Here is a 57,671-nt window from a genome sequence, read left to right on the forward strand (position 1 = left end):
AAACGGCTTGAGCCCTGTAGAATACAGGTCTCAAGCCGCATAGTCCGGTTTTCATTATTTGCCCTGTCTACTTGACGGGGAGCAGTTCACCTTATCTCGGCGCTTTCTTTTTTCTGATTAATTCCTTAAACTTAAGATAAGGAGGGCGGACTATGAATCCATCTGTTTTGGCCATCGTCGCGTTGGCACTCATCGTCTTGAACGTCTACACCTATTTGCAGGCGAAACGGTACACGCTCGGCGAAGGTGATTTTAACGTCTTATATGCTTATGCCGGCGGTGCGATCGGTGCTCTGTTCGGGCTTCATTTGACGCGGAAAAAGGCGGTTCATGCCCCAAAAAGCGTTCAAATACAAGTATTGATTTTGGCAGTCGGCTGGTCTTTAATGATTTTAGTACTGCTTTGAATGCAGAATAGGAGGAGCAACCGGTGAACTGGACAACATTATTTGATCGGCAGCGTGAATTAGATGAGCGGATCAAAGAAGAACATCAACTATCCGGGAACCAATTTGATGAGCGGCTACTCGCTTTGCTCGTCGAACTCGGTGAACTCGCCAATGAGACCCGTAGCTTTAAATTTTGGTCAACGAAGGGCCCGTCGCCTCAAGACGTGATCTTAGAAGAGTATGTCGACGGCATTCATTTCTTATTGTCGCTCGGTCTTGCCCTCGGGTATGAACGCGATTCGTTCCCAGCAGGTAGCTCGTATCTTGATGCGACTGACGCTTTTTTAGACGTGTTCCGCAAAGTGACGAACTTTGGTTTGTCGAAGACGGAACCGATGTACGAGACGCTGATGGCGGCTTATCTCGAACTTGGCTATACGCTCGGCATCAACGAAGAGTTGATGGTGATGGCGTATATGGCAAAAAATGAAAAGAACCATGAGCGACAAAATCAAGGTTACTAATCGAAACGAAGGAGCGATGTCCCATGAACGAATCATTACATATGCTGAAACGCTTGACGGATGCCACCGGTGTCCCGGGAAATGAAGGCGAAGTCCGCTCATTGATGCGCGAATACTTGGAGCCTCACGTGGAAGCGTTCGAACAAGACGGGTTAGGCAGTCTGTTTGGACGGGTGACGGGCAACGCGGATGGACCGCGTGTCATGATTGCCGGCCATATGGATGAAGTCGGCTTCATGGTGACACGAATCGAAGAAGGGGGCTTCTTACGTTTCCAAGCGCTCGGTGGCTGGTGGAACCAAGTATTGCTCGCGCAACGCATGGACGTCGTCACACGCTCAGGCGAAAAAATCCCTGGAGTCATCGGTGCGAAACCGCCGCACGTGCTTCCGCTCGAGGCGCGCAAGAAACCTGTCGAGATTAAAGACATGTTCCTCGATATCGGTGCGACGTCGAAAGATCAAGTCGCGGAGTGGGGCATTCGCCCGGGCGATACGGTCGTCCCTCACTGTGAGTTCACGGTCATGAAAAATGAAGACTTCTTGATGGCCAAAGCGTGGGATAACCGAATCGGTTGTGCCATCGCCATCGAGGCGGCGAAACGATTGAAAGACGACGAAGTTCCGGGTGTTGTCTTTACTGGAGCGACGGTCCAAGAAGAAGTCGGGTTGCGCGGTGCCGTCACGGCTGCCAACTTGGTCAAACCGGACGTCGCCATCGCCGTCGATACGGGTATTCCTGGAGATACACCAGGGATGACACCAGCAGAAGGATTGTCGAAACTCGGGGAAGGCGTTCAAGTCATCTTCTTCGATGCGACGACCATCACGAACCCGCGCCTCATCGATTTGATCGTCGAAGTGGCGAAAGAGAACGACATCAAGTACCAATTGGATTTGACGCCGGGCGGTGGAACGGACGCAGGCCGCTTCCATTTGGCAGGTGTCGGGATGCCGGCCGTCGCACTTACGGTACCGGTCCGTTATTTGCATACGAATGTCTCAATCATTCACAAAGCAGATTATGAAGCAGCCGTCGATTTGGTCGTAGCGCTCACGAAACGACTCGACCACGAAACGGTTCAATGGTTGAAAGAGGGATAATATGACGAAAATCACGTCTACGAAAAGTGAGACGATTAAGCGCTTAAAGCGTTTGATGACGAAAAAAGGCAGACAAGAGTCCGGACAATTTTTGGTCGAAGGCGAGCATTTGGTCGACGAGGCCATCCGTGCCGGACGTCTCGTCCAACTGATTATGGGGGAGTCGTATACCCCGAAAGGATCATGGCGCCTTGATGAGATGCCTGTCCTCGAACTATCCGACCATGTGGCTGACTTATTGTCAGAGACAGAGAAAACGCAAGGTGTGTTCGCTGTCGTCAAGATGGCCCCGGTCGAACGAAAGATGAAACATGTGCTCGTCCTCGATCGAATCCAAGACCCAGGTAATCTCGGAACGATGATTCGAACAGCGGACGCGGCCGGCTTCGACACGGTTTTGCTCGGAAAAGGGACGGTCGACCCGTTCAATGCCAAAGTCGTGCGCGCGACACAAGGTTCCTTGTTCCACGTCAACGTGAGCTCGGTCGATTTGCTTGAGACGTTGCCTGAATTGAAGAGCGAAGGCTTCCATATTTACGGCACGGCTCTCGCGAAAGCGACATCGTACGAGCAAGTCGATTTTAGTGAGAAGGTCGCGCTCGTCATCGGCAACGAGGCACAAGGCGTACATCAAGACGTGCTCGAATTATGTGACACCCGTGTCCATATCCCGGTTCTCGGCGATGCCGAATCGTTGAACGCGGCCGTCGCGGCCGGTATTCTCATGTATCGGATCGCGCTACAATAACCTTGTCAGCACTGACGAATCGTGATAGGTTAATTACATCGAACAAAATAATGAATAGACGTTGAAAGAGCATAGTACGCGAACTACCGAACGAGTACAGGGAGCATGGGCCGAGACTGCGAGCCGATGCCTTGGTCGGCGCTGAATTCACTCTCGAGTCGTGTTGGAGACAACACCGAAGTAGCATCCCGATACCGATGCTCTCAAGTGGGCCGATTTCGGCCAAGTAGGGTGGTACCGCGATTATTCGTCCCTTCAGTCATCGACTGAAGGGACTTTTTTTGTAGAGGAGGAACCAAGAATGAAAGAACAGTTGGAACAATTACAACAAGAGGCGTTGCAAGAGATTCAAGCGGCATCTTCGCAAAAAGAGTTGAACGAAGTCCGCATCAAATATTTAGGGAAGAAGGGGCCGATGACCGAGGTGCTCCGCGGGATGGGGAAACTCTCTCCTGAAGAGCGGCCTGCAGTGGGCGAACTCGTCAACACGGTCCGGACGACAATCCAAGACACGTTAGAGGCACGGATCGAGGAAGTGAAGGCAGTCGAGCTCGAAGCGAAACTGGCGGCGGAAACGATTGATGTCACGCTCCCAGGTCGGACGTCACTGCCAGGTCATACCCATTTGCTCCAACAAATTGTCGATGAGATGGAAGATTTGTTCGTCGGTCTTGGTTATACGATTGCCGAAGGTCCGGAAGTCGAGACGGATTTGTACAATTTCGAGATGCTCAACCTCCCGAAAGACCATCCGGCCCGCGATATGCAGGATTCGTTCTATGTGACAGACGAGACGCTCCTCCGGACGCATACGTCGCCTGTTCAAGCACGGACGATGCTCCAAGCGGAAGGAAAACCGATTCGCATTATCTGCCCGGGTAAAGTGTACCGTCGCGATGAGGATGACGCGACGCACTCGCATCAATTCATGCAAATCGAAGGGCTCGTCATCGATGAGCATATCTCGATGGCCGATTTGAAAGGGACGCTCGAATCGTTCGTCAAGCAGTTGTTCGGTGAGACGCGTGAGATTCGTCTCCGTCCGAGCTTCTTCCCGTTCACAGAGCCGTCGGTCGAAGTCGACATCTCTTGTTTCAAGTGTGGCGGCAAAGGCTGTAACGTCTGTAAGAAGACAGGCTGGATTGAAATTCTTGGTAGCGGGATGGTGCATCCACGCGTGCTTGAGATGGCAGGCTATGATTCGACGAAGATGTCTGGATTCGCATTCGGAATCGGTGTCGAACGGATGGCGATGTTAAAACATGGGGTGGACGATATCCGTCACTTCTATACAAATGACTTACGCTTCATCGAGCAATTCTAAGGGGGATCACACATGTTATTATCAAAAAAATGGTTGAATCAATATATTGACGTATCCGATTTGAGCGGACAAACGCTCGGTGACTTAATCACGAAAAACGGGATTGAAGTGGAAAGCGTCGTCAGCCGGTCGGAAGGCTTGTCGGGACTCGTTGTCGGGCATGTCCTCGCTTGCGAGAAGCATCCGGAGGCCGACAAATTGAACGTGACGACGGTCGATATCGGTGCGGCCAGCCCGGTTCAAATCGTCTGTGGTGCGCCGAACGTCGCCGCCGGTCAACACGTCATCGTGGCGACGGTCGGAGCTCGTCTCCCAGGACTTAAAATCAAAAAAGCGAAGCTGCGTGGCGTGGAGTCGCAAGGGATGATTTGCTCGCTCGAGGAACTCGGGTTCGAGAAAAAACAAATTCGCGAAGACGAGCAGGACGGCATTCACACGTTCCGCGAACCGGTCGAAGTCGGTGCGGACGTCATCCGCCTGTTAGACCTCGACGATGAAGTGATTGAGCTCGGATTGACACCGAACCGTTCAGATTGCTTAAGCCTTTACGGGATCATTCATGAAGTCGCGGCCATCCTTGAGCGCCCATACACATTACCGACTGCCGACGTGACGACAGATGTCGCGAACACGGTCAGCGTTCGTCTCGAGACAGACAACTGTCCGTACTATGCGACACGCCGTGTCGATGGCGTCGTCATCGGTGACTCGCCACAATGGTTGAAAAATATTTTGATCGCAGAAGGCGTCCGCCCAATCAACAACGTCGTCGATGTGACGAACTACGTCATGCTCGAGCTCGGTCAACCGCTTCATGCGTTCGATACGGCGAAACTCGGAACGACGATTGCTGTTCGTCAAGCACATGACGGGGAAGAAATCGTCACGCTCGATGACGTGACGCGCACGCTCGATGCCTCGATGATGGTCATCACGGACGGCGAGCAGCCTGTCGCCATCGCCGGCGTCATGGGTGGAGCGAACACCGAAGTCGATGCGACGACGTCGAGTATCATCCTCGAGTCGGCCTACTTCGCACCGGCATCGGTCCGTAAGACGAGCCGTACGCTCGGTTTACGCTCGGATTCGAGTGCCCGCTTTGAAAAAGGGGTCGACCCGGAACGGTTACAATTGGCCCTTGACCGTGCGGCCGAACTCATCGTCGAAGTGAGCGGTGGCACAATTAGCGACATCGTCATCGCTGGGGACAAAGACTCTGCGGCTCGGACGATTGATGTCTCGGTCGCTTATATCAACCATCGACTCGGAATGGACCTCGAGCAAGAGACGATTGTCCGCATCTTGGAACGTCTCGGTCTCGATGTGACCGGGGACGAGACGTTGACGGTCCACGTACCGTCGCGTCGCCCTGACTTGGAGTTGCCGGCTGACATCACGGAAGAAGTGGCACGCCTCTATGGCTATGACAGTCTTCCGTCGAGCCTTCCGGCGTCACACTCGAAAGGGTACCTCCCGAAAGAAAACGTGTTGCGCCGTCGCGTCCGTCGCATCCTCCAAGGCGCAGGATTGTCGCAAGCGATCACGTACTCGCTCACGAGCGTCGGGAACGCCTCACGCTTCAGTGGAGCCGACTTGACGCAAGTGAACTTGGCAATGCCGATGAGCGAAGAGCGTTCGGTACTCCGGACATCGATCATTCCAGGTCTGTTGGAGGCGGCTCGTTACAATACGTCGCGTCAACAAGCGAACGTGCGATTGTATGAGACAGGACGCGTCTATGTTGAACAAGGCGAGACGTTGCCACGTGAAACGGAGCGCGTCGCCGGCGTATTGACGGGACTTTGGTACGATCACCGTTCACAAGGTACGCGTGTCCCGGTCGACTATTTCGTCGCCAAAGGAGCCGTTGAGACGCTCTTGTCTGCGCTACGTGTCGAAGCGACGTATGAAGCGGCCGTGATTGCCGATATGCACCCAGGTCGTACCGCAAACGTGCTCATCGACGGACGTGTCATCGGTTACGTCGGACAAGTCCACCCAGGCGTGTCGAAAGACGTGTATGGATTGAAAGAAGTGTACGTGTTCGAACTCGACTTGGACGTGTTGCAACAGTCAGCCGAGCTCATCTATGAAGACGTACCACGTTTCCCATCCATCACACGTGATTTGGCGCTCGTGTTGAAACGGGACATCCCGGCCGGTCAAGTCGAAGCGACCATCAAACAGGCGGCAGGACCGCTCTTGATTGACCTCGCCTTGTTCGATGTCTACATCGGGGAGAACGTAGGGGACGATGAGAAATCAATCGCCTTCTCGCTCAAGTATCAAGATCCGACCCGCACCCTTCAAGATGAAGAAGTGACGGCGTCGTATGAAGCGATTCTCACTGCCGTTCAAGCGGCACACGGTGCGGAAGTTCGCGCATAACCTAAAAAGGTGTCCACCACGTGTGGACACCTTTTTTGAGTTTACTGGACTTCAAGAGCCAAGTCGCCGAACTTTGTCCAACCGACGAGGCATGTCACTTTATACAAGACGAGCGTGATGACGGCCGGAAGGACAACTCCCGTTCCAACGAAGATGAGGAACGCGTCCATTCCTTGCGCGGCAAGGATGTTGAGCGGCGCAATCAATGAGTTGAGCCCGAGTCCCGCGATTTCATAAGGGACTTCGAGTGAGAAGACGAGCGTCGCAATCGGCGCGCTGATCATCGCCGCGATGAAAGGCGGCATGACGACGCGAGGGTTTTTGACGACGTTCGGGAACTGGACTTTCGGTGTGACGAAGAACGAGGCGACCAAACCGCCTGGATCTGTTTGACGATATGCCATGAGCGTGAAGCCGACGAACTGGGCCGTACATCCGATCAACGCGGCGGCACTGGCGACCGGGTCGAGTTGAAGCGCGATGGCGAGTGCGGCCGACGAAGCAGGTGACATGAGCATGACACTAAATACGAGCGCGATGACGAGTGATGTCGCGATTGGTGACGTATTGACCGAAGCGGTGATGCTGGCGCTGATTGAGTTGATGAGCGGTGTCGTGACGGCTGCTGCGCCGACTCCGACGATGCCGCCTCCAAGGACAGCCGTGACCGGGACGACCATCATATCAAATTTCGTTTTCCCGAGGACACGTTTGCCTAACCAGACCGCAGCCGCTGCTGCAATCAAGGCGCTGATCGGTTGACCGGGCACGAGGACGAGCCCGCTCTCGGTCGCTTGGAGCGCCGCACCACCAACGGTTGCCGCAATCATCGAGCTGAACAAAATGAGCGTATTGCCGCCGAGCTGATAAGCGACACCGGCACCGAGTGCCGGGGCGAGCAATGATTTCGCGACTTGCCCGATCAAGACGAGTGTCTCGATGCCGGCCATCTTCCCAATCGTTTCAATTAAAAGTCCAACCCCGAGCGTGACGAGGACGGCGCTTGCCATTCCTGCTGATATTTTGATCATTCGGTCCATTGCGTACTGTTTCACTTCCATCATCTCCTCTATGTGTGTCAATCCAATAAAAAAACCTATCCGGATGGGATAGGCGCGTCGGTCATACCATGAGCGCCTCGTCCGAAACCATCGAAACAAGGGCCCAAAAATTCGTCTCGGTCATCGAGTCGATTTTCAGTCCCTCAGTCGAATAATAATCAGTAGGCCGTGTTGCGCATGGGTTTTCATCATTGCCAGCTCCTCCGTTTGTTAAGATTTGTCTAAGAGTAACACGATATTTTTCAATAATCAATATTTTCTGAAAATTAATTTGAAAAAAATTGAAAACCGCTCAAAAAGAAAGACGACCCAATGAAGGATCGTCTCGTATTAAGACGTGCTGGCTGCAAGTGAGCCAACTTGTTGATCGATGAATGCCATCGAGATTGAATTGAAATGATCGGGTTGGTCGACATTGACGACATGGCCCGAGTCAGTGACGACTTGGACACGAGCCGTCGGCTGATGTTTCGCAGTCCGTTCGACGGCTTCGAGGAACATGTAGTCCTCGTCACCCATAATATAGAGAATCGGTACGTTCGTCTCAATCGAAGAGAAATGACGAAGCAACGGATTCATATTCTCGGTCATCTTGAACCAGCGGATGAACTCGCGTTGACACAGGTTGGCCGCATCGCGGACGAACATCATGCGTGATTTCTTATGACGCTTCTTCGGTAATAAAATCCACGCGAACAGCTGATATAGCCACATGTACGGCACGAAGCTCTGTACGAGACTACCGAGGCGAATCAACAACGTCGAGCGGACGTTGAACTTGACGATGGCCCCGCCGAGCACGACTGAAGCGATTCGTTCCGGATGGTGCTCGAACATCGCTTGAATGACAATCGTCCCGAGCGATAGGCCGACCATGTGGCCTTTTTCAATCTGTAAGTGGTCCATGACCTCGACGACGTCTTCGACAACGACATCGAGCGTATACGCGTTCAGCGGTTGATTCAACGACTGTTCTGCGTTGTAAGAGCCGCCATGTCCGCGTAGGTCGAGCAGGAGCACGTTATATTTCTTTTTGAACGGCCGAATTTGACGATACCAATGCGACAGACTTCCACCCGCGCCATGGATGAAGATGACCCAAGGATGGTCGTCGCTTAATGTGTACGTTTTATAATGCAACATGAACGCTATCCTCCAAAAATTTTTAAGTTCATTAAACCCTAAAAATAATATACCATATCTACAAATGTAGGACTATCGTTTCAACTCGCTCAACCGGATTGCTTTTTTCGTGTTGGCGAAGTGAACTTTCGCGACCTCGTTCAAACGGGATTGACCATAACGAAGAATCAAATCGGCCGCGACTTGGTCGACTTTGGCGCCGGCGCCTTTCGGTAACGTGACCCCGAGTGTCGCACTTAACTTGTCCATTTCTTTTAAGAACAAGGCGCGAGCGAGAATCGAGGCGGCGGCCACGGCGACATGCAGTCCTTCCGCTTTCGTCGAGAAATAGACGTCGTCTTTGACGACTGCTTTTTCGGACCGAAGGTGGTTATAGTAGATGTTCTTTTCAGCGAACTGATCGATTAAAATGGCGTCCGGTGTCGCATCGAGCTTCTGTAATAAGGCCGACAAGGCGGCGTTATGGGCGACGGCCGTCATTTTGCCTTGCGTCATCGTCCGTTGCATTTTATTATACGCCGGATTGTGCAACGTCGCCTTCTGATAGGTGATGGTGACGTGCAAGTCTTTGGCGATTCGGACGATCTCTGTGTCCGACAGCAGTTTGGAGTCTTTGACCCCGAGCTCTTTGACGAGAGCGATTTTCTCTTTTGGCACGTAGGCGGCGACGACGACGAGCGGTCCGAAATAATCACCTTTTCCGACTTCGTCGCTCCCGATGACAGACCAGTCCGAAAAGCCTTCCGGCAGAACATTTTTCGGAACGCTCGGTTCTTTTTTAATGCTCGTTCCCCATTTGGCGGCTTCCGTGTCGGCATCACGTCCCTGGAACATGACTTTACCCGAATTATAGACCGTAATCACACACTGAGGTGTTTTGGCACTGAATCGTGCGTGTGGCGGAGGATTGACTGAATGGGCCCGATAACTCGCGATGAGTTCCTCCTGGGCGGTAGCTGATAATTTAATGACTTGATTGCCCAATGTGAGCACTTCCTTTCTAACGCTAGCAAATCAATCTTACATTTTTTTTAGTTATTTTGAAACCAAAGTTTCGCTCTAAACGTATAGACAAGTGAGTAAAGAAAGAAGCGAGGTGAGTCGGAGATGTGGTGGCGCGATGACACGGATGAAGATGAGGCAGAATCTCTCTATAAACATATTCTCGAGCTAGAAGCTCGGATTGCAAAACTGATCGCCCATCAAGTCAGGGTGCGTCGCTTGCTCATGCAGGAATCGTCGGAAACGGCGACCGAGCAAATCATTGCGTTACAAGCGGAAGTCGATCACTATTTGTCACTTCTGCGACAAGAACGGATGGAGGCGGTCGACCGCTATGATCGCTTACGTCTCGAGCAGACGTTAGGACGGGTCCGACAGTCGGTCAATCAACCGACCCGACCGTTGGCAGAGTGGGACACGATTGAACAGGCGCTCGCGCTCGAAGTCGAACATTTGCGCCGCGTCCTTTCGTACGAACGACAGCGTCGCGCCGAGGAGGAGTGGTAATGGAATCGTTAGATCAGCTGTATTGGTGGGTACTCATCATCGCGGGTCTCGGTACATTCGTGTACATGATTTTTTCAGATGCGTTCGATGTATTTGATGGTTGGTTCAATCCCGCCGTCATCTTATCCTTTTTAGCGCTCGGTGCGGGAATCGGATTGATTTTAAATGCGCTTGCCCACGTGTCGCCGATGATAGGGCTTGCCGTCGCCCTCGTCGGTTCATTCGCGCTCACGACGCTCCTGTACTTATTTGTCCTCTTGCCGCTATCGAACGCGGAAGAATCGATCGGAATGACCGATGAATCCCTCGTCGGCCTGATTGGTCGATTGACGGTCCCGGTCCCAGAAGGTGGGTTTGGCGAAGTGCTCGTCGAATCGGTAACGGGATCCGTACTAAAAACGGCCAAGAGTGTCGACGGAAAAGCCATCGATACGACACAACGCGTCGTCATCATCGAAGTCGAACGAAACATTGCGGTCGTCATGGAGTATGACGAACCGACAATCCGAAAGGAGTTTTAACGTATGAACACAGCTATTTTAGCCAGTATTATCGTCGGAGTAATTTTGCTCGCCTTAATTTTCGTCTTCGTGTTGAAGTATCGCACGGTCGGACCAGATGAGGCGCTCATCGTTACCGGCAGCTACTTAGGGAAAAAGAACGTCCATAGCGACGCGTCAGGCAACCGCGTGAAGATTATCCGTGGGGGCGGAACGTTCGTCTTGCCGGTGTTCCAGCAGGCAGAACCACTCAGTCTTCTCTCGAGCAAGCTCGAGGTGACGACGCCGGAAGTGTATACCGAGCAAGGTGTACCGGTCATGGCGGACGGGACGGCCATCATCAAAATCGGCGGCTCAATCAGTGAGATTGCCACGGCGGCCGAACAATTCCTCGGCAAACCGAAAATCGAACGCGAGAACGAGGCGAAAGAAGTGCTCGAAGGTCACCTCCGTTCAATCCTCGGTTCAATGACAGTTGAAGAGATTTATAAGAACCGTGATAAGTTCTCGCAAGAAGTGCAACGCGTCGCCTCACAAGACTTGGCCAAGATGGGTCTCGTTATCGTCTCGTTCACCATCAAAGATGTTCGTGACAAGAACGGCTATCTTGAATCGCTCGGGAAGCCACGAATCGCGCAAGTGAAGCGAGATGCCGATATCGCCACGGCCGAAGCGGACAAAGAGACGCGCATCAAACAAGCAGAAGCGATGAAGGACGCGAAGAAAGCGGAACTTGAACGTGCTTCAGAAATCGCGGAAGCCGAGAAAGAGAACCAGCTTCGTATCGCGGCGTATCGCCGTGAACAAGACGTCGCCAAGGCCCGCGCCGACCAAGCGTATGAGCTCGAAGAAGCGAAAGCGAAGCAAGAAGTCACCGAGCAACAGATGCAGGTCCAAATCATCGAACGTCAAAAGCAAATCGAGCTCGAAGAGAAAGAAATCATGCGTCGTGAGAAACAGTACGATTCTGAAGTGAAGAAGAAAGCCGACGCCGACCGCTATGCGATCGAGCAGTCAGCCGAAGCCGACAAGGCACGTCAAATCGCCGCAGCCGACGCTGAGAAGTACCGCATCGAAGCGGAAGCGAAAGCCGACGCCGAACGGGTCCGCCTCGCCGGTGTGGCCGAGGCCGATTCGGAACGGGCCAAAGGGGAAGCCGAAGCTGACATTATCCGCTTGACGGGTCTCGCCGAAGCCGAAGCGAAACAAAAGATTGCCGAAGCGTTCGAGCAGTATGGTCAAGCCGCCATCCTCGACATGGTCGTCAAGATGCTTCCGGATTATGCGAAACAAATCGCAGCACCGCTTGGCAATATCGACAAGATTACGGTCGTCGATACGGGCAGCGGCAAAGACGGCGGAGCCGGCAAAGTCACGGGTTACGCCACCGACTTGATGGCATCGCTGCAACAGACGCTCAAAGCGTCGTCAGGAATCGATATGAAAGATTTACTCGACAACTTTGCTGGAAAAGGCAACGTTCAGCCGAGTGCGAATCGCGAGTTGAGCGAGTCAACGTTCGCCGCGACGGAAGAATAAGTAGGGAGCCACAGACAAGTCATCGTCTGTGGCTTTTTTGTTTTACTCAAATTCCCCTAAATTTGAAACAAAAGGCTTCAAACTCGATCGGTTTCTGACGATAAGTGAGATGTCAGACCATTAGAGAGAGGAAGTAGCGATTATGAAGAAATCACTCATCATCGGCTTGTTGGCCGCATGTGTGACTTGGTTACCAGGTTGTCAGTCTGTGATTGACCAACCGGAAGCAACCGTTGAAACCCGTCAATCGATGGGCGTTGTGTTGTCTGATGTTGGTCTCGGGGACCAGTCATTCAGCGATGCGGCGATGCGCGGCATGGGACAACTCCGTGAGACGGGGGAATGGTTCGTCGATTACCGCGAGTTGGATGAGACGGAAACGTACAAGGCCGGGTTCGAACAGCTCGTCGCCGACGGACATGACGTCATCATCGGGCTCGGGTTCGCTTGTCAAGAGGACTTGGAAGCGGTAGCGGCCGAACATCCGGAGCAACAGTTCGCGTTGATCGATGCCGTATCGACATTACCGAACGTCATGTCCGTGACGTTCAAAGAGACGGAAGGAAGTGCGCTAGCCGGTGCAGTCGCGGGGCTCGAGACGGAATCGAACAAAATCGGATTTATCGGGGGCGTCGACAACGAACTGATTCAAAAGTTTGGGACTGGCTTCGAACTCGGAGCGAAAAGTGTCAACGATGACGTGACGATGCTCGTCGACTATGCGAACGATTTTGCATCACCTGAAATCGGGCGCGAATTGGCAGAGAAACAGATTGAAGCCGGAGCGGACGTGTTATACGCCGCTGCAGGACTGACAGGGGTCGGAGTTCTAGAGGCGGCTGAGCGGAACGGTGTGAAGGCCATCGGGGTCGACAGTGATCAATCGATGATTGCACCGGACGCGGTCATCACGTCGATGTTGAAACAAGTTGATTTGGCCATCGTTGAAATCGCGAATCGACTCGAGAACGAGGCGTTCAATACCCACGTCGAACTCGGAATCGATCAAAACGGTGTCGGTTTGGCCGCTCTTCGTCGTGTCCAGTGGGATGACGAAGAGACAAAACAGTTTGAGGCGTTTCAGAAACAGTTGATGGAGGGGACGCTGAAATGAGTTTACGGAAACGGTTTATCTTTTCGACCGTGTTCACGGTCTTGTTGATTGTGTTGATGATGAGTTACGTTTTGACGACACTCAATCGTCTGCAGACGTACAATGAACAGTATGGGACGCAAATGATCGAGCTGTCACAGCTCGAGACGTCGCTCTTGCAAGAACAGTCACTTTGGACATCGCTCGGCGAGCAGATGAGTCAATCGACGCTGACGCAACTCGAGCGCATCCGGGCGACGAACGGAGAAACGTTTGCGATGCTCGAACAGACATATCTGATTCCAGAGTTCGCGACGCACCTTGAACGGGCGACAACGAAGTATGAACGGATTGAAGCTGAAGTGGAGACGGCCGAGGCCGGCGGAATTGCGGCCCGGATTCAAGCCGCCAAACTCGAAGGAGTATTGAACGATGTGAACACACTCCTCTTGAAAAATGGTACGTTCTATGAGGCGCTACAGGCCGAGGCGGCGAGCGAGACGAAACGTCTCCTGCTCGTATCGGTATTGTTGACGGTCTTCGTCATCGGCGCACTCAGTGTCTATAACTTCTTCTTCGCCCGCTCGATCACCCATCCGCTCGAGCGAAACGTTGAGGCGGCGGAAGCAATCGCGGCCGGCCGGTTAATCACGTTGCCGGATTCGACGCGCCGTGATGAAATCGGACGGTTAGAGCGGGCCATGCAAGAGATGACGATGTCGCTCCAGACGGTCATCGGGTCCATTCGCGTCACTTCGATGAAAGTGAACGATATGACGGAGACAGCGGCCGCCGAGAACGAGGCCGTGGTCAGCACGACGTCGAACATCACGAATGCAGTCGATGAGATGGCGAACGGGGCACAGTCGATTGCAACGGAACTGCAAGAGACGCTCGAATCGGTCGGCATCATGGCGACCTCGTTCGAGACGAGTTTGAACCAGACGAAGCAGACGACTGAACAGACGACCGAGATGACTCGTGAAGTCGCGGCCGGTATCGAGACGCTGACGGACCAGGAAGAGATTCTAGAGCGCTCGAGCGCGCGCAACGCATCACTCGTCAATCGGATGGATGACTTCGCCCGGAAGACCGAAGAGATTGAAAAAATGGCAAAACTCGTGGAAGACGTCGCCGCCCAAACGAACCTGCTCGCCTTGAACGCCGCCATCGAGGCTGCACGGGCTGGGGAGGCCGGACGAGGGTTTGCAGTCGTCGCCAGCGAAGTCAAGAAGCTGGCTGAAGAAAGTAACGTGGCGACACGTTCGATTTTCGGAGTCGTCCAGACGATTCGCGATGAGGTCGCCCGCTTGACGGATATGGTCGAAGAGTCGAGTCGTGAGCAGACGGCACAGCTCGAGGCGTTCGGATTGACGAAGCAGGCGTTCAGTCGAATCCATGACCGGACCGATCACGTCGCCTCGTTCGTCGGGACGATCGAGCGCGAGATGGTCGCATCGAGCACGGAAGTCACGAACGTCTTGAAACGGGTCGAGGAAGTGAGCGGCGTGACCGAGGAACTCGCGGCGGGCAATGAAGAAGTCGCGGCCTCGATGAAAGAGCAACAAGCGAGCTTCGATCAAATTTTCGCCTTGATGCAGGAGTTAGAAGGGCAGGCCGCCGCACTCGCGAGCCAAGTCCAACATTTTGAAGAGCACTGAGACAAGTTTCGGCTTGTCTCTTTTTTGTCGTCTCGAAGCGGATGCGACACACGCCTATCAGGGTCATAAGCGCATCAGAAACGTCAAAGGCGGAACGGGCGCACCGATGTCTATTTGCTCATACTAGAGGGAAGACTCACGCGAGGAGGAGACGTATGGAAAAGTGGAGACGGTATGTCGTCGTGCTGCTCGTCGGATTATTCATTGGGGTGGGCTATATGTTTTACTCGAAAGAACCGGAGACGCCGATGGTCGAACAGTTCGTGGCGACACCCGAGCCGGAAATCGAGCCGAGCGTCCCGACCGAAATCGTCGTCTATGTGACCGGGGCTGTCGAGGCGCCCGATATGTATACGATGCCGCAAGGGGCCCGTGTTGGGGATGTGTTGTCTCTCGCCGTCTTGACGGCCGAGGCTGATCCCGAACAATTGAATTTGGCCCAATTGCTCGTCGATGGGACGAAAGTGAGCGTCCCGAAAAAAGGGGAGACGGTCGTTGTGCCTGCCGCTGAAGAAGCGGGCGGGGGGACGAACGGGGTCCATGTTAACAGTGCGACGAAGGACGAATTGATGACAGTACCGGGCATCGGTCCGGCCAAAGCCGAGGCGATTCTCAATCATTTGAAACAGCATGGGCCGTTCAAGTCATATGAAGAGATCGGCAACGTCAAAGGGTTCGGGGAGAAGACGTTAGAAAGCATGGAAGGTTATCTCTTGGTTCCATGACATGCCACTATATCCATTGTTGCCAATCAGCCTATTCATTGCCGGGATACACGGATCAGTCGCCCTCTGCCTCCTGTTGTCTGTCGCCATCGCCTTCACTTGGCGTGGTCAATCCGTCTATGCGCACATTGGTGCCGTCCTGCTCGTCCTGTTCGTGTTCGTGCGTCCTGACGCCGAGCCGTTGCCTGTGGACGGACCCTATCTGTTCGCCATCGAGAGCCGGCGGGACAATGGCCAATCGGGGCGGCTGTATGGACAAATCGACGGAAGGGAAGGTGTGTTGACCGGTCGTGACCTCTCGCTCGGTCGTCCCGGAGAGACGTGCCTCGTCACGTTCAAGCAGACCCCGTTCGCACCGTTGCGCAATACGGGTGGGTTCGACGAGGCGGCTTGGGCGTACGGGGCCGGACTTGCGTTTAAAGGGAGTGACGTCGCCATCGAGGCGTGTCGTCCGAGTGACGGCATGAGTGGACGGATGCTCCGTTGGAAGGAACGACAGCTCGCAAGAATCGAGACGACGTATCGGCCGGATGTGGCGCTTTATATGGAGGCGTTATTGTTCGGGGAGAGTCGGTTGCTCGATGAGAATACCTCGTTTTCTTACCGGGTGACCGGTCTGCTCCATCTGCTCGTCATCTCCGGGTCACATATCGCGCTCCTCGTGCTCGGATTGCGTTGGACGACGCGGCCGTTGCCGCTCCGACGAGAGACGAAGACAATGTTGATTCTCGTTGTGGTCACGTTGTTCGGATGGTTGACCGGGTTTTCGCCGCCAGTGGCGCGGGCCGTGCTCGTCGCCGATGTGTTGCTTGTGTTGTCACTGTTCGGTTACCGTGTCCGCGACCCGATTCGGTTGCTCAGTTGGTGCGCGGCGTTCTTGCTCGCCTTGCAACCGTACTTGCTATGGAATTTAGGGTTTCAGTTGACGGTTGCGATGACGTTGTTCTTGCTCGTGACTCGCCCGATTTGGACAGGACCGTTCGGGCTGGCCGTATATGCTCAATGGTTCGGGCTCATCTTGTTATGGCCCGTTCAACCGATTATATCGGTGTTGGCACCCGTGTATAACGTCGTCGGCGCTTTCTTAATTTCCTGGATCGTCATTCCGCTCGCCCTGTTCGCGTATATCGTGCCGACCGCTGAAAAGCTCCTGCATCCGATCCTCGATGGCCTGAATGGGACGTTCGCCCTGCATCACGATTGGCGGCCTTGGCTTCCGCTGCATGAGTTTACGTTTTGGCACGCTCTTGGCCTCGCTGTCGTCCTGTGGGGCGGATTGATGCTCCTTGAGTGGAAACGATGGAGCGGTTGGGGGCTTGCCGTGATTGCGCTCTTGCTCATGCATGGCGTCCTTGAATGGGTCGAAGAGCCGCGCGTCACGTTTTTAGACGTCGGACAAGGCGATGCCGTCGTCGTCGAGTACGGCGAGGTCACGGGAGTCATCGATGTCGGCGGAGTGTTTCAAGACCCGAAAGAATCGAAACGGTCCACCTATGACCCGGGAGCGGACGTCGTCGCCCCGTACATATGGAAGCGAGGGGAGACGCGCCTCGACTTCTTATTGCTTACCCATGCCGATCATGATCACGTCGGCGGACTGTCAGGTTTGCTCTCGTCCATCGAAGTCGATGAGGTGTGGCTCTCGGCGGAAGTAGCGGATCAAGGCAAACGAGACGAGTTACTGGCCGAGCTGGAGACCTATCAAGTCCCGGTCAGGCTCCTGTCGAGCGGGGATAGGCCGTATCCATGGATGTGGGTCGTCGCACCGGGAGAGGCGGGCGAGGACGAGAATGCGAACTCGGTGTCGCTGTTCATGCAGGTCGGGGCGCTCACGTATTTATTGACTGGGGATTTGCCGGACACGCGGGAAGAGATGATTCCGACCGTTGACGTCGATGTGTTCAAATTAGGGCATCATGGGTCGAACACATCGTCGAGTGAGGCGCTGTTGAACCGAATCAATCCGGAATGGGTCATCATCAGTGTCGGAAGGAACAATCGTTACGGACATCCGCATCTTGACACGCTGCAACGTCTCGAGGGAAAGTGGGTATTACGGACGGACGAGGACGGGATGGTCGTCTGTGAACGAAATCGGTGTCGCGGGATTGTGACGAAGGCAGTACCGCCATGAAAAACTATGATAAACTAAAAAAGCGATTGCTCCCCCGGGGCAATCGCTTTCTGACTGACTTATAAGCTCAAGAACTTGATGAGGACACCAATCGCGAAGATGGTGAAGAAAAAGCCGAACGGGACGATGAAGCCGATTGCTGAATCGATGGCATCGTTACGTTTGCACTGTACGTCGTTCTCGAACGGGTTTTCGCTTTGTGGGCGAACAGAGTTAATATGCATAGTGAGTCCCTCCTTGAAATGGTTCCGTCCTAAGTATAGCGAATCAGTGAAGGATAATCTATGTTTAGATAAGAATAAATTGTGAAAGTGGTGTGTGTTTTGAATGAACCGTGGCTGCATAACGGAAAGTTGTCGAACGTGTACGTCCTGTTTGGGACAGAAAAATATTTGCTAGAGACGTGGGAGCGGGCCATCATCAAAGCGGCAACCCCATCTGGTGACCACTTTGATGTCATGCAGCTCGACTTGCACGAGACGTCACTCGACACGGCGCTCGATGAGGCGGAGACGGTACCGTTCTTTAGCGAGTATCGGACCGTCATCGTCAAACAAGCGCAGTTCTTGACGGGGGCAAAAGAGAAGCAAAAGCAAAACGTCGAGCGATTGACCGAATACGCGTTACAACCAGCGCCTTATTCCGTACTCGTCTTTATTATCGAAGCGGAGAAGCTCGACGAACGGAAAAAAGTCGTCAAGCGCTTAAAAGAGCGGGCCATCGTGCTCGAAGCGAAAAAACCGAGCCAGTCGGAGCTGATGCGCTACGTCGGCGACGAGCTGAACCGGCGCGGCCAAAAAATGGAGCGGGCGACCGTCGAACGGCTGTTGTTCCTCTGTCAGGATGATTGGGGCAAACTCGTCCGCGAGCTCGAGAAGTTGCAACTGTACGCGAGTGAAGGGGCAGAGATTCCGATTGATATCGTCAACGATCTCGTCCCGCGGACACTCGAAGACAACGTGTTCCAACTGTCCGAATTCTTAGTGGCCCGTCGTGCGGATGCGGCGCTTCGGCTCGTCCGTGATTTAGAGAAGCAAGGTCAAGAGCTGATCGGTTTGTTAGCACTCCTCGCGCGACAGTACCGGAATATGTATCTCGCGAAACAGCTGACGGAGAAGGGGTATGGCGAGAAGCAAATCGCCTCGAAAATCGGGGCGCATCCGTATACGGTGAAACTGGCCTCGCAAGCGAGCCGGAATTTCTCCGAGGCTCAGCTCGGACGGGCACTGACATTGATTGCCGACGCGGATGAGGCAATGAAGACGGGACGGGGTGACAAGCAGATCGTGTTTGATACGCTCGTCTGCCAATTGACATTACTGTGAGGTGAGGACATGGGGTTACAGGAAGTAGGGTTAGAAGCGGTGATTCCGCTTCGGCATGAAGTGTTGCGGCCCGGTTTGCCGGTGGAGACGTGTTATTTTGAAGGGGATGACGCGGAGACGACGCGTCACTTCGCCTGGGTCGAAGATGGACGTGTCGTGTCCATCGCGACCGTGATGGAAGTGGGGCGTGACTTCGATGGTCAGACGGTGCCGTACCAACTCAGAGGGATGGCGACTGACCCGACATCTACTGGTCAAGGGATTGGCTCGTCGTTTTTACAGGCGTTGCATGAAGCGGTCAATGAGTCGTGGTGGTGCAACGCCCGAGAAGTGGCAGTCCGTTTTTATGAGCGGAACGGGCTAGTCGTCGTGGGCGAACCGTTCGAGATTCCTGAAATCGGGACCCATTACGTCATGCGAACCCAAAAAACAGCCGGCTCCTAATGGAGGCGGCTGTTTCGTTTTAGTCTCTAATTAGAGAGCTGCGATGCGAGCTGCAAGACGTGATTTGTCACGGCCAGCTTTGTTTTGGTGGATAAGACCTTTTGCTGCAGCTTTGTCGATTTTCTTCGTAGCGAGGACGAAAGCTTCTTGAGCAGCTTCTTTGTTTCCTTCGAGTACGAGAGCGTCAACACGTTTCACTGCTGTACGCATTGCTGCTTTCTCTTGCGAGTTCGCGACGCGACGCTTTTCAGAAGTTTTTGCACGTTTGATTGCTGATTTGATGTTTGCCATTGTTTTGTCACCCCCTGAAACAAGAAAGTGTATGTTCTTATTACTTCAAGTAATCATTCAACAGAACAAGCACAATTGTAGCAAACGCTTATTCGAAAAGCAACCACTTGATGATTATTCTGAAAACTATATGTGGTATTGTTGAAGTAGGTCGTACACATTAACTTAGGATTTTGATATAATGACACGGTATGCATGAGAAGGATAGGTGAACCCATATATGAACAAACAAGAATTAGAGAATCGTCAGAAGAAGATTCGGAACTTTTCCATCATCGCTCACATCGATCATGGGAAGTCGACGCTCGCTGACCGGATTCTCGAGAGAACTGGTGCGCTCACGGCGCGTGAAATGAAAGAACAGACGCTCGATGCGATGGATCTCGAACGGGAACGTGGGATTACAATCAAGTTGAACGCCGTTAAATTGAACTATACCGCAAAAGACGGAGAAGAGTACATCCTTCACTTGATCGATACACCGGGACACGTCGACTTCACGTATGAAGTGTCACGTTCACTCGCAGCATGTGAAGGGGCTGTCCTCGTCGTCGATGCGGCGCAAGGCATCGAGGCCCAGACGCTCGCGAACGTTTATCTCGCGCTTGATAACGACCTTGAAATCATCCCGGTCATCAACAAGATCGACTTGCCGTCTGCGGACGTCGAACGCGTCCGTCAAGAGATTGAGGACGTCATCGGTTTGGATGCGAGTGATGCCGTACCGGCTTCGGCCAAAGCGGGAATCGGGATTGAAGAGATTCTCGAACAGATCGTCGAACTCGTCCCAGCACCGACGGGAGATCCGTCAGCGCCACTTCAGGCGTTGATTTTCGACTCGTATTATGACGCTTATCGCGGCGTCGTCGCTTCGATTCGAATCGTTAACGGTTCGGTCAAAGTCGGAGACAAGGTACAAATGATGTCGACGGGCAAATCGTTTGAAGTCACGGACCTCGGCGTCTCGACACCGAAACCGTTATCGGTGAAAGAATTGAATGTCGGCGACGTTGGGACGCTCTCGGCGTCGATTAAAACGGTCGGCGACGTTCGTGTCGGTGATACGATCACACTCGCCAAAAACCCTTCGACGGAACAACTCCCGGGTTACCGGAAGATGAACCCGATGGTATACTGCGGTCTCTATCCGATTGACGCGGCGAAGTACAACGATTTGCGTGAAGCACTTGAACGGCTTCAGTTGTCGGACGCGGCGCTCGAGTTCGAGCCGGAGACGTCACAGGCACTCGGATTCGGATTCCGGAGCGGATTCCTCGGCATGCTCCACATGGAAATCATTCAAGAGCGAATCGAGCGTGAATTCGGCATTGATTTGATTACGACGGCACCGTCGGTTATCTATCACGTCACGACGACAGCAGGGGACGTCATCCACGTCGACAACCCGTCGAAGATGCCAGAACAGCAAAAAGTTGAATTGATTGAAGAGCCATACGTCAAAGCGGCCATCATGACACCGAACGATTATGTCGGTGCCATCATGGAGCTCTGTCAGAAGAAACGCGGTAGCTTCATCGATATGCAGTATATCGACACGACCCGCGTCAAAATCACGTACGACATCCCGCTCAGTGAGATCGTCTACGACTTCTTCGACCAGTTGAAGTCGAGCACGAAAGGCTATGCGTCGCTCGATTACGACTTGATCGGCTATCGTCCGTCGCGACTCGTCAAGATGGATATCCTCCTCAACAACGAGCTCGTCGATGCCTTGAGCTTCATCGTGCACCGTGATTTCGCCTACGAACGTGGGAAGGTCATCGTCGAGAAGCTGAAAGCACTCATCCCGCGGATGCAGTTCGAAGTGCCGATTCAAGCAGCAGTCGGAACGAAGATTGTGGCCCGCTCGACAATCAAGGCACTCCGTAAGAACGTTCTCGCCAAATGTTACGGTGGTGACATCTCGCGGAAACGTAAATTGCTCGAGAAGCAAAAAGAAGGTAAAAAGCGCATGAAAATGGTTGGTTCCGTCGAAGTGCCACAAGAAGCATTCATGTCCGTCTTGTCGATGGACGAAGAATAATCGTTCGCCCTTATCTCCGGATAAGGGCGATTTTTGTCATTTGGCAGGATTCGGCACGTCAGGCACGGAATAGTACGTACTTACAGAGAAATAGAGGAGGAGTGGCGGTGATCTATAATTTTTCAGCCGGGCCGGGCGTCTTGCCGGAACCGGTCTTACGTGAAGTGCAAGCCGAGTTTCTTTCCTATAAACAAGGGGTGTCCATCGTCGAAATGAGTCACCGTTCCGACACGTTCGCCACAATCGTCGAGCAGCTCGAGGCGAGACTGCGGCGATTGATGCAGATTCCTGACGACTATGCCGTCCTGTTTCTACAAGGCGGTGCCACCCTACAATTCTCGATGGTGCCGATGAACCTGCGCGAGTCGGGGCGCTTCGCCTATCTCGACAGCGGGATTTGGTCGAAAAAAGCGATTGCTGATGCGAAACACTACGGTGACGTCGTCGTCGCCGGCAGTTCGGCAGCGGTCAAGTATCGAGACCTTCCCGCATGGCCAGAGACGATTTCAGACGTCGACTATCTTCATGTGACGTTGAACAACACGATTGAAGGGACGCGCTATACGAAACTGCCGGACACGGACGTCCCGATCGTCGCCGACGTCTCGTCGAACATCTTGGCGGAAACGATTGACGTCAAGCGCTATGGGCTATTATATGCCGGTGCCCAAAAAAATATCGGGCCGGCCGGATTGACGCTCGTCATCATCCGTCGCGATTTGATTGTCGACCGTGACTTGCCGTCATACCTCGCGTACAGCAAGCACGTCGATACGCTGCTCAACACTCCATCGACGTTCAGTCTATACGTCGCCGAGCGCGTGCTCGCCTGGGTCGAGGGAGAAGGCGGGGTCGAGGCGATGGAACGTCGCAACGTCGAGAAGAGTGGTCTATTTTACGACGCCTTGGATGCATCGCCAATGTTTCATGCCGTCGTCTTGGGCAAGCAGCGGTCGCTGACGAACATCCCGTTCACGACCGGGGATGCCGAGACGGACCGGGCGTTTCAACGATTCGCCGAGGCACGCGGATTAATCGAGCTCGGGGGTCACCGTTCGGTCGGCGGCCTGCGAGCCAGTCTATACAACGCGATGCCGCTCGAAGGCGTGAAGCGTCTCATCGATGTGATGCATGAGTTTGAACAGGAGGGACAAGATGTTTCATATAAAAACGTATAATCAAATCGCAGAAGACGGGTTACGGCGTTTCGAGCCGAGCGAGTATGCCGTAAATGACGCCGAACAAGCGGACGCCTGGGTCATTCGGAGCCATGACGTCCATCAGGCGGACATCCCGCCTTACTTGCTCGCCATCGCCCGGGCCGGTGCCGGCGTGAACAATATCCCGCTCGACCGGCTCGCCCGTCAAGGGGTCGTCGTGTTCCATACGCCGGGCGCGAATGCGAACGCGGTCAAAGAACTCGTGCTCGCCAGCATGCTGTTATCGGTCCGTCCGATTTTGGAAGGGACGAACTGGGTCAACAATCATACGTTTGCCGATCAGACATCGCTCGAAGAAGCGATGGAACAACAGAAACGGCGTTTCGTCGGGTCCGAACTGCGAGGCAAGCGCGTCGGCATCGTCGGTCTCGGTGCAATCGGGGCGTCGCTCGCGAACGATTTGCTCCATCTCGGCATCGACGTCATCGGGTACGACCCGCACTTATCGGTCGACGGGGCCTGGAATATCTCACAACAAGTAAAACGGGCGAAGCAGTTGAGCGAGTTGCTCGCCGACGTCGACATCCTGACGATTCATATGCCGCTTACGGATGACACGCGCCACATGATTGATGCGACATGGTTCAAGCAGATGAAACCGGGCGCCACCGTTTTGAATTTCGCGCGGGGTGAACTCGTGAATGACGCCGATTTGTTAGAAGCGCTCGATGACAACGTGGCGACATACATCACCGACTTCCCGAAACAAGTGCTGCTCGGACATCCGCAAGTCGTCGCGTTCCCGCACCTCGGCGCCTCGACCCACGAGTCTGAGGTGAACTGTGCAATCCAAGCCGTCGATACGCTCAAACTGTATCTCGAGACCGGTAGTATCCGAAACTCGGCCAATTTCCCGAACACGGAACTCCCTTACGTCGGCAAGCGGCGTTTGGCCGTGCTCCATTTGAACGTCCCGAACATGGTCGGTCAAATCGCCAGCCGGCTCGCCGAGAACGGAATCAATATAGATAACATGGTCAACCGGAGCCGCAACGACGTGGCCTATACGTTGATCGACATCGACAACCATAAACATGAGACGCTATCTGTGCACGCCCTGTACGACATCGAGGGCGTCATGCGCGTCCGCGAATTTTAAGGAGGAATAATTATGGTCGTATTCAAACCGTTTGCCCCATACATGCCAACCCATCCCGAGAACGTCGCAGCCGACCCGTACGATATCGTCAGCGTCGAACAAGCACGTGAAGACGTCAAACTGCGTCCCGACTCGTTCCTTGCGGTCGATAAACCAGAAGTGTTCACGGCGGACATGCCGCTCGAGGCGTGGGGACAACGAGCCCGTCATGAGCTCGAACGGCTTTACGAGAGCGAGTTGACCGAACGGACCCACGGATTTTATGTTTACCGGCTCACCGATCAAGGGCGTGTCCAGACAGGGCTCGTCGCCACATTCTCGGTGACCGATTATGAGGCCGGTCGCATCAAGATTCATGAGCACACCCGTGCCGCGAAAGAACGCGAACGCGTCGAGCACGTATCGGCGACGAAAGCGCACACTGGCCCGATTTTGATGAGCCACGCGCCGGACGAAGGGTTGCGTCGCATCTTGGACGATGCGACGACAGGAGAGGCGTTGTTCGCCTTCACGGACAGTGAAGGTGTCATCCATGAAGGCTATGCCGTGCCATCCAAGCATCAAGCACGCGTCATCATGCTCGGGGCCAGCATTCCGGCCATCTATATCGCCGATGGGCATCACCGGGCCAAAGCCGCAGCCGTCGTCGCACGGAGCCCGATTCATGAAGGGGAATCGAAACAAGAGCGGGATCACTTCCTCGGCGTCTTGTTCCCGAGCGATGAGCTGACGATTTTGCCATATCACCGGATCCTGAATCAAGTGGACACAGAAGAAGTGATGGTACTGCTCGAAAATCTGGATTTATCGTATGACCTCGAGTCGGTCCCTGCTTTGTATGTCCCGAACGAGCGGGGCACGTTCGGTTTGTCTTACCGGGGCGAGCATTTCATGCTCAAAAAACTGCAGACGACGACGTCGCTCGACGTCGCGACGCTGCAACGGGATGTGCTCGAACCGTATTTTCACGTCACGGACGTTCGCACCGATCACCGAATCGATTTCATCGGCGGCAAAGACGCACCGAAACGTCTCGCCGACTTGGCTGAACGTGATGACGTCGTCGTATTGACGTGTCATGCCACGGCGATGGAAGAGCTGATGCGCGTCGCCGACGAGAACGGTCAAATGCCGCCAAAATCGACGTGGTTCGAACCGAAACTGAAGAGCGGTCTGTTCATTCATCGGTTCGATTGAACGTGCAGAGTGGCGTCTCGGCGTGAAAAGCGTTATAAATGGAAGAGAAGAAAGGGGTGGCCGCCATGGCTAAAGCCGTATATCTTCACATTCCATTTTGTGAACATATTTGTTATTACTGTGATTTCAACAAGGTGTTCTTAAAGAACCAACCGGTTGATGACTATTTAGATGCACTTGAACGGGAAATCATCCTCTCGCTCGAACAATACCCGACCGATACGATCGAGACGATCTTTATCGGCGGTGGGACACCGACGGCGCTCAATGAGGCGCAGATGAAACGACTCATGGACATGGTCGCACGTCATCTGCTCCCGCTCGCGTCTCCGAATTTGGAGTATTCGGTCGAGGCGAACCCGAACTTCGTCAGTGCGGAGAAACTCGACACGATGAAGCAAGGAGGAGTCAACCGCGTCAGTTTCGGCGTCCAAACGTTCGACGACGGCGGACTCGAGCGCATCGGACGGACGCACCGGGCCGATGACGTGTTTGCGACCGTGACGGAAGCTGCGAAGCGATTCGATAACATCTCGATCGACTTGATGTTCGGGTTGCCGGAACAGACGCTCGAGCAGATTGAGCGCGACCTCGACTTGGCGTTCGAGCTCCCGATTCAACACGTGTCTTCCTATTCGTTGATTCTCGAGCCGCACACCGTGTTCGCGATTCAAGAGCGAAAAGGGAAGTTGCGCCTTCCGGGCGAAGATATCGAAGTCGCGATGTATTTAAAAGTGATGGAGACGCTCGAACGGCGTGGATTGAAACAATATGAGATTTCAAACTATAGCCTTGAAGGACGGGAGAGCCGTCATAACCAAGTGTACTGGCGCAACGAAGAGTATTACGGCTTCGGCGCCGGCGCGCACAGTTATTTGAACGGGGAACGTCGGGCGAACATCGCACCGATTCCGCACTATATCAAAGCGGAGGGGTTACCGGTCCGCAATACGACGACGCTCGAGACGTTCGAGAAGATGGAAGAAGAGCTGTTCCTCGGACTCCGGATGCGCCAAGGCGTGTCGTTTGCGACGTTCGAGTCGAAGTATGGTGTATCGATGCGTTCGGTGTTCGGGCACGTCTTGACGGAGCTCGAGGCGAAGCGGTTGATTGAGACGACGGAGACACACGTCCGCTTGACCGAGTCGGGACTCCCGCTCGCCAATGAGGCATTCGCGGCCTTCATCGGTGAAGCGAAATGGAACGACTCGCAAGCGCAAGTATCTAACTGAACAACAAAAGGGCGAACCCAATGCGGGTTCGCCCTTGTTTCGGTTATAACACGAGGTCACGATAAATCGGCATGAGCCGGCTGAACGTATCCTCGACGAGCGCCAGGAAGGCGGCTTCGTTTTGAAGAATCGACGCATCGGCCGGAAGTTGGCGGCCGATTAAGAAGTCAGCTTTTTTCACGGTCGCGAAGCGTTCCGTCATCGTCTCAATCGATTCGGCTGACATATCCTCGATTAAAAACGCGTCTTTCTTCATATGGTCCCCGGCGATATGGAAGTCAGGGAAATCCGATTTGAAGTCGAGTGCCATAAGCCGGCGGCCGATTGCTTCCTTGTTCGGCATCTCATAGATGAAGGCGAGCCAGACGAAGACGCGGTCGTCGAATAAGCCGACCTGGAAATGGGGATGTTTCTTATAGCCGCGTTTGTCATGGCAGATCGCCATCCACGTGTCCTTCGGCGGATTGACCGTCCGGCGGGCATGCTTGGCGACATGTAAATAGAGCGGGATGCCGACGTCGGCTTCGAGCTGAGGCCCGACCTCGTCATAAATCCGGTGGAACAGCGGTTGAATCTCTGAGCGGATCCCGGCCATCCGGGCGTCGAGTCCGTCTTGCGTGAATACGTCGAATTGTTGTGTTGTAAACATCTAATCACCTCATTTCGTATCATACCGAATGTTGACGAAACATGCATATCCGAACGCTTGAACGGACTGGAAAAAATGAGCCAAATGAATTGACAAATAAGGAGAACATGATAATATTTGAAGTGTGATTAGCACTCAGTAAATATGAGTGCTAATAAAGCGAGGCCAATCCTTCAGAGAGGAGTGATGTTGTGCTGACAGAGAGACAATTGCTCATTTTACGAGCGATCATCGATGATTATATTCAGACGGCCCAACCGGTCGGGTCGCGGACGTTATCGAAGCGGGATGACTTATCATTCAGTTCGGCGACGATCCGTAACGACATGGCCGATTTAGAAGACATGGGTTTGATTGAAAAGCCGCATACGTCGGCCGGACGAATCCCGTCCGAAATCGGCTATCGGTATTATGTCGACCATCTCGTCGAGACGAAAATCATCGACGAGCGCGAGACGTATCGTCTCGGTGAACGACTGCGCGCTTCGGCCCAAGAGTCGGAAGTGCTCATCCGTCAAGCCGCTGACCTGCTCTCTGATTTGACCAACTATACGACGGTGGCACTCGGTCCGAACAGCCAGATGAATCGCCTGGCCCGAATCGATTTGATGCCGCTCGACGAACGGCGAGGCGTCGTCTTGATTGTGACCGATCAAGGCCACGTCGAACATCGGACGATTGTATTCGACTCTCCGATGGCGCCTGACTTGGTCGAACAGACGATTCGTTTCTTGAACGATCGTCTCAAAGGGACTCCACTCGGTCAGCTAAAGTTCCGAATCGGGGAAGAAGTGGCCAAACTTCGACTCGCGCACCAGGAACAATTTGAGTTCATGATGCAACTCATTCAATCGACCGTCGAAGTCCAACATCCTGCTTCGCTATATCTAGGGGGGAAGAAGAACATCTTCAACCAACCTGAGTTTCAGACGCTCGACACGTTGCGTCCGTTCCTCGAATGGATCGATGAACAGGAACGGTTGACCGACTGGCTCGAATCGTTGCCAAACCGCGAGATTTATGTGAGCATTGGTAGCGAGAATGGCATCGTCGCGCTTCAAAATTGTAGCGTCATCACGTCCGACTATACGCTCGACGGGAAGACGTTCGGGACAATCGCCATGATTGGACCGACCCGGATGGACTATCGACACGGTGTCCAAATGATGGGACAAATCATTGAGGCGTTAAGGCGAACGAAATTAGAAGAGTGATGGAAAGGAGCCTCATTATGACAACTGACAAACAAAACGGGCCTGAACCAGAAGAAGTGCTCGAAGAAAAAGATTTTGATCCGAAACAGACAGAGGCTGTCGAAGCAGAAGAGGTTTCAAATGTTGAGTTTGTGGAAGAAACTTCTGAAGGGACGGATTTACAAAAAGAAATCGACGCACTCAAAGCGAGCGAGCTCCGCATCCGTGCGGACTTTGATAACTTCCGTCGTCGGACGAACGAAGAGAACGCGAAACGCGTGAAGTTCGCGTCACAGACGGTCGTCGAGAAGTTGATTCCGCTCATCGATAACTTCGAGCGCGCGCTCCAAGTCGAGGCGACTTCGGACGACGCCAAGCAGATTCAAGCGGGCGTCGACATGATTCACCGCCAGTTACTCGACGTCTTGAACGGTGAGAACGTCGAAGTGATTGAAGCGGTTGGCCAACCGTTCGACCCGAACTATCATCAAGCGGTCATGCAAGAGCCGAGCGATGAGTTCGAATCGGGCATCGTGACGATGGAGCTTCAAAAAGGGTACACGATGCACGGACGCGTCATTCGTCCGAGCATGGTAAAAGTCTCAGAATAACATTACTTAATTAGATGGAGGAATAGACAATGGGTAAAATTATCGGAATTGACTTAGGTACAACGAACTCATGTGTGGCAGTCATGGAAGGTGGCGAAGCAGTCGTCATCTCGAACGCAGAAGGGAACCGTACGACACCATCTGTCGTCGCATTCAAAGGCGAAGAGCGTCAAGTCGGAGAAGTAGCGAAACGTCAAGCGATCACGAACCCGAACACGATTCAATCGATTAAGCGTCACATGGGAACGTCGCATACGGTCGAAGTTGACGGCAAGAAATTCACGCCGCAAGAGATCTCGGCAATCATTTTGCAGAAATTGAAAAAAGATGCAGAAGACTACCTCGGTGAAACGGTGACGGAAGCAGTCATCACTGTTCCTGCCTACTTCAACGATGCGGAGCGTCAAGCGACGAAAGATGCAGGGAAAATCGCTGGTCTCGACGTCAAACGAATCATCAACGAGCCGACGGCAGCTGCACTCGCTTACGGTCTCGATAAAGGTGAAGACCACACGATCTTGATTTATGACCTCGGTGGCGGTACGTTCGACGTCTCGATTCTCGAACTTGGCGACGGCGTCTTCGAAGTTGTCGCAACAGCAGGGGACAACCGTCTCGGTGGTGACGACTTTGACCAAAAAGTCATCGACTATCTCGTGGCAGAATTCAAAAAAGAGAACGGCATCGACCTCGCTCAAGACAAGATGGCGCTTCAACGTTTGAAAGATGCAGCCGAGAAAGCGAAGAAAGACCTTTCTGGTGTGACGAGCGCGCACATCAGCCTTCCGTTCATCACGGCCGGAGCAGCTGGTCCGCTTCACCTTGAAACGACACTCACACGTGCGAAATTCGAAGAGTTGACAGCCGACCTCGTCGAGCGCACGATGGAGCCGACACGCCGCGCGTTGAAAGACTCAGGTCTTACACCGTCTGACCTCGACAAGATCATCCTCGTCGGTGGTTCGACACGTATCCCAGCGGTTCAAAAAGCGATTCACGACTTCACGAAGAAAGAGCCGTTCAAAGGCGTGAACCCGGATGAAGTCGTCGCCCTCGGTGCCGCAATCCAAGGTGGCGTCCTTGCCGGTGACGTCAAAGACGTCGTCCTTCTCGACGTGACTCCGCTCTCGCTCGGTATCGAGACGATGGGTGGCGTGATGACGAAGTTGATCGATCGCAACACGACGATCCCGACTTCGAAATCACAAGTCTTCTCGACGGCGGCTGACAGCCAGCCAGCGGTAGACATCCACGTCCTCCAAGGGGAACGTCCGATGGCACCAGACAACAAGACACTCGGTCGCTTCCAGTTGACGGACATTCCGCCGGCACCACGTGGCGTGCCACAAATCGAAGTCAAATTCGACATCGATGCGAACGGAATCGTTCACGTATCGGCGAAAGACCTCGGTACGAACAAAGAACAGTCCATCACGATTCAATCGTCTTCAGGGATCGACGAGGCTGAAATCGAGCGTATGGTAAAAGAAGCGGAAGCGAACGCGGAAGCTGACAAACAACGTAAAGAAGAAGCTGAACTCCGCAACGAGACAGACCAACTCGTCTTCGCAACGGACAAGGCGATCAAAGACCTCGGCGACAAAGTCGACGCTACGGACAAAGAGCGCGCTGAAGCTGCGAAAGAAAAAGCGAAAACGGCACTCGAAGGCACAGACCTCGAAGCCCTCCGTACGGCGAAAGACGAATTGTCGAACGTCGTGCAAGAGTTGACGCAAAAAGTATATGCGAACATGGCTGAACAGCAAGGTGCTGAAGGTGCAGAGACGCAGACGGAAGCGAAAGACGACAACGTCGTTGACGCTGAGTTTGAAGATCTCGACGATCGCAAATAAGGCAACCGATAGAGAGGAGAGCGCCAAAGCAGGTTTCTGCTTTGGCTCTTTCCATGTTAAGGTAGATTCGGTAGAATTTTAGTTTAGACAGTGTAGAGGAGAGAGTAACGTGGCGAAACGAGATTATTATGAAGTGCTTGGCCTAGATAAATCGGCCTCGGCACAAGACATCAAACGTGCTTATCGCAAGCTGGCACGCCAGTATCACCCTGACATCAACCAAGAGCCGGATGCGGCCGACAAGTTCAAAGAGCTCGGTGAAGCATACGAAGTATTGTCAGACGAACAGAAACGGGCCCAATACGACCGTTTCGGTTTTGAAGGGGCCAGCCAATTCGGCGGCGGTGGCGACTTCCAAGGCGGCTTCGGTGACATCTTCGACATGTTCTTCGGTGGCGATGGGGGACGTCGTCAAGACCCGAACGCTCCACGACGCGGGGAAGACTATCAATACGTCGTCGACCTCGATTTCATGGAGAGTGTGACCGGCAAGACGGAAATCATCGATCTTGAGATTGAAGTCGAATGCGACACGTGCATGGGTAGCGGCGCCAAACCGGGAACAAAACCGGATACGTGCAGCCGTTGTGGCGGCAGCGGTGTCGAGACGGTCGAACAGAACACGATTCTCGGCCGGATGGTCAATCAACGGACGTGTAGCCAATGTCACGGAAGCGGGAAGACGATTAAAGAAAAATGTGAGACGTGTCACGGCTCTGGCCATGTGAAGAAACAGAAGCAAGTCGAAGTCAAGATTCCAGCTGGAATCGACAACGGCCAACAAATCCGTCTATCAGGCAAAGGCGGTCCTGGCTTTAACGGCGGCCCAGCCGGCGACCTGTATATTGTCGTTCGCGTCCGGGCGCATGAAATCTTTGAACGGGTCGACCAACATATCACGATGGAGATGCCGGTCACGTTCGCCCAGGCCGCACTCGGCGCGGAACTCGAAGTTCCGACCGTCCACGGCAAAGTGAGTTTGAAAGTTCCAGCCGGCACGCAGACCGGTTCGCGATTCCGGTTGCGCGGCAAAGGGATGCCGAGCGTCCGCGGCGGCGGCAATGGCGACCAGTACGTCAATATCGTCATCATGACGCCGACGAATATGACCGACCGTCAAAAAGAATTGCTCCGTGAATTCGAAGAGATTAGCGGAGAAGCAGGCGTCGAAGAACAACACGGCCTGTTCCAAAAGATGAAGAAGTTTTTTAGCCAGTAAAAGGAGCGTGTTCAAACAATGAAATGGTCTGAAATTTGTGTCCACACGACACAGCAGGCAGTCGAAGCCGTATCGAATTTACTACATGAAGTGGGGGCACAAGGGGTCGTCATCGAGGACGTCGAAGATTACGACCAGATGATGGCCGAAGACCATTTCGGCGAGATTTGGGACGTGTCGGGCCGTGAATCGTATCCGACGTCCGGTGTTTATGTGAAAGCATACGTACCGGCCTCAGGTGATTTTCAAGACACGCTCGCTGCGTTCAAAAAAGAAGTGGATGGCTTGCGTCATGTGCTCGATATCGGCACCGGTGACGTGACGGTCGTCGAGATGGACGAAGAGGACTGGGCCCATTCGTGGAAGCAGTACTACAAGCCCGTCAAAATCTCACAACATTTGACGATCGTTCCGCTTTGGGAAGATTATGAGCCACAACCGGAAGAGAACGTCATCTTACTCGATCCGGGTATGGCGTTCGGGACGGGGACGCATCCGACGACGATGCTCTGCATTCAGGCAATCGAGAACTATATCCGACCGGGTGACCGATTGATTGATGTCGGCACGGGTTCAGGTGTCCTCGCCATCGCTGCTGCGAAGCTTGGGGCCGAACGAGTCGAGGCACTCGATTTGGATGCGGTCGCCGTCGAATCGGCGCGTCAAAACGTCGAGACGAACGGTGTCGGCAACGTCATCGACGTGAAGACGGGTGACTTGTTGAAAGGGATGACGGGGGAGTATGACCTCGTCGTCGCCAATATTTTGGCCGACGTCATCATGCTGTTCATCGATGATGCATATGCGCGCGTCAAACCGGGCGGCTACTTCATCACGTCGGGTATTATCGGACAGAAGCGGGCCGAGGTGACAGAGGCGCTCAAGGCGTCCGGATTCGCGATTGAAGAGACACGGGTCATGGAAGACTGGGTCGCCATCATCGCGAAGAAAGGATGAGCCATGCAACGATACTTTTTACCGCGTGAGTCATTTGTTAATGACACGGCCACCTTACCGGCCGACGTCGTCCATCATATCGCGACAGTGCTCCGGGAGACGCCCGGTTATCGCATGGTGCTTTTAGACGGTACCGGCCTCGAATATGAGGCTGAGGTCGTGACGCTCGAGAAGAAGACGGGCACGGCCCGGGTGCTCGAACGCCGTCAAGCGACGACCGAACTTCCCGTCGACGTGACGCTCGCCTATGCGCTTCCGAAAGGCGATAAAGTCGAACTCGTCGCCCAAAAAGGGACTGAGCTCGGCATGCATCACTTCTGGGTGTTCGAATCGAAGCGCTCGGTCGCCAAATGGGACGCCAAAAAGGCACCGAAAAAAGTCGAACGGCTCCAGAAAATCATGCAGGAAGCGGCCGAACAGTCGTACCGCGCCGTCGTTCCGATGTGCCAACACATCAGACCACGGGAACTGACGGACCGCATCGATTCGTTCGATGCCGTCGTCATCGCCTATGAAGAACAAGCGAAGCAAGGGGAGCAAGCAGCGTTTGCGACGGTGTTGAAAGCACTTCGACCTGGGGCGAAGCTCCTGCTCATCGTCGGGCCGGAAGGCGGCTTTGACGAAAGTGAAGTGAATGAGTGGACGGAACGCGGGGCACAGGCCTGTGCTTTCGGACCACGCATCTTGCGTTCGGAGACGGCGCCGCTCTATGCGCTCGCCGCTGTCTCTTATGCGCTCGAATTGAATTAACACATCAAACGGCTCTCGCGGATGCGGGAGCCGTTTTTGTACCTAGAAAAAACAGGCTCGCGATTTGGGCGCGAGCCTGTCGAATTATTATTTGACGAGTGTGATCGTCTTCGTCGTCACGTTGCCGGCGAGGTCGGTCGCCTCGAACGTGAACGTGTTCTCACCTGACGTCACAGGAAGCGTGACCGTCTGTGTTTTCGCGAATGAACGCATCTCATACGGTTCTTTCAGCGCTTGGCTGAATTTCAAGTCGCCGTTGACGAGAAGTTTCACTTCGTCGAAGTTGTCTTTCACCGTTACAGAGACGTTGACCGTCGATTGTTTTTTACCGATTTTTTTCGGTAGTTTTCCAAGTTCGATGCTGGCTGGTGTCGTATCCACAAAAATCGCACGTTGGAAGTTGGTCACGTTTCCAGCCGCATCCTCGGCGACGAACCGTAACTTATGGACACCGTCCGCGAACGTCCGCGTCGTGTCGAAGATGTGTTCTTTCTTCGCATCGTCCCATGTGAGCGGAACGTCAACATCGTCGACTTGGAACGACTGGATCGCAGATGCATCTTGAATCGTTCCAGATACCGGGATGTCCGATGTCGCGTATGGCGTCAAAGCGAGCGGGGCGTTCACGAACACGCCCGGCTTATCCGCGTCTGTTGAGTAAGCGACCGTCTTCGTCGTGCTGTTGCCAGCGTGGTCTGTGACGCGAATGCTGACTTGATCGGTGTCACTGACGCCTGCGAACGTGTAAGCCTTACCGTCCGCTTGTTTGGCGACGGATTTCCCGTTCAAGAAATATTCGACCGAATGGATGCCTGAGAATTCATCTTTCGCTTGGACCGCCAAGCTCTCCCCTTGCCATTTCGTCGTGAACGTCGGGTCCGTGTAATCGACTTTGACTGGGAAGCGAAGCGTTTGGGCTTGTTTCTTCATGTAATCGATGCTTCCTTCGATTTCATAGAAGTACTTGCCGGCCGGGGCTGGCTTGCCGTTCAACTGGCCATCCCATGTGTAAGCGGCCGAGTAGTAATAAGGTGTGTTGGCACCGCCGTCAAAGTAGTTCTTGCGAAGTTCTTCGTCTTGGAACAACGTCCGGACGACATTGCCGGCCTCGTCGACGATGCGATATTTGACGTCCTTGGCGTTACGGAGCAACGAGAACACCGGTACGGCAACGTCTTTTGAGCCATCTTTGTCTGGTGAGAAGGCGATTGCGTCGGCAGAGACCGATTCGTCAAGGTTCGAACCGAGATAGTTCCCTGTTTGATCGACCATACCTGATACTTCGTAGAACGAGCCGTCTTCATAGATGGAGGCATCGAAGATTGGCGCCTTGCCCCAGTCTCCTTCGAAACCGACGAACGGTACGACGAGTGACGGGTTGCCCTCAGGACCGTTGACGTCCGTCAAGCGGACGAATCCATCAACGAAGTAACCGTTCTCGAAGACGTCTTTCGCCGGCACGAGACCGTCGAGTGTTTTCGGATTGAGCACTTTCGCTTTCGAGACGTCAAGTGCGACTTTGAGTTCTACTTTCGCGTTCGGTTTTACTTTGACCGTACTGACTTTCTTCCCGTTGACGGTCACTTTTGCATTCTCGAGCGCTTGGGCTTCCATCGCGTTCTGAACGAGTCCGGCCGTCTGCTCGATGGCGAGGTCGGTCTGGAGTGACGAAGACACGTTATACGACACGGTCTTGTCCGACAAGTTCTCGACGACAAGCGTGAACGTCGCCTTGCTGCGGTTCAATTCCTTGAGCGCGACTTTCGCTTCTTTCGTCTTCTTCTCGTACGCGATTGTCGGTGTCGAGACGGCAGCATGCAATTGCATGAGACCAGCTCCACCACGACGCGGCGTGTAAGGGAGGTTTTGTTGTAACTGTTTGTTGAGCGGTCCGATATCCGTGACAGCTTTCGATGTGTTGATGAGCAAGTTCTTCGCCATCGTGACGCGTGCTGTTCCTGTCAAATTGAAGTCGCGGTCGACGCGTTCGAGGACGAGGGCAGCTCCGCCGGCCACGTGTGGGGCAGCCATCGATGTACCACTCATCAAGCCGTACTGGTTATCGTTCAACGTCGAGAAGATCTGTCCGCCCGGTGCTGAAATCTCTGGCTTGAAGTCGAGGTTTGGCGTCATGCCCCACGACGTGAAGTTCGAGAGCTGACCGGCCGCGCCGTTCGTGACACTGAGGCGATCGCCGGCAAAGCCGATTGTCATCTGTTCACCAGCGAGGAGACGTTGTTGCAACGTGTTCCCGTCTTTGATGCTAAGCGAGGCCATCGGGATTTTCGGGTTGGCCAATGCCATGCTCACATAATCGCCGTGACCGACAGCTCCACGGACAATGACGCCAGCTGCGCCGTTCGCTTCGGCTGTCTGTTGAATGTTTGAATAGAAGTAACTGCCGTCGCGAACCGCGAGGACGATTTTTCCTTTAACGTCTTTTCCGACGTATTGGCTCGGTTGGCCGTCGCCGACGTAAACGAGGTCGTAATTGCCTTGCGTGAAGGCAGGACCGTCTTGTTTTTTCCAACCGATTTTGTCAGTGGCGTCACCCGACTTGACTGAGAACGCGTCCAATTGAATTTGATCGTTCTCGAGCGAAGCGACGGATGTCGACGCCGAGCTGACACTCGGGGCACCGACGACGCCCGTGTCCGGATTATCGGCGTACGGAAGGTCGTAACCGTTGCCGAAGTAAGCCGAGTTTCCAGCCGAAATCGACATGAAGACACCGTTATCGACGGCACGTTGGACGGCTTGTTGTTCCGGTGAGTCGGCATCGACGAATCCGGCCGTTGAGCCGAGACTCATGTTGATGACGTCCGCACCGAGTTTGATGGCGTCATCGATGGCTTTAATGTAGATATCGCCGTATGTCGAAGCATAGTTCGGGTCGTTACTGAATACTTTGAGCCCGAGCACTTGTGCCTCAGGAGCGACACCTTTCAAGCCACCGGCCGCTTCATCCCCGTTGGCGGCGACAGTACCCGAGACGTGCATCCCGTGCATCGAGGCGCCAGGTGAATCGTCACGGATATCATCGTTCTCATCATAATAGTTATAAGCGTATGGGACTTTCTCGTTTATGTAAGCTCCAGGCATGCCGAACGTGCTGACGGCCGTCTCGACTTCTGTTTGAGACAACTCGGCTTTTGAATCATCCGTAAGACGGAAGTCACGGTGGTCGGCGTCAACGCCTGTATCGATGACAGCGACGATCGTCCCTTCGCCCGTGAACCCGTAATCGCCCCACGTCTGCTGTGATTGGACCATGCCATTACTCGTGACCATGTCCGGTTTGACTTCTGGACGTTCGTACTCGTTGACGACGTGGACGCTTGCGACTTCAGGCAACGCCTCGACCTTTTTGACGTCGGTCGCTGTGAGCATCGTACTGAAACCGTTGAAGACGGTCGTGAACTCTTCGAGCGTCACGGCCTTGACGCCTTTTTTCGAGATGGCAGCTTTCGCTTTCTTTTGTTCGGCTTTGACGAGCTTTTGAGCGCTGTCTTTCTCCGTTTTCGTCAACTCGTTAAACTTTTTACCCTTTTTCTTTGCTTGTTCGATTGCTGGGGCACCGACAAGTTCGACGACGACGCGCAATTTCTCATGTTTGTCGGTCGAGCTCACGCTTTGTTTGACAGATGGCTTGGCTAGGACAGGTTCTGCGCCGAGGCCGAGTAGGCCGGGCGTCAACGCGAGGCAAGTCGCGAGGGAGACGTTCAAATAAAATTTCGGTTGTGGCAATTTAGTATCCTCCAATCGTTTTTTGAAAAAATAAATCCATTTGTGGAAAATGATAGCGAATTTCAAACCAAAATTCTTCCTATTTTTTAAACGATAGGGTAATGAATTTGAACAAATTAAAAGATTCTGACAATTACTTTGGACCTATCCACGTTAAAATGTGGATAGGTCTTTTCTCATTTCCTGACTCTTTCATCGGATTAACAATAAATAATTCATCTCTCTCAAACAATATGGGCAATTCGCTTGAGATTTTAATCTAAAGTTGATACAGTCTGTAGTAGATAAATCATATAAAACTTATTGATATAGTCGGAATAAAGATGATGGGGTGACAACATGGGATTACAATTCATGGACATTTTTAAGGAATGGGCGTCAGAATATGACGCGACCGTGACCGGACATGACGAACAGTATCGTGAAGTGTTCGCCGGGTACGAGACGATGCTCAACGAGGTCGTCGACCAATTAGAAGGCCGGGTCATGGAATTCGGAAGCGGGACAGGGAACTTGAGTGCAAAAATCTTGGAGCGCCACGAATTGATTTCGGTCGAACCGTCTCCGGAAATGCGGGCCGTCGCGGCCGAGAAGTTACAGCTCGATATCGTCGACGGTGACTTTCTCAACTATCCGACGGATCAACAGGTCGATACAATCGTGTCATCCTATGCGTTCCATCATTTGACGGATGATGAGAAACGGACGGCGATTCGAAGTTACGTCGAACACCTCGACGCCCCGCGCTTCGTCTTGCTCGATACGATGTTCGCCTCGCAAACAGCGAAACGGGACATCTTGGACTGGGCCGAAGCGAACGGCTATACCGATTTACTCGAGGATTTGAATCGAGAGTTTTATCCATATACCCAGACGATTCAAGCGATGCTCGAAGCAAACGGCTATACGGTTACGCTCACGCAAAAAAATAAATTCGTCTGGCTCGTCGTGGCCACGAAACAATCAGGAGGAACTCAATCATGAAAAGTTATAAAGTCGAAAGCTTTAATTTAGACCATACAAAAGTACAAGCGCCTTACGTCCGTTTAGCTGGAGTGAAGAAAGGGACGGCCGATACGATTTATAAATATGACATTCGCTTCATTCAACCGAACGAAGGGCTTATGCCGATGCGCGCCGTCCATTCGCTCGAGCACTTGATTGCCGAGAACAGCCGTAGCCACTCGAATCAAATCATTGACGTCTCGCCGATGGGTTGCCAGACAGGCTTCTATTGGACGATGTTGAACGACGGGGATTACGAAGCGATGCTCGACCTCGTTGAAGCGACACTCCGCGATGCAGCAAATGCGACAGAACTTCCAGCGCAAAACCCGATTCAATGCGGCAGCGCGAACCATCACGATTTCGAGGGTGCGAAGAAGCTCGCGGCCGACATGCTTGCTAAGCGTGACGAGTGGCACATCATCTTCAAGGACGAAGCGTAAATGATTGTCCAAAGCGTCTATGAATTGATCGGGGAGACGCCTCTTCTCGAATTGCGGACGTTACCGGTTCCTCCGGGTGTCAAAGTGTACGGCAAGCTCGAGATGATGAACCCGGGCGGTAGTGTCAAGGATCGGCTCGGTCTGCAATTGATTGAACGGGCGCTTGAACGTGGACAACTCGCACGCGGGGGAACGGTCGTCGAACCGACGGCCGGGAACACCGGGATCGGGCTCGCACTCGCCTGTCAACGTCACGGCATCAAGTTGATGACCGTCACTCCGGAGAAGTTCAGTCAAGAGAAGCAAGCGCTCATGGCGCTTCTCGGGGCGACCGTTGTCAACACGCCGACGGAGCTCGGGATGAAAGGGGCCATCGCGCGGGCGAAAGAGCTCGCCATCGAACATGACGCCTATGTGCCGGAACAGTTCTCGAATCCGGATAATCCGGACGCATACGTCGACACGCTCGCGCTCGAGCTTCAGGCCGACCTGCCGAACATCGATGTGTTCATCGCCGGGGCCGGCTCAGGGGGGACGTTTACAGGTGTCGCGAGCAAGTTGCGGCCGAACGGGACGAAGACGATCGTCGTCGAGCCGGAAGGGTCGATTTTGAACGGTGGAGCACCAGGGCCGCACAAGACAGAAGGCATCGGCGTCGAGGCGTGGCCGGCGTTCTTGCCGCGCGAGCTCGTCGACGGGATTTACACGATTACGGACGAAGAGGCGTTCTATTATGTCGCCCACCTCGCCAAACAAGAAGGTTTGCTCGTCGGAAGTTCATCCGGAGCGGCCATCGCGGCATGCGTACAAGAAGCGGCTCAGATGACAGAAGGCGTCATCGTGACGATTTTACCGGACAGCGTTGAACGTTATTTAAGTCAAGGAATAGTCAAGGAGGCAGAATATGCGTACAAAAACAGCACTCATTCACGGCGGTAAAACAACGGACCCGTTGACGGGAGCCGTCACACCACCGATTTATCAGACGAGCACGTATAAGCAAGACGGCATCGGCAATCTCCGCGAAGGGTATGAATATTCGCGGACGGCCAACCCGACACGGACGGCACTTGAGACGCTCATCGCCGATATCGAGGGCGGTGCCAGCGGGTTTGCGTTCGGTTCTGGGATGGCAGCCATCTCGACGATTTTAATGTTAATGAAATCAGGGGACCACGTCATCGTCGGTTCTGACGTATATGGGGGAACGTACCGTGTATTCAATCGAGTATTTCAATCACTTGGCTTGGAGGCAACTTTTGTCGATACGGCCGATACGCAAGCGGTCCGTGAAGCGCTCCAGCCGAACACGAAAATGATTTACGTCGAGACACCGACAAACCCGTTGTTGAACGTGACGGACATGCGCCTCATCCGCGCCATCGCCGACGAGGCGGACGTCCTGTTCGTCGTCGACAACACGTTCATGACACCGTACTTCCAAAACCCGATCGAATTGGGGGCGGACTACGTGCTTCATAGCGCCACAAAATATTTAGGCGGCCATAGCGACGTCGTCGCCGGTCTCGTCGTCGCCCGCACGGAAGAGCTGGGAGAGCGTTTGGCGTTCTTGCAAAACTCAGTCGGCGCGGTACTTGGACCACAAGACAGCTTCCTCGTTGTTCGCGGCATCAAGACGCTCGCGGTCCGCATGGAAGCGATTGAAGCGAACGCGCTCGCGCTCGTCGACTACTTGACGAAGCATGAAGCCGTCAGCCGTGTCTTGCATCCGAGTGTCGGCAGCGAAGAAGCGAAGCGGGTCCACTTGTCCCAGGCACGTGGTTTCGGTGGAATGATCGCCTTCGACGTCGGTTCAGCCGAAGCGGCCGAACTCGTCGTCGCGAAGACGAAGTACTTCACACTCGCCGAAAGTCTCGGCGCGGTCGAGAGCTTGATTAGCGTACCAGCTCGGATGACGCATGCGTCAATTCCTGCGGAACGCCGTCTCGAACTCGGGATTACGGACGGACTCGTCCGCATCTCGGTCGGCCTTGAAGATGTACAAGATTTGATTGAAGATTTGGAGCAGGCGCTCGCGACCGTGGCGACGATTCCGAACTAAGTTGCATAGCGATACGAGGTGCGCTCGCGAGCGTGCCTCTTTTTGTCGTGTGCAAGGTGAAAGAATTCGCTTGAATGTCCTAATCGCATCGACTACACTGACGATAATTGATTACGAGAGCGGGTGAACAGAGTGAACAAAGGCGTCATGCCAACGGTCGGGGCCTACGTCATGTGGGGCGTCCTACCGATTTATTGGAAGTTTTTGCAGGAAATACCGAGCGGTCAAATCTTGGCCCATCGCATCGTCTGGTCGTTCCTCTTCATCTTACTTGTCTTGAAATGGACGAAACAGTGGACCGAGTTCAACTATGCGCTTCGGCACCGGGCGACAAGGAACGCCTTTATGTTGAACGGATTTATCGTCAGTGCCAACTGGTTCGTCTACATATGGGCGGTCAATCACGGCTATATCATCGAAGCGTCACTCGGCTATTACATCAATCCGCTCGTGAGCATGGTGTTAGGTGTGCTTGTTTTTCGGGAATCATTAAATCGAGTACAATGGCTGGCGGTGACCGTGGCGGCAATCGGCGTGCTCGTCTTGACGTTCGGCTATGGGTCGTTCCCGTGGATCGCGTTCATTTTGGCCAGTACGTTCGGGTTTTACGGGATGGTGAAGAAACGCCGTCCACTTGCCTCGACGGTTAGCCTCGGCATCGAGACGCTCGCGGTCGTTCCGGTCGCTATCATTTTCTTGGGTTGGCAAACGTCTCAGGGAGGATTGACGATGACGACCGAACCGGTCATTTGGGTCGCGTTGGTCGGGACAGGCGTGATGACGGCGCTACCCCTTCTTTTGTTCGGGTACGGGGCGCAACATATCCCGTTCACGCTCGTCGGGTTTCTTCAGTTCATCGCACCGACGCTCAGTCTCGCAATCGGGGTCATTCTCTATAATGAACCGTTCACGGGCTATCACGTTTTTGCGTTCACATGTATATGGATTGCCATTTTCTTCTTTAGTTGGAACAGTTGGATCCAGACGCGGAAACGCCGTCAACTCGTCTGAATTGAAAGCTGTTACATTTCAAGAAAACATGATAATATGTTAGATGTCAGACCTATATGTCAGACCGATACATCAGAGGAGGAATTTTACGATGGAATTAGCACGTTATATCGACCACACAGCCTTGAAGGCAGAAACAACGAAAGATCAAGTCACAAAACTTTGTGCCGAGGCGCTCGAATACAAATTCGCAAGCGTCTGTGTCAACCCGACATGGGTGAAGTACGCGGCGGAACAACTCAAATCAGATGACGACGTCAAAGTATGTACGGTCATCGGCTTCCCACTCGGAGCTAACACGCCAGAAGTGAAAGCGTTCGAAACTAAAGACGCGATTGCAAACGGCGCAGGCGAAATCGATATGGTCATCAACATCGGTGCCATGAAAGACGGCGATTTCGATCTCGTTGAGCGCGATATCCGCGCTGTCGTCGAAGCGGCAAACGGAACGCTCGTTAAAGTCATCTTTGAGACGTGCCTCCTTACGAAAGAAGAAATCAAAAAAGCGGCTGAGCTTTCAGTCAAAGCAGGCGCAGACTTCGTGAAAACGTCGACTGGCTTCTCGACAGGCGGTGCGACAGTAGAAGATATCCGCCTCATGCGTGAGACGGTCGGACCAGATCTCGGCGTTAAAGCTTCAGGCGGCGTACGTGATTTCGAAGGCGCACAAGCTATGATTGATGCCGGCGCGACGCGCATCGGCGCATCAGCTGGAATCGCCATCGTTACAGGCGGACGTTCAGACAGCGACTATTAATAACTAGTGGTTGACCGCACGACTTACTTTCACTATAATATGTTATGACGTGTGAAACACGTTTCCTTAGTCGTGTAATTCGGAGGGAGGGAAAACTAGTGGAAACTCGTGTCCGTAAAAACGAATCGCTTGAAGACGCTCTTCGTCGTTTCAAACGCGGTGTTTCGAAAGATGGCACTCTTGCCGAAGTTCGCAAACGTCGTCACTACGAAAAGCCAAGCGTAAAACGTAAATTGAAATCAGAAGCTGCGCGTAAGCGTAAGAAATTCTAATTTCAGTTTCATTTGTAGAGAGGGTGTTAGCTCATGAGTCTTCAAGAACGCTTGACGGACGACATGAAGCAAGCCATGCGCGCGAAACAAAAAGATCGTCTCACGACGATCCGGATGGTCAAAGCGTCGCTCCAAAATGAGGCCATCAAATTTGGTCGACAAGATCTAACTGAGGAAGAGGAACTCACGGTGCTCAACCGAGAGATGAAACAGCGCAGAGACTCCCTCCGAGAATTCGAAAGCGCTGGTCGTGAAGACCTTGCTTCTAAAGTAGCTGACGAGATTGTCGTACTAGAGGCCTATATGCCTGAACAACTTTCTGAAGATGAAGTCACGGCGATCGTGAAAGCAGCTATTGCTCAAACGAATGCTACAGGCCCGTCGGATATGGGTAAGGTGATGGGCGTCGTCATGCCTCAAGTTAAAGGCAAGGCAGACGGTGGTCTTGTGAACCGCATTGTCAAACAACAATTGACGAATTAATGAGAGAGACAGGGATTTTTGGGTCAAACCAAAAGTTTCTGTCTTTTTTTGCGTATTCCGAAACCAAAAGCGAACTTGTTTCGTATACACTAGAGATAAGAGGTAGCTTGTGAACTCGGAAGGGGGTTGCAATACGATGACATTTGGTCTCGGAGTGATTCTAACGGTGTTTTTTGTCGGGATCGTCCTTCTAGGAATTGAAGTGTTCGTTGCCGGTTTTGGATTGTTCGGCGTGCTAGGGATTGGGGCGGTCGTCGCCAGTTTGATTATGGCGGGTGCCACAATCGGACAACTGTGGTTGTCGCTTGGTTTAGCCACGGCCATCGTCGCTGGACTCGGATTTTGGGCATATCGTCGCCTACAGTCCAATCGATCGCTCATGTATAAAGGGTTGATTTTGACCGATTCGACGTCAACAGACAAAGGGTATTTGTCCCACGATGACCGCAAACGGTTGCTCGGGAAAGTCGGGGTCACGTTGACGCCGCTTCGCCCGGCGGGTACCGCTGAGATTGACGGAGAACGGATTGATGTCGTGACAGAAGGTAGCTATCTCGATTCGCAAACGAAAATTCAGGTGTATAAAGTCGATTCAGGACGCGTTGTCGTCCGCAACTTTATAGAGCCGAAGGAGGATGTAACAGAATGACACCAGAACTATTGACCACGTTACTCATCTCGGGTGGAGGATTGATTGCGCTCGCCGTATTCTTCACGTTCGTACCGGTCGGGCTGTGGATCAGCTCGTTCGCCGCTGGCGTCCACGTCTCGATCTTCACACTAATCGGGATGCGACTCCGTCGCGTCGTCCCATCGAAAATCGTCAACCCGCTCATCAAAGCGGTCAAAGCCGGCATCGGCTTGAACACGAACCAGCTCGAGAGTCACTTCTTGGCCGGGGGTAACGTCGACCGCGTCGTCAACGCCTTGATTGCGGCCCACCGTGCCGATATCGAATTATCGTTTGAACGTGCCGCAGCAATCGATCTTGCTGGCCGTAACGTGTTAGAGGCGGTTCAAATGTCCGTTAACCCGAAAGTCATCGAAACGCCGTTCATCGCCGGTGTGGCCATGGACGGGATTGAAGTGAAGGCGAAAGCCCGCATCACGGTCCGTGCCAACATCGACCGTCTTGTCGGGGGTGCCGGGGAAGAGACGATTATCGCCCGTGTCGGTGAAGGGGTCGTCTCGACGATCGGTTCACAACACAACCATAAGCACGTCTTGGAGAACCCTGATATGATTTCACGTACCGTATTGACGAAAGGTCTCGATTCAGGGACCGCGTTTGAAATCCTATCAATCGATATCGCCGACATCGATATCGGTAAAAACATCGGGGCGGTCCTCCAGACCGACCAAGCCGAAGCTGATAAGAAAATCGCGCAAGCGAAAGCGGAAGAACGCCGCGCGATGGCGATCGCCCGTGAGCAAGAGATGAAATCATCGGTCGAAGAGATGCGCGCCAAAGTCGTCGCGGCCGAGGCGGAAGTCCCGCTCGCGATGGCCGACGCACTTCGAAATGGCAAACTCGGGGTCATGGATTACGTCAACTACTTGAACGTCCAAGCCGATACAGAAATGCGTAAAGCGATCGGTCATCCTGTCGAATCTGATAGAGAGTAACGGACATGGATGGACTCTGGGTACTACTCTTAGCCGCTTTCGGGATTGCCTCGGCGGTCATGAAGCGGATGGAGAAACCATCATCTACTGGAGAACGACCACCGAGTACGGATTTGAAACGTTATCTCGATACGGTCGGTGACATGATGAAAGAAGTCGAGGCGACGTTCGATGAGCCGCGCAACAAGCAAGACAAACCGGCTCCTCAGAAACTACGTCGCCGTGTCGCCGCACCGGCCGAAACGACAGACCGACATGCACCGCGTCGACGTGAAGAGCTACCGCACGTGAGTGCCCAGTTCGAACAGACGGTCAAAATTCCACCGATTTCCGAGTCGACCGAGTCGCGGCCACAACCGCGCATCTCGATGAAGCAAGTTCGGCAAGCGGTCGTGTGGAGTGAAATTTTGCAACCGCCGGTGTCGAAACGCCGTCGTTAAACCTGAGGCAGTGACTCCGTGTCACTGCTTCTTTTTGTTGGAGGAATGGACGGTCTTTCTTTCACGAACGGCTTGATAGTGCTAAAGTAAAGAAGGAACAATCTACTGATGGGGAGGAGAAACAACCATTGATTATGACTGATAAAATTCCGTTCGTCATGGAACATGCGAACGAAGCGCAGGCGCTCCTCGGACCGAAGGACGAGGTATTTCAAGCTATCGAAGCAGAACTCGCGGTCGCACTCACTCCTCGTGGAGAAGAATTAATCATTCAGGCCGATACGGCCGATACGCTCGAATTGACGAAGGCCGTTATCAAGACGTTGCAACAACTCGTTAAAAAAGGGGCTCGCTTGAACGAAAGCGATGCCATCAGTGTGATTCAACACATCAAGGTCGGCAAGGGCGACGAGTTGCTCGAGCATTATGAGCGAGTCGTCTTCACGACGAACAAAGGGAAACCGATTCGGGCGAAAACGGTCGGGCAGAGCCGATATGTCCGGGCCATCGAAAAACGTGACCTCGTGTTCGGAATCGGACCGGCGGGGACCGGGAAGACATATTTGGCCGTCGTCTTGGCAGCGCGTGCGCTGAAAGAAGGCCAAGTCAAACGAATCATTTTGACGCGTCCGGCGGTCGAAGCGGGTGAAAACTTGGGCTTCTTGCCGGGGGACTTGAAAGAGAAGGTCGACCCGTACTTGCGTCCGTTGTACGACGCCTTGTTTGACGTCTATGGCGTCGAACAGACGAACCGATTGCTCGAACGCGGCACAATCGAAGTCGCGCCGCTCGCTTACATGCGCGGCCGGACGCTTGAAGATGCGTTCGTCATTTTAGACGAGGCGCAGAATACGACGAAAGAACAGATGAAGATGTTTTTGACGCGACTCGGGTTCGGCTCGAAAATGGTCGTCACCGGCGATTTGACGCAAGTCGATTTGCCGAAAGGTAAAGCGTCAGGATTGCAAGAAGCGTTACATCTGCTTGAAGGTGTCGATGGGATTCATTTTGAACATTTCACGTCGTCCGACGTCGTTCGCCATCCGCTCGTCAAGAAAATCATTAACGCCTATAGTACCGAACTCACATAACCAAAAGGGGGGGCACTGATGCAGCAAGCACGTCATTGGACGGTCGCGACAATCTCCGTCCTCTTTTTTCTCATTTTAGGCGCGATTCTATACTTTACGGTGCGCCCATCCATCATTAGTGTCGAGCCGCTCGGGATTGCCGAACAGGACATTCGCTCGCCGGTCACGATTGAAGACCGGACGGCGACGGAGCGGTTACGACAAGATGCGATCAATAGCGTCGGCAGTCAGTTCTCGTTGCGGCGTGAGTTTGCCGATCAACAGATCGCCAAAGTCGAGCAACTGTTCGCAGCGTTCGAAGAGACGGAAGATGACACCGAGCTATCAGACATCAAAAATCGCTTGAATTCGACCGAGGTGAACGGATTCCTCGGTGATGATGAACTGAACCTTCTGCTCGAGGCGAGCGAGAACACCCGTCGTACGGTCGAAGACGTCACCGTGACGGCGCTCCAAGAAGTGATGGGTAACCGCATCGACACGAGCTCACAGTCCATCTCAGAAGCGAGAGATCGGGCTGAGACACTTGTCGACCAATCACCGCTCTCACTCGAGTTCCGGGCGATCGCTAACAGCCTGAGCGATCAATTGATCGTACCGAACTACGTGTTCGACTCTGAAGCGACACGTGAGAAAGAACAGCAGGCGGTCGATGCGGTCGAACCGGTCATCATTCAAGAAGGCCAGTTGCTCGTCAACCAAGGCGAGGTCGTGACGCGCGAAATCTACCGCAAACTCGAATTGACAGGGGCTATCGATCCAAATCGTTCGTTCGCACCGCTGTTTGGGGCTTACTTACTGAGCGGACTGTTGACGATCGGTTTTCTGTTCATGTTAATCCGTTCGAAAATTCAACAACTGTTACTCCGCCCTAAAATCTTGATTACTGTCTATGGATTATTATTGTTACAGCTCGGCATCTTCTTTGGTGTCGGTTATATCGGTATCGAGTTCACGACATATGCGTACGTGCTCGCACCGACGGCATTCGTCGTCCTGTTGCTGCGTATCCTCGTCGATGAACGGGTCGCGCTCGCCTCGGCGTTGATCACGATGATTGCCGGGTCGATTGTGGCGAGTTTCGGGCAAAACACGAGCTTCATGACCGTCGTCTATTTCGCGACCGGAAGTTTCTTGGCCGTCTTCCTCGTCGAACCGAAGATTCAGCGCAAACGACTATTCTTGTCCGGTGTGTTGCTCGGCATTATCAATATCATCATGGTACTCGCGCTCTTGTTCTTGCGCAACACGCAAGTGACGTGGGAGATGGTCGCCTACTTATCCGGTTTCGCCATCACGAGCGCGCTGTTGTCCATCGTGCTCACGTTCGGCTTCTTGCCGTTCCTTGAACCGTGGTTCGGCGTCCTATCGTCGGGTCGCCTCATCGAATTGATGAGTCCGACGCATCCGCTGTTACGCAAGTTGTTGATGGAGGCCCCGGGGACGTATCATCACAGCATGATGGTCGCCAACTTGGCCGAATCGGCTTGCGAGGCGATTGGTGCCGACGGACTGCTCGCCCGGGTCGCCAGTTATTATCATGACCTCGGTAAAACCGAGCGTCCGCTCCATTTCATCGAGAATCAGCAGAACGGCGTCAACCCGCACGACCGGCTCACACCGGAGGAATCAGCCGACATCATCATGGCCCATCCATATGACGGGGCCGATCTGTTGAGTCGTTATAAGTTGCCAAAAGAGATTATCGATATCGCCGAGCAACATCACGGCACATCGCTCTTGAAGTTCTTTTATGTGAAAGCGAAAGAGACGCGTGACGTCAATGAATCACGGTTCCGCTACCCGGGACCGAAGCCGCAGACACGCGAGGCGGCGGTCGTCATGATCGTCGATTCAATCGAGGCGGCGGTCCGGTCACAGAAGCAACCGACACCAGAACGGATTCGTCAGCTCGTCAGTGCGATTATTCGTGATAAGCTACAAGACGGGCAATTCGAAGACTGCGAGTTGACGACGAAAGAAGTATGGCGCGTCGGGGAAAGCGCGTGTGAGACGCTGACCGGCCTGTTCCATGAACGAATCGAGTATCCAGAACTGAAGAAAGAAGGAGACTTACATGCAAATCATTTCGAACGATGAGCACGGCTTATTGTCGGATGCTCAAATCGAGCTCGTTGAATCCATATTGGTCCATGCGGCGATGGAAGAAGACGTCGAAGAACCGAGTGAGCTATCGGTCACGTTCTTGACGAACGATGAGATTCAAGCCATCAACCGCGAATGGCGCGGGAAAGATGCGGCGACCGACGTCATCAGTTTCGCCTTTGATGAGATGGGAGAAGACGAGATGGACTTCATGCTCGATGAAGACGAGCCCCGTCTCCTAGGGGACTTGCTCATCTCGGTCGAACGTTGTCGCGAACAGGCGGCCGATTATGGCCACTCGTTCGAACGGGAACTCGGATTCTTGGCGATTCACGGATTTCTCCACTTGCTCGGGTATGACCATATGACGCCCGAGGAAGAAGCAGAGATGACGGCGCGCCAAGAACAAGTGCTCGCTCACTTCGAGCTGAAACGAGGCGAAGTGTGAAACCGTTCTGGTTCGCCTTGCACGGCATCGTGCACGCAGTGCGGACCGAACGCAACATGCTGATTCATCTCGTATCGAGCCTGCTCGTCGTCGTGTTTGCCTGGTGGCTCCCGACGACGAAACTCGAGAACTTGATTCTGTTCGGCTGGGTCGTGCTCGTCATCGCGCTCGAGCTGATGAACACGGCGGTCGAACGCACGGTCGACCTCGTCACGAAAGACATCCACCCCCTCGCGAAGCAAGCGAAAGACGTCGCGGCCGGGTCGGTCCTCGTCGCAGCGATCGGGGCCGCCATCACGGCACTATTCATTTTTGGCCCTTATATAATCGACAAATTCGTTATATGATTGAACGTATTGGAAATTTAGAAAGCAGGTGCACTATGTATCAAGAAGATTTTAAATCAGGTTTTGTGTCCATCATCGGTCGTCCGAACGTCGGGAAATCGACGTTCTTGAATCGGGTCATCGGACAAAAGATTGCCATCATGTCAGACAAGCCGCAGACGACGCGCAATAAGGTCCAAGGTGTGTATACGACGGATGATTCGCAAATCATCTTTATCGACACGCCAGGGATTCATAAGCCGAAACACCGTCTCGGCGATTTCATGATGAAAGTCGCGACGAACGCACTACGTGAAGTCGACGCGATCCTCTTCATGGTCAACGTCACGGAACCGCGCGGCGCCGGCGATGAGTTCATCATCGAGAAGTTGAAAGGGCTCGACACGCCAATCATTCTCGTCATGAACAAAATCGACTTGATTCATCCGGACGAGATTCCGGCTGTCATCGAGCAGTATACGAATCAACTCGATTTCGCGGCGTACGTCCCGATTTCGGCACTTCAAGGCAACAACGTCGAACCGCTCCTTAAAGAAATCAAAAAGTTGCTCCCGGAAGGACCGATGTATTATCCGGCCGACCAAGTGACCGACCACCCGGAACGGTTCATCATCTCTGAATTGATTCGCGAGAAAGTGCTCCATAAGACGCGTGATGAAGTGCCGCACTCAATCGCGGTCGCAATCGAATCGATCAAGAAACGGGAAAACTCGGAAATGATTGATGTCGAGGCCGTGATCATGGTCGAGCGTGATTCTCAAAAAGGAATCGTCATCGGCAAAAAAGGTGCGATGCTCCGCGAAATCGGGACAGAAGCGCGCCACGACATCGAGGCGCTCCTCGGGACGAAAGTGTATTTGAACCTATGGGTGAAAGTGCAAAAAGATTGGCGTAACAAGATGGGCCAACTCCGCGACCTCGGTTTCCGCGACGACGAGTATTAAGCCATGTTGCAAAAGGTCACGGGAATCGTCATTCGGACCGTCAATTACGGAGAGTCGAACAAAGTCGTCACCTTGTTCACCGAAGAGCTCGGAAAAGTTGCCGTCATGGCACGAGGGGCGAAAAAGCCGGGCAGCCGTCTGCATTCGTCGAGTCAGCCGTTCGTCGAAGCGGTATATATCTTTCCGGCGAGTCGTGGCCTCGGCCAATTGAAATCGTCGGATGTGATCACGTCTTATCCGGAAATCCGAAAAGACGTCGAGCGGATGGCATACGCCATGTATTGGCTCGAACTCGTCGACCGGACGGTAGAGGACCGCGTCCCGAACCGTCCGCTCTATCGCATCTTGAACGACGCCCTGCAGGCGCTCAATGCAGGGATGGATCCGGAAGTGATCACGCATCACTTCGAACTGCGCATTTTGCACTTGCTCGGGGTCGCACCGGTCTTGACCGGCTGCATCCGGTGCAACGATGTGACCGACCCGATGTACTTCTCGGTGACGGCCGGCGGCTTCCTCTGCGCCCGGCACCAAGAAGAAGGATCGATTCGCATGAGCGAGCGTCTGGCGAAGTTGCTCTATTTGATGAGCCGGCACGAACTGTCCGAATTCAGTAACGTTCCGCTCACGAAAGAGACGCGGATTCTGCTCCGACAGCTGTTTGATGCGTATATGGACTCCTATAGCGGTCTGCGGCTGAAGACGAAACGGGTCCTCGACCAAATGCAGCGATTGTACTTGAACGATGATTGACTTTTTCGACAAGATTCGATACCATAATCTACGATTAGACAAATGAAATAGCGTGCGCAATGAAGGAAAACAAGTAGCTTTTATACCGTGGGTGCAGCGAGTTCGGGAAGGTGGAAGCCGAACGCCAGGTTGAAGTGAATGGCAATTCCAGAGCGCCCACAATCCAAAGAGTGGCCTCATCTCGAGGCAAGTAGGGTGGAACCGCGGGTAATCCCGTCCCTATGTGCATGGCACATAGGGGCGTTTTTTGTCGTTTCAATACTTTTGGAGGTGTCACATATGAAGCACATGACCGTGCAAGAAATTATTTTGACGTTACAAAATTTCTGGGCGTCGAAAGGCTGTTTGACAATGCAAGCGTATGACGTTGAGAAAGGGGCCGGCACGATGAACCCGATGACGTTCCTACGGAGTCTCGGACCCGAGCCGTGGAACGTCTGTTACACAGAGCCATCACGTCGTCCGGCGGATGGACGGTACGGAGAAAACCCGAACCGCTTGTATCAGCATCACCAATTCCAAGTCATCATGAAGCCGTCGCCAAGCAACATCCAAGAGCTTTACTTAGAGAGCTTAGAGTTGATCGGGATCAACCCGCTCGAGCACGACATCCGTTTCGTCGAAGACAACTGGGAGAACCCGACGTTCGGTGCGGCCGGACTCGGTTGGGAAGTCTGGTTGAACGGGATGGAAATCACTCAGTTCACGTATTTCCAACAAGTTGGTGGCATCGAGTGCGATCCGATCGCCGTCGAGATCACGTACGGTCTTGAACGTCTTGCGTCATATATCCAAGAAGTCGAAAGCGTGTTTGACCTCGTCTGGACAGACGGATTCAAATATGGCGATATCTTCTATCAGCCGGAATTCGAACATTCAAAATATACGTTCGAGCTCTCGGACGTCGATATGTTGTTCACATTGTTCGATACGTATGAAAAAGAAGCGAAGCGTGCCTTGGACGAAAACCTCGTCTTCCCGGCTTACGACTATATCCTTAAATGTTCGCATACGTTCAACCTTCTCGATGCGAAAGGCGCCATCTCGGTGACAGAACGGACCGGTTTCATCCAACGCGTCCGTAACATGTCCCGTGCCTGTGCCGCCAAATTTATCGAAGAGCGGGAACGTCTCGGTTTCCCACTTTTGAACCAACAGAAAGCAGGTGCCCTTGATGCGTGACCTTTTATTAGAAATCGGACTTGAAGAATTACCAGCCCAATACGTCCTCCGTTCAGAAAAACAATTGGCGGAACGCGTAACTACCTTCTTGACGGAAGCCCGTGTCCAATTCGGTGCCATCACCGTTTATTCGACACCGCGCCGCCTCGCCGTTCTCGTCAAAGACGTGGAAGAGAACCAACAAGATTTGACGGAGACGCTTCGCGGACCAGCGAAAAAGATTGCTCAAGATGCTGAAGGAAACTGGTCGAAAGCAGCCGCCGGCTTTGCCCGTGGCCGCGGCCTATCGGTCGACGACTTGTACTTCGCCGAAGAGAAAGGTGTCGAGTACGTCTTCGCCGACCGTCATGAATCAGGTCAACCGACGAGCACGTTGCTCCCAGCACTCGAAGACGTCGTCCGTGGCATGACGTTCCCGAAAAACATGAAGTGGGGCACGAGCAGCCTACGCTATATGCGTCCGATTCGTTGGCTCGTCGCCTTGTTCGGTACCGAACAAATCGATTTCGAAATCGAAGGCGTGAAGACGGGGAACGTGACGCGTGGTCACCGTTTCTTGAGTAAGGGTGACGTCGTCATCACGGAACCGGCTGCCTATGCTGAGACGCTTGAACGCGAGTTCGTTGTCGCTTCGTACGAAGACCGGAAAGGGCGCATCGAACGTCAAATCGAGGAGTTGGCTTCAGAACAGGGTTGGACCGTCCCGCTCGATGCCTCGTTGCTCGAAGAAGTGACGAACCTCGTCGAGTGGCCGACAGCGCTATTCGGTGAATTCGATGCACGTTATCTCGAACTTCCAGAAGAAGTCTTGATTACGACGATGAAAGAACATCAGCGCTATTTCCCGGTTTATATCGGTGAAACGCTCAAAAACTATTTCGTGACCGTCCGTAACGGAAATGCTGAACACCTTCAAAACGTTGCCAAAGGGAACGAGAAGGTCATCCGGGCCCGCTTGGCAGATGCCGTCTTCTTCTATGAGGAAGACCAAAAGACGAAGATTGACGAACAACTCGTCCGTCTCGACCGCATCGTCTTCCATGAGAAGTTGGGCACGACGGGAGATAAGGTCCGTCGCGTCGAACAGCTCGCAGGAACGCTTGCGCCATTGTTCAATGCGGATGCAGCCAAAGTGGCGCGTGCCGGTGCCATCCATAAGTTCGACCTCGTCAGCCAAATGGTGTATGAGTTCACAGAACTTCAAGGAGTGATGGGTGAGAAGTATGCGCTCCAACAAGGTGAGGACGCGGAAGTGGCCGCGGCGATCCGTGAGCACTACATGCCGCGCTTTGCTGGTGATGCCTCGCCGGCGACATCGACGGGTGCCGTACTCGCACTCGCCGATAAACTGGATTCGATTGCTGCCTTCTTCGGAATCGGCATGATCCCGAGCGGTTCACAAGATCCGTTTGCGCTCCGTCGTCAAGCCCAAGGGGTCGTTCAAATTTTGGCGGATTGGAAGATTGCTTTGCCACTCGACAAATTACTTTCACAAGTTGTCGATTCGCAACTTCAGGCAGGACTTTACGATGCCGATAAAGAACAAGTCAAGGCGCAACTCGAGGACTTCTTCATGCTTCGCTTGAAGTATCGTCTGCAAGAGCGACAAGTCCGTTATGACGTCATTGACGCGGTCTTGACGACTGGCCTTGCGATCGACCGACTCGATGCGAGAGCGGATGCGGTTCAAGCCATGCTCGCGAGCGAGGCGAAACTGCTCATCGAACAATTGACACGCGTCGTCAACATCGCTAAAAAAGGCGAGGCCGGGGACGTCGATCCGTCATTGTTTGAAAATACGGAGGAGAAAGATCTCCACGCTGCCATCGAAGCGACGTTACCGGAGACGGAACGCGCGGTCGAGGCGGGCGACTATCATCAAGCAATCACATCATTGCGCGCCCTAGAACATCCGATTAGCACTTATTTTGAAAATACAATGGTCATGAGCGATGTCGAAGCGATTCGCGAGAACCGTCTGCGCGAGATGAAACGACTCGCTGCGACAATCGAGAATGTCGCCGATTTTAGCGCGCTCGTACTCTGACCAAACTTGAGGGGGTTGGCTATGCAGCTGAATGAACGCCAACAGAAGATCGTTGAAATCGTAAGGGTCAACGGACCGATCACGGGGGAGCAGATCGCCCAAGAGCTATCGCTCACCCGGGCCACGCTCCGACCGGACCTTGCCATTTTGACGATGACTGGAATACTAGAAGCCCGACCGCGTGTCGGCTACACGTTCGTCGGCAAACGAAACTCATCCCTGCTTCGGGAAAAGCTTGACTCGTTGACGGTCGGAGACTTCATGTCGTCGGCGAAAGTCGTCAGTAACGAGATGACGGTGTATGACGCTGTCGTGACGTTGTTCTTGGAAGACGTCGGCTCGCTGTTTGTCGTCGGGAAAGACAATGAGCTCGTCGGCGTCCTATCGCGTAAAGACTTACTCCGGGCTGCCATCGGTAATCAAGATCTCGATCAGTTGCCGGTCAACGTCATCATGACCCGGATGCCGAACATCACGGTATGTGAGAAGGGTGAGACGTTGATTCGGGCCGGAATGAAGTTGATCGAGAAGCAAATCGATGCCATGCCGGTCGTTGAAGAGAAGGATGGCAAGCTGATTGTGCTCGGTCGCATGACGAAGACGAACATGACGAAAGTATTGATCGCGCTCGCTAACGATGAGTCGTTCTGAGGAGGAATCTGGTTTGACACTGACACAAAAACAACTCGTATTTGTCGTGAGCGATTCAGTCGGCGAGACGTGTGAACTCGTCGTCCGGGCCGCGAGCATCCAATTCCATGAGAATGCGATTGAGACGCTCCGCATCCCGTTCGTCGAAGATGAACAGACGATTCACGACGTCGTGACACAAGCGCGTGCCCAAGGAGCGGTCATCGCCTTCACGTTGGTCAATGAAGAACACCGGTCATTGCTCGTCCGTCTCGGACAAGAGTACGGTGTGAAGACGGTCGATTTGCTCGGGGATTTGCTCGATGTGCTCGCTGGTCAACTCGGTGAGAGTCCGCGTGAAAAACCAGGACTCATCTATCGTTTGGACGAAGATTATTTTCGGAAAATCGAAGCGATGGAGTTCGCGGTCAAGTACGATGACGGACGTGATCCGCGCGGGTTGAAAAAGGCGGACATCGTCCTCGTCGGCGTCTCACGGACATCGAAGACACCGCTCTCGCAGTATTTGGCCCTGAAGCGCTATAAGGTCGCGAACGTGCCGCTCGTGCCGGAGTCACGCCCGCCGGAAGAACTGTTTGAATTGCCGCCTGACAAGTGTGTCGGCTTGATTATCTCCCCTGACAAATTGATTTCGATTCGGATGGAACGGTTGAAGTCGCTCGGATTAAAACCCGAGGCCGATTACGCCCAACTCGAACGGATTAACCGGGAGCTCGAATACGCCCGTGGGATTTACGAGCGGATCGGTTGCGAGGTCATCGATGTGACGAACAAGGCCGTCGAAGAGACGGCTGGCATCATTTTGCGGATGCTCGATCAATCAAAAGAGGATTGAGCACTCGGATTAGTAATCGACTGGTGATAACGGTATAATAGAGTACTGACATGACATTGAAACGGAACGTGGTGAACGTTCCGTTTCGTTGCGAGTTTGGATAGGGAGTGGTCAAGTTGCCGCGCATACCGGATGAAGTCATTGCGGAAGTAAAACAAGCCACAGATATCGTTGATTTAATTAGTGAACGCGTTGAATTGAAGAAGCAAGGACATCGTCTCGTCGGGCTTTGCCCGTTCCACTCGGAGAACAGCCCATCGTTCTCCGTGTCCCCGGAGAAAGGGATGTATCACTGTTTCGGATGCGGCGCCGGCGGGAACGTGTTCACGTTCGTTATGGAGACGGAAGGACTATCGTTTCCAGAGACGATTGAACGCCTCGCCACGCGAGCGAATATCGCAATCGAAGGTGGCGTGTCGGGCGACGAGGAATTATCGCGAGACCAAGTCCTCCGTAAACAGATGCGCGATGCGCATCGGGTCGTGGCCGACTTGTATCGCGAGGTGTTGATGAAGACCGAGGCGGGCGAAGTCGGATTGACGTATTTGCAGCAGCGCGGTTTAGAGGAGTCGACCATCGGTCAGTATAAGATCGGTTACGCGCCCGACCATCGCCGATTCACCGTGGATTCATTAGAACGAAGAGGTTTCGACCTCGAGGTCATGGTAGAAGCGGGATTGATTTCTAAGTCTAGATCCGGTGAATATTTCGACCGGTTCGAAGGCAGAGTCGTCTTTCCGATTGCGGATCGAGACGGCACCATCGTCGGATTTAGCGGACGGGCGATCGATGAGCGACAGCCAAAGTACGTCAATACGGCGGATACTCCGTTATTTAATAAGAGTGAACTCTTATTCGGGTTCTCACAGGCCCGCGCCACGATGCGCAAACAAAAACGTGTCTTGCTCGTCGAAGGAAACGTCGACGTCTTACAAGTCGCGCAAGCCGGGACGAAAGAAGTCGTCGCCTCGCTCGGGACGGCGTTCTCGTCCCAACATGCCCGCGCCTTGGCCCGCATGGTCGAAGAAGTCATCATCTGTTACGACGGCGATACGGCCGGACAGGAAGCGACGATGAAAGTCGTCCGCTTGCTCGAAGGCTATCCGCTCGACGTGCAAGTGTTGATGTTACCTGAGAAGACCGACCCGGACGACTACATTCGGACGAACGGGGCGGAACAGTGGCGTAAATTGGTCGAATCGGAACGGTTGTCCGTCCTCGATTTCATGAACCGCACGCTCCGGCGTGGGAAAAACATGAATCGAGAAGGAGAACGGATACGGTTTATTGAATCTATGCTTGTGGAAATTAGTAAAACGGATAACTCGATTCGCCGTGACCTGTACTTGAAGAAGCTGGCCAACGAATTTGAGATTCCGGTCGAGACGTTATTGTCGCGGATGCCGAAGACGTCTTCGAAAGAAGCCGTCCCACAGCCCGTCCGCGAACCGGAGCCGGTCCGCCGGCGTTCGTCTAAAGCAAACGAGCCACGCTAC

At 53.5% G+C, this 57,671-nt stretch carries 55 protein-coding genes (1 of these 55 running past the window's edge); 48 read left to right on the forward strand and 7 right to left on the reverse strand.

The window, feature by feature from the left end:
• The first annotated feature begins 152 nt into the window (after window positions 1–152).
• From KNP82_RS04755 to pheT, 6 genes are all read left to right on the forward strand, one after another.
• A complete protein-coding gene (locus tag KNP82_RS04755; protein WP_021065643.1) occupies window positions 153–407 on the forward strand; it encodes a hypothetical protein in 255 nt (84 codons plus the stop codon).
• Window positions 408–430: 23 nt separating this feature from the next.
• Window positions 431–913: a dUTP diphosphatase gene (locus KNP82_RS04760; protein ID WP_029595195.1), complete on the forward strand. Its 483-nt coding sequence runs from the start codon at window positions 431–433 to the stop codon at window positions 911–913.
• A 23-nt stretch (window positions 914–936) separates the two neighbouring features.
• Complete coding sequence (locus tag KNP82_RS04765; protein ID WP_021065645.1) at window positions 937–2,016, forward strand: M42 family metallopeptidase; 1,080 nt, start codon at window positions 937–939, stop codon at window positions 2,014–2,016.
• 1 nt (window position 2,017) lies between these two features.
• Window positions 2,018–2,764, forward strand: a complete 747-nt coding sequence (locus KNP82_RS04770) for a TrmH family RNA methyltransferase (RefSeq protein WP_214756534.1) — start codon at window positions 2,018–2,020, stop codon at window positions 2,762–2,764.
• 301 nt (window positions 2,765–3,065) lie between these two features.
• Window positions 3,066–4,088: a phenylalanine--tRNA ligase subunit alpha gene (gene pheS / locus KNP82_RS04775; protein ID WP_058763978.1), complete on the forward strand. Its 1,023-nt coding sequence runs from the start codon at window positions 3,066–3,068 to the stop codon at window positions 4,086–4,088.
• 12 nt (window positions 4,089–4,100) lie between these two features.
• Window positions 4,101–6,476, forward strand: a complete 2,376-nt coding sequence (pheT, locus tag KNP82_RS04780; protein WP_214827242.1) for a phenylalanine--tRNA ligase subunit beta — start codon at window positions 4,101–4,103, stop codon at window positions 6,474–6,476.
• A gap of 41 nt (window positions 6,477–6,517) precedes the next feature.
• On the opposite strand, the gene KNP82_RS04785 is transcribed toward pheT, so the two are convergent.
• The 3 genes from KNP82_RS04785 to rnhC all read right to left on the reverse strand — a co-directional run bounded on the left by KNP82_RS04785 (window position 6,518) and on the right by rnhC (window position 9,664).
• Window positions 6,518–7,540 carry a PTS sugar transporter subunit IIC gene (locus tag KNP82_RS04785; RefSeq protein ID WP_034796886.1) on the reverse strand — a complete coding sequence of 341 codons (1,023 nt, stop codon included), beginning with the start codon at window positions 7,538–7,540 and terminating at the stop codon, window positions 6,518–6,520.
• A gap of 327 nt (window positions 7,541–7,867) precedes the next feature.
• Entirely contained in the window at window positions 7,868–8,680 is an 813-nt protein-coding gene (locus KNP82_RS04790; RefSeq protein WP_021065650.1) for an alpha/beta fold hydrolase, read from the reverse strand.
• 72 nt (window positions 8,681–8,752) lie between these two features.
• Complete coding sequence (rnhC, locus tag KNP82_RS04795) at window positions 8,753–9,664, reverse strand: ribonuclease HIII (protein ID WP_021065651.1); 912 nt, start codon at window positions 9,662–9,664, stop codon at window positions 8,753–8,755.
• A 123-nt stretch (window positions 9,665–9,787) separates the two neighbouring features.
• Here rnhC and KNP82_RS04800 point away from each other — a divergent pair, with 123 nt between their 5' ends.
• The 7 genes from KNP82_RS04800 to KNP82_RS04830 all read left to right on the forward strand — a co-directional run bounded on the left by KNP82_RS04800 (window position 9,788) and on the right by KNP82_RS04830 (window position 17,841).
• On the forward strand, window positions 9,788–10,189 hold the full coding sequence (locus KNP82_RS04800; RefSeq protein ID WP_214827243.1) for a hypothetical protein: 402 nt from the start codon (window positions 9,788–9,790) through the stop codon (window positions 10,187–10,189).
• Window positions 10,189–10,710, forward strand: coding sequence for an NfeD family membrane protein (locus KNP82_RS04805; protein ID WP_021065653.1), 522 nt, complete (start codon window positions 10,189–10,191; stop codon window positions 10,708–10,710). Before KNP82_RS04800 ends, KNP82_RS04805 begins: the two co-directional genes overlap by 1 nt.
• 3 nt (window positions 10,711–10,713) lie before the next feature.
• Entirely contained in the window at window positions 10,714–12,228 is a 1,515-nt protein-coding gene (locus tag KNP82_RS04810; protein ID WP_021065654.1) for a flotillin lipid rafts scaffold protein FloT, read from the forward strand.
• Window positions 12,229–12,370: 142 nt separating this feature from the next.
• Window positions 12,371–13,342, forward strand: coding sequence for a BMP family lipoprotein (locus KNP82_RS04815; RefSeq protein ID WP_021065655.1), 972 nt, complete (start codon window positions 12,371–12,373; stop codon window positions 13,340–13,342).
• Window positions 13,339–14,982 carry a methyl-accepting chemotaxis protein gene (locus KNP82_RS04820; protein WP_131471289.1) on the forward strand — a complete coding sequence of 548 codons (1,644 nt, stop codon included), beginning with the start codon at window positions 13,339–13,341 and terminating at the stop codon, window positions 14,980–14,982. The genes KNP82_RS04815 and KNP82_RS04820 overlap by 4 nt, the downstream gene beginning before the upstream one ends.
• A gap of 155 nt (window positions 14,983–15,137) precedes the next feature.
• Window positions 15,138–15,707, forward strand: coding sequence for a helix-hairpin-helix domain-containing protein (locus KNP82_RS04825; RefSeq protein ID WP_021065657.1), 570 nt, complete (start codon window positions 15,138–15,140; stop codon window positions 15,705–15,707).
• 1 nt (window position 15,708) lies between these two features.
• Window positions 15,709–17,841 carry a ComEC/Rec2 family competence protein gene (locus KNP82_RS04830; RefSeq protein ID WP_214798494.1) on the forward strand — a complete coding sequence of 711 codons (2,133 nt, stop codon included), beginning with the start codon at window positions 15,709–15,711 and terminating at the stop codon, window positions 17,839–17,841.
• A gap of 59 nt (window positions 17,842–17,900) precedes the next feature.
• Here KNP82_RS04830 and KNP82_RS04835 read toward each other — a convergent pair whose 3' ends face one another.
• Window positions 17,901–18,065 (reverse strand): YqzM family protein, encoded by a 165-nt coding sequence (locus KNP82_RS04835; protein WP_016508105.1) that lies wholly within the window; start codon window positions 18,063–18,065, stop codon window positions 17,901–17,903.
• A 90-nt stretch (window positions 18,066–18,155) separates the two neighbouring features.
• Here KNP82_RS04835 and holA point away from each other — a divergent pair, with 90 nt between their 5' ends.
• Window positions 18,156–19,166, forward strand: a complete 1,011-nt coding sequence (gene holA, locus KNP82_RS04840) for a DNA polymerase III subunit delta (RefSeq protein WP_353049057.1) — start codon at window positions 18,156–18,158, stop codon at window positions 19,164–19,166.
• A gap of 9 nt (window positions 19,167–19,175) precedes the next feature.
• A complete protein-coding gene (locus KNP82_RS04845) occupies window positions 19,176–19,610 on the forward strand; it encodes a GNAT family N-acetyltransferase (protein ID WP_029595202.1) in 435 nt (144 codons plus the stop codon).
• 30 nt (window positions 19,611–19,640) lie between these two features.
• Here KNP82_RS04845 and rpsT read toward each other — a convergent pair whose 3' ends face one another.
• Window positions 19,641–19,901, reverse strand: a complete 261-nt coding sequence (gene rpsT / locus KNP82_RS04850; RefSeq protein ID WP_021065661.1) for a 30S ribosomal protein S20 — start codon at window positions 19,899–19,901, stop codon at window positions 19,641–19,643.
• Window positions 19,902–20,121: 220 nt separating this feature from the next.
• Here rpsT and lepA point away from each other — a divergent pair, with 220 nt between their 5' ends.
• The 5 genes from lepA (at window position 20,122) to hemW (ending at window position 26,693) form a co-directional block, all read left to right on the forward strand.
• Complete coding sequence (gene lepA / locus KNP82_RS04855; protein ID WP_021065662.1) at window positions 20,122–21,945, forward strand: translation elongation factor 4; 1,824 nt, start codon at window positions 20,122–20,124, stop codon at window positions 21,943–21,945.
• Between the two features lie 101 nt (window positions 21,946–22,046).
• A complete protein-coding gene (gene serC / locus KNP82_RS04860; RefSeq protein ID WP_214714597.1) occupies window positions 22,047–23,123 on the forward strand; it encodes a 3-phosphoserine/phosphohydroxythreonine transaminase in 1,077 nt (358 codons plus the stop codon).
• Complete coding sequence (locus KNP82_RS04865; RefSeq protein WP_214827246.1) at window positions 23,101–24,264, forward strand: 3-phosphoglycerate dehydrogenase family protein; 1,164 nt, start codon at window positions 23,101–23,103, stop codon at window positions 24,262–24,264. Before serC ends, KNP82_RS04865 begins: the two co-directional genes overlap by 23 nt.
• Window positions 24,265–24,276: 12 nt before the next feature.
• The gene (locus KNP82_RS04870; RefSeq protein WP_214714599.1) at window positions 24,277–25,461 is read left to right on the forward strand and encodes a DUF1015 domain-containing protein; all 1,185 of its coding nucleotides are present in this window, start codon (window positions 24,277–24,279) and stop codon (window positions 25,459–25,461) included.
• Between the two features lie 65 nt (window positions 25,462–25,526).
• Window positions 25,527–26,693 (forward strand): radical SAM family heme chaperone HemW, encoded by a 1,167-nt coding sequence (gene hemW, locus KNP82_RS04875; protein WP_214827247.1) that lies wholly within the window; start codon window positions 25,527–25,529, stop codon window positions 26,691–26,693.
• Window positions 26,694–26,736: 43 nt separating this feature from the next.
• On the opposite strand, the gene KNP82_RS04880 is transcribed toward hemW, so the two are convergent.
• On the reverse strand, window positions 26,737–27,342 hold the full coding sequence (locus tag KNP82_RS04880) for a DUF1054 domain-containing protein (protein WP_214756530.1): 606 nt from the start codon (window positions 27,340–27,342) through the stop codon (window positions 26,737–26,739).
• A 191-nt stretch (window positions 27,343–27,533) separates the two neighbouring features.
• Here KNP82_RS04880 and hrcA point away from each other — a divergent pair, with 191 nt between their 5' ends.
• The 6 genes from hrcA to KNP82_RS04910 all read left to right on the forward strand — a co-directional run bounded on the left by hrcA (window position 27,534) and on the right by KNP82_RS04910 (window position 33,925).
• On the forward strand, window positions 27,534–28,556 hold the full coding sequence (gene hrcA / locus KNP82_RS04885) for a heat-inducible transcriptional repressor HrcA (protein ID WP_058763965.1): 1,023 nt from the start codon (window positions 27,534–27,536) through the stop codon (window positions 28,554–28,556).
• A gap of 17 nt (window positions 28,557–28,573) precedes the next feature.
• Window positions 28,574–29,146 carry a nucleotide exchange factor GrpE gene (gene grpE, locus KNP82_RS04890; protein WP_029595210.1) on the forward strand — a complete coding sequence of 191 codons (573 nt, stop codon included), beginning with the start codon at window positions 28,574–28,576 and terminating at the stop codon, window positions 29,144–29,146.
• A gap of 29 nt (window positions 29,147–29,175) precedes the next feature.
• Window positions 29,176–30,999, forward strand: coding sequence for a molecular chaperone DnaK (gene dnaK, locus KNP82_RS04895; RefSeq protein WP_029595211.1), 1,824 nt, complete (start codon window positions 29,176–29,178; stop codon window positions 30,997–30,999).
• 109 nt (window positions 31,000–31,108) lie between these two features.
• Window positions 31,109–32,218, forward strand: a complete 1,110-nt coding sequence (gene dnaJ / locus KNP82_RS04900; protein ID WP_029595212.1) for a molecular chaperone DnaJ — start codon at window positions 31,109–31,111, stop codon at window positions 32,216–32,218.
• Window positions 32,219–32,236: 18 nt separating this feature from the next.
• Entirely contained in the window at window positions 32,237–33,175 is a 939-nt protein-coding gene (gene prmA, locus KNP82_RS04905) for a 50S ribosomal protein L11 methyltransferase (protein WP_029595213.1), read from the forward strand.
• A 3-nt stretch (window positions 33,176–33,178) separates the two neighbouring features.
• Window positions 33,179–33,925 carry a 16S rRNA (uracil(1498)-N(3))-methyltransferase gene (locus KNP82_RS04910; protein WP_029595214.1) on the forward strand — a complete coding sequence of 249 codons (747 nt, stop codon included), beginning with the start codon at window positions 33,179–33,181 and terminating at the stop codon, window positions 33,923–33,925.
• Between the two features lie 87 nt (window positions 33,926–34,012).
• Here the strand turns inward: KNP82_RS04910 and KNP82_RS04915 are convergent, their stop codons facing one another.
• Window positions 34,013–37,672: a S8 family serine peptidase gene (locus KNP82_RS04915; protein WP_214827249.1), complete on the reverse strand. Its 3,660-nt coding sequence runs from the start codon at window positions 37,670–37,672 to the stop codon at window positions 34,013–34,015.
• A 339-nt stretch (window positions 37,673–38,011) separates the two neighbouring features.
• Here KNP82_RS04915 and KNP82_RS04920 point away from each other — a divergent pair, with 339 nt between their 5' ends.
• From KNP82_RS04920 to dnaG, 22 genes are all read left to right on the forward strand, one after another.
• Window positions 38,012–38,656 carry a class I SAM-dependent methyltransferase gene (locus KNP82_RS04920; RefSeq protein ID WP_131471279.1) on the forward strand — a complete coding sequence of 215 codons (645 nt, stop codon included), beginning with the start codon at window positions 38,012–38,014 and terminating at the stop codon, window positions 38,654–38,656.
• A complete protein-coding gene (locus KNP82_RS04925; protein WP_021065678.1) occupies window positions 38,653–39,120 on the forward strand; it encodes an S-ribosylhomocysteine lyase in 468 nt (155 codons plus the stop codon). The genes KNP82_RS04920 and KNP82_RS04925 overlap by 4 nt, the downstream gene beginning before the upstream one ends.
• Complete coding sequence (locus KNP82_RS04930; RefSeq protein WP_021065679.1) at window positions 39,121–40,059, forward strand: PLP-dependent cysteine synthase family protein; 939 nt, start codon at window positions 39,121–39,123, stop codon at window positions 40,057–40,059.
• On the forward strand, window positions 40,025–41,182 hold the full coding sequence (locus tag KNP82_RS04935; protein ID WP_021065680.1) for a bifunctional cystathionine gamma-lyase/homocysteine desulfhydrase: 1,158 nt from the start codon (window positions 40,025–40,027) through the stop codon (window positions 41,180–41,182). The genes KNP82_RS04930 and KNP82_RS04935 overlap by 35 nt, the downstream gene beginning before the upstream one ends.
• 123 nt (window positions 41,183–41,305) lie before the next feature.
• Window positions 41,306–42,193: an EamA family transporter RarD gene (gene rarD / locus KNP82_RS04940; protein ID WP_029595218.1), complete on the forward strand. Its 888-nt coding sequence runs from the start codon at window positions 41,306–41,308 to the stop codon at window positions 42,191–42,193.
• Window positions 42,194–42,284: 91 nt separating this feature from the next.
• Entirely contained in the window at window positions 42,285–42,950 is a 666-nt protein-coding gene (deoC, locus tag KNP82_RS04945; protein WP_021065682.1) for a deoxyribose-phosphate aldolase, read from the forward strand.
• A gap of 77 nt (window positions 42,951–43,027) precedes the next feature.
• Complete coding sequence (gene rpsU, locus KNP82_RS04950; RefSeq protein ID WP_029334745.1) at window positions 43,028–43,222, forward strand: 30S ribosomal protein S21; 195 nt, start codon at window positions 43,028–43,030, stop codon at window positions 43,220–43,222.
• A gap of 33 nt (window positions 43,223–43,255) precedes the next feature.
• The gene (locus tag KNP82_RS04955; protein WP_021065683.1) at window positions 43,256–43,705 is read left to right on the forward strand and encodes a GatB/YqeY domain-containing protein; all 450 of its coding nucleotides are present in this window, start codon (window positions 43,256–43,258) and stop codon (window positions 43,703–43,705) included.
• A gap of 136 nt (window positions 43,706–43,841) precedes the next feature.
• Window positions 43,842–44,354 (forward strand): NfeD family protein, encoded by a 513-nt coding sequence (locus KNP82_RS04960; RefSeq protein ID WP_021065684.1) that lies wholly within the window; start codon window positions 43,842–43,844, stop codon window positions 44,352–44,354.
• Window positions 44,351–45,331 carry a flotillin-like protein FloA gene (floA, locus tag KNP82_RS04965; RefSeq protein WP_021065685.1) on the forward strand — a complete coding sequence of 327 codons (981 nt, stop codon included), beginning with the start codon at window positions 44,351–44,353 and terminating at the stop codon, window positions 45,329–45,331. The genes KNP82_RS04960 and floA overlap by 4 nt, the downstream gene beginning before the upstream one ends.
• Window positions 45,332–45,336: 5 nt before the next feature.
• Window positions 45,337–45,771: a hypothetical protein gene (locus KNP82_RS04970; RefSeq protein WP_021065686.1), complete on the forward strand. Its 435-nt coding sequence runs from the start codon at window positions 45,337–45,339 to the stop codon at window positions 45,769–45,771.
• Window positions 45,772–45,905: 134 nt separating this feature from the next.
• The gene (locus tag KNP82_RS04975) at window positions 45,906–46,862 is read left to right on the forward strand and encodes a PhoH family protein (RefSeq protein ID WP_031199860.1); all 957 of its coding nucleotides are present in this window, start codon (window positions 45,906–45,908) and stop codon (window positions 46,860–46,862) included.
• An 18-nt stretch (window positions 46,863–46,880) separates the two neighbouring features.
• Entirely contained in the window at window positions 46,881–48,962 is a 2,082-nt protein-coding gene (locus KNP82_RS04980; protein ID WP_021065688.1) for an HD family phosphohydrolase, read from the forward strand.
• A complete protein-coding gene (gene ybeY, locus KNP82_RS04985) occupies window positions 48,940–49,416 on the forward strand; it encodes an rRNA maturation RNase YbeY (protein ID WP_021065689.1) in 477 nt (158 codons plus the stop codon). The genes KNP82_RS04980 and ybeY overlap by 23 nt, the downstream gene beginning before the upstream one ends.
• Window positions 49,413–49,763, forward strand: a complete 351-nt coding sequence (locus KNP82_RS04990) for a diacylglycerol kinase family protein (RefSeq protein ID WP_029595224.1) — start codon at window positions 49,413–49,415, stop codon at window positions 49,761–49,763. The genes ybeY and KNP82_RS04990 overlap by 4 nt, the downstream gene beginning before the upstream one ends.
• Before the next feature lie 35 nt (window positions 49,764–49,798).
• Complete coding sequence (era, locus tag KNP82_RS04995; protein ID WP_029595225.1) at window positions 49,799–50,707, forward strand: GTPase Era; 909 nt, start codon at window positions 49,799–49,801, stop codon at window positions 50,705–50,707.
• A 3-nt stretch (window positions 50,708–50,710) separates the two neighbouring features.
• A complete protein-coding gene (gene recO / locus KNP82_RS05000; protein WP_021065692.1) occupies window positions 50,711–51,460 on the forward strand; it encodes a DNA repair protein RecO in 750 nt (249 codons plus the stop codon).
• Between the two features lie 288 nt (window positions 51,461–51,748).
• Window positions 51,749–52,642 carry a glycine--tRNA ligase subunit alpha gene (gene glyQ / locus KNP82_RS05005; protein ID WP_370447070.1) on the forward strand — a complete coding sequence of 298 codons (894 nt, stop codon included), beginning with the start codon at window positions 51,749–51,751 and terminating at the stop codon, window positions 52,640–52,642.
• Window positions 52,635–54,689 carry a glycine--tRNA ligase subunit beta gene (glyS, locus tag KNP82_RS05010; RefSeq protein ID WP_214714604.1) on the forward strand — a complete coding sequence of 685 codons (2,055 nt, stop codon included), beginning with the start codon at window positions 52,635–52,637 and terminating at the stop codon, window positions 54,687–54,689. Before glyQ ends, glyS begins: the two co-directional genes overlap by 8 nt.
• Before the next feature lie 21 nt (window positions 54,690–54,710).
• Window positions 54,711–55,340 carry a transcriptional regulator CcpN gene (gene ccpN, locus KNP82_RS05015; protein WP_021065695.1) on the forward strand — a complete coding sequence of 210 codons (630 nt, stop codon included), beginning with the start codon at window positions 54,711–54,713 and terminating at the stop codon, window positions 55,338–55,340.
• Complete coding sequence (locus tag KNP82_RS05020) at window positions 55,327–56,175, forward strand: pyruvate, water dikinase regulatory protein (RefSeq protein WP_051627707.1); 849 nt, start codon at window positions 55,327–55,329, stop codon at window positions 56,173–56,175. Before ccpN ends, KNP82_RS05020 begins: the two co-directional genes overlap by 14 nt.
• A 107-nt stretch (window positions 56,176–56,282) precedes the next feature.
• A protein-coding gene (gene dnaG, locus KNP82_RS05025) for a DNA primase (RefSeq protein WP_353049054.1) crosses the window boundary here: on the forward strand, window positions 56,283–57,671 show its 5' portion. Its footprint extends 432 nt past the window's final position; 1,389 of the gene's 1,821 nt are visible here — the first part of the coding sequence; its start codon is at window positions 56,283–56,285; its stop codon lies off the right edge, out of view.

The organism is Exiguobacterium sp. s26 (assembly GCF_018618235.1).
GTDB lineage: Bacteria > Bacillota > Bacilli > Exiguobacteriales > Exiguobacteriaceae > Exiguobacterium > Exiguobacterium chiriqhucha.

What these genes read in the sequence shown, in the direction of transcription:
- KNP82_RS04755 (WP_021065643.1), top strand. Translation starts at nt 153, where the DNA reads ATGAATCCATCTGTTTTGGCCATCGTCGCGTTGGCACTCATCGTCTTG.
- KNP82_RS04765 (WP_021065645.1), top strand. Translation starts at nt 937, where the DNA reads ATGAACGAATCATTACATATGCTGAAACGCTTGACGGATGCCACCGGT.
- KNP82_RS04770 (WP_214756534.1), top strand. Translation starts at nt 2,018, where the DNA reads ATGACGAAAATCACGTCTACGAAAAGTGAGACGATTAAGCGCTTAAAG.
- pheS (WP_058763978.1), top strand. Translation starts at nt 3,066, where the DNA reads ATGAAAGAACAGTTGGAACAATTACAACAAGAGGCGTTGCAAGAGATT.
- pheT (WP_214827242.1), top strand. Translation starts at nt 4,101, where the DNA reads ATGTTATTATCAAAAAAATGGTTGAATCAATATATTGACGTATCCGAT.
- KNP82_RS04785 (WP_034796886.1), bottom strand. Translation starts at nt 7,540, where the DNA reads ATGATGGAAGTGAAACAGTACGCAATGGACCGAATGATCAAAATATCA.
- KNP82_RS04790 (WP_021065650.1), bottom strand. Translation starts at nt 8,680, where the DNA reads ATGTTGCATTATAAAACGTACACATTAAGCGACGACCATCCTTGGGTC.
- KNP82_RS04800 (WP_214827243.1), top strand. Translation starts at nt 9,788, where the DNA reads ATGTGGTGGCGCGATGACACGGATGAAGATGAGGCAGAATCTCTCTAT.
- KNP82_RS04805 (WP_021065653.1), top strand. Translation starts at nt 10,189, where the DNA reads ATGGAATCGTTAGATCAGCTGTATTGGTGGGTACTCATCATCGCGGGT.
- KNP82_RS04810 (WP_021065654.1), top strand. Translation starts at nt 10,714, where the DNA reads ATGAACACAGCTATTTTAGCCAGTATTATCGTCGGAGTAATTTTGCTC.
- KNP82_RS04815 (WP_021065655.1), top strand. Translation starts at nt 12,371, where the DNA reads ATGAAGAAATCACTCATCATCGGCTTGTTGGCCGCATGTGTGACTTGG.
- KNP82_RS04820 (WP_131471289.1), top strand. Translation starts at nt 13,339, where the DNA reads ATGAGTTTACGGAAACGGTTTATCTTTTCGACCGTGTTCACGGTCTTG.
- KNP82_RS04825 (WP_021065657.1), top strand. Translation starts at nt 15,138, where the DNA reads ATGGAAAAGTGGAGACGGTATGTCGTCGTGCTGCTCGTCGGATTATTC.
- KNP82_RS04830 (WP_214798494.1), top strand. Translation starts at nt 15,709, where the DNA reads ATGCCACTATATCCATTGTTGCCAATCAGCCTATTCATTGCCGGGATA.
- KNP82_RS04835 (WP_016508105.1), bottom strand. Translation starts at nt 18,065, where the DNA reads ATGCATATTAACTCTGTTCGCCCACAAAGCGAAAACCCGTTCGAGAAC.
- KNP82_RS04845 (WP_029595202.1), top strand. Translation starts at nt 19,176, where the DNA reads ATGGGGTTACAGGAAGTAGGGTTAGAAGCGGTGATTCCGCTTCGGCAT.
- rpsT (WP_021065661.1), bottom strand. Translation starts at nt 19,901, where the DNA reads ATGGCAAACATCAAATCAGCAATCAAACGTGCAAAAACTTCTGAAAAG.
- lepA (WP_021065662.1), top strand. Translation starts at nt 20,122, where the DNA reads ATGAACAAACAAGAATTAGAGAATCGTCAGAAGAAGATTCGGAACTTT.
- KNP82_RS04865 (WP_214827246.1), top strand. Translation starts at nt 23,101, where the DNA reads ATGTTTCATATAAAAACGTATAATCAAATCGCAGAAGACGGGTTACGG.
- KNP82_RS04870 (WP_214714599.1), top strand. Translation starts at nt 24,277, where the DNA reads ATGGTCGTATTCAAACCGTTTGCCCCATACATGCCAACCCATCCCGAG.
- hemW (WP_214827247.1), top strand. Translation starts at nt 25,527, where the DNA reads ATGGCTAAAGCCGTATATCTTCACATTCCATTTTGTGAACATATTTGT.
- KNP82_RS04880 (WP_214756530.1), bottom strand. Translation starts at nt 27,342, where the DNA reads ATGTTTACAACACAACAATTCGACGTATTCACGCAAGACGGACTCGAC.
- grpE (WP_029595210.1), top strand. Translation starts at nt 28,574, where the DNA reads ATGACAACTGACAAACAAAACGGGCCTGAACCAGAAGAAGTGCTCGAA.
- dnaK (WP_029595211.1), top strand. Translation starts at nt 29,176, where the DNA reads ATGGGTAAAATTATCGGAATTGACTTAGGTACAACGAACTCATGTGTG.
- prmA (WP_029595213.1), top strand. Translation starts at nt 32,237, where the DNA reads ATGAAATGGTCTGAAATTTGTGTCCACACGACACAGCAGGCAGTCGAA.
- KNP82_RS04910 (WP_029595214.1), top strand. Translation starts at nt 33,179, where the DNA reads ATGCAACGATACTTTTTACCGCGTGAGTCATTTGTTAATGACACGGCC.
- KNP82_RS04920 (WP_131471279.1), top strand. Translation starts at nt 38,012, where the DNA reads ATGGGATTACAATTCATGGACATTTTTAAGGAATGGGCGTCAGAATAT.
- KNP82_RS04925 (WP_021065678.1), top strand. Translation starts at nt 38,653, where the DNA reads ATGAAAAGTTATAAAGTCGAAAGCTTTAATTTAGACCATACAAAAGTA.
- KNP82_RS04930 (WP_021065679.1), top strand. Translation starts at nt 39,121, where the DNA reads ATGATTGTCCAAAGCGTCTATGAATTGATCGGGGAGACGCCTCTTCTC.
- KNP82_RS04935 (WP_021065680.1), top strand. Translation starts at nt 40,025, where the DNA reads ATGCGTACAAAAACAGCACTCATTCACGGCGGTAAAACAACGGACCCG.
- deoC (WP_021065682.1), top strand. Translation starts at nt 42,285, where the DNA reads ATGGAATTAGCACGTTATATCGACCACACAGCCTTGAAGGCAGAAACA.
- KNP82_RS04955 (WP_021065683.1), top strand. Translation starts at nt 43,256, where the DNA reads ATGAGTCTTCAAGAACGCTTGACGGACGACATGAAGCAAGCCATGCGC.
- KNP82_RS04960 (WP_021065684.1), top strand. Translation starts at nt 43,842, where the DNA reads ATGACATTTGGTCTCGGAGTGATTCTAACGGTGTTTTTTGTCGGGATC.
- floA (WP_021065685.1), top strand. Translation starts at nt 44,351, where the DNA reads ATGACACCAGAACTATTGACCACGTTACTCATCTCGGGTGGAGGATTG.
- KNP82_RS04970 (WP_021065686.1), top strand. Translation starts at nt 45,337, where the DNA reads ATGGATGGACTCTGGGTACTACTCTTAGCCGCTTTCGGGATTGCCTCG.
- KNP82_RS04975 (WP_031199860.1), top strand. Translation starts at nt 45,906, where the DNA reads ATGACTGATAAAATTCCGTTCGTCATGGAACATGCGAACGAAGCGCAG.
- KNP82_RS04980 (WP_021065688.1), top strand. Translation starts at nt 46,881, where the DNA reads ATGCAGCAAGCACGTCATTGGACGGTCGCGACAATCTCCGTCCTCTTT.
- ybeY (WP_021065689.1), top strand. Translation starts at nt 48,940, where the DNA reads ATGCAAATCATTTCGAACGATGAGCACGGCTTATTGTCGGATGCTCAA.
- era (WP_029595225.1), top strand. Translation starts at nt 49,799, where the DNA reads ATGTATCAAGAAGATTTTAAATCAGGTTTTGTGTCCATCATCGGTCGT.
- recO (WP_021065692.1), top strand. Translation starts at nt 50,711, where the DNA reads ATGTTGCAAAAGGTCACGGGAATCGTCATTCGGACCGTCAATTACGGA.
- glyQ (WP_370447070.1), top strand. Translation starts at nt 51,749, where the DNA reads ATGACCGTGCAAGAAATTATTTTGACGTTACAAAATTTCTGGGCGTCG.
- glyS (WP_214714604.1), top strand. Translation starts at nt 52,635, where the DNA reads ATGCGTGACCTTTTATTAGAAATCGGACTTGAAGAATTACCAGCCCAA.
- ccpN (WP_021065695.1), top strand. Translation starts at nt 54,711, where the DNA reads ATGCAGCTGAATGAACGCCAACAGAAGATCGTTGAAATCGTAAGGGTC.
- KNP82_RS05020 (WP_051627707.1), top strand. Translation starts at nt 55,327, where the DNA reads ATGAGTCGTTCTGAGGAGGAATCTGGTTTGACACTGACACAAAAACAA.